Annotated in this window: 49 protein-coding genes, 2 tRNA genes and 1 riboswitch (1 of these 52 running past the window's edge); of the genes, 23 read left to right on the top strand and 28 right to left on the bottom strand. The window is 70.7% G+C overall.

Annotation, left to right across the window (positions count from 1 at the left end):
* Positions 1–1,048 carry the 5' portion of an aminotransferase class V-fold PLP-dependent enzyme gene (locus ACTWPP_RS40855; protein ID WP_443109850.1) on the bottom strand. The gene continues 236 nt to the left of window position 1, outside the view, so the window shows 1,048 of its 1,284 coding nt (coding positions 1–1,048); the start codon lies at positions 1,046–1,048; the stop codon falls past the left edge of the window.
* 42 nt (positions 1,049–1,090) lie between these two features.
* Positions 1,091–1,205: riboswitch (SAM riboswitch) on the bottom strand.
* Between the two features lie 72 nt (positions 1,206–1,277).
* On the opposite strand from ACTWPP_RS40855, the gene ACTWPP_RS40850 reads away from it, so the two are divergent.
* Complete coding sequence (locus tag ACTWPP_RS40850; RefSeq protein ID WP_443109849.1) at positions 1,278–1,658, top strand: hypothetical protein; 381 nt, start codon at positions 1,278–1,280, stop codon at positions 1,656–1,658.
* Positions 1,659–1,731: 73 nt separating this feature from the next.
* Here the strand turns inward: ACTWPP_RS40850 and ACTWPP_RS40845 are convergent, their stop codons facing one another.
* Together ACTWPP_RS40845 and ACTWPP_RS40840 are read right to left on the bottom strand one after the other, a co-directional pair.
* Positions 1,732–4,530: a transglycosylase domain-containing protein gene (locus ACTWPP_RS40845; protein ID WP_443109848.1), complete on the bottom strand. Its 2,799-nt coding sequence runs from the start codon at positions 4,528–4,530 to the stop codon at positions 1,732–1,734.
* Between the two features lie 220 nt (positions 4,531–4,750).
* Positions 4,751–5,896 carry an FKBP-type peptidyl-prolyl cis-trans isomerase gene (locus ACTWPP_RS40840; protein ID WP_443109847.1) on the bottom strand — a complete coding sequence of 382 codons (1,146 nt, stop codon included), beginning with the start codon at positions 5,894–5,896 and terminating at the stop codon, positions 4,751–4,753.
* Between the two features lie 363 nt (positions 5,897–6,259).
* On the opposite strand from ACTWPP_RS40840, the gene ACTWPP_RS40835 reads away from it, so the two are divergent.
* A complete protein-coding gene (locus ACTWPP_RS40835) occupies positions 6,260–7,078 on the top strand; it encodes an exodeoxyribonuclease III (protein ID WP_443109846.1) in 819 nt (272 codons plus the stop codon).
* A 13-nt stretch (positions 7,079–7,091) separates the two neighbouring features.
* Here the strand turns inward: ACTWPP_RS40835 and ACTWPP_RS40830 are convergent, their stop codons facing one another.
* The 12 genes from ACTWPP_RS40830 to ACTWPP_RS40775 all read right to left on the bottom strand — a co-directional run bounded on the left by ACTWPP_RS40830 (position 7,092) and on the right by ACTWPP_RS40775 (position 22,504).
* Positions 7,092–7,802 carry a hypothetical protein gene (locus tag ACTWPP_RS40830; RefSeq protein WP_443109845.1) on the bottom strand — a complete coding sequence of 237 codons (711 nt, stop codon included), beginning with the start codon at positions 7,800–7,802 and terminating at the stop codon, positions 7,092–7,094.
* A gap of 80 nt (positions 7,803–7,882) precedes the next feature.
* Positions 7,883–8,644: a class I SAM-dependent methyltransferase gene (locus ACTWPP_RS40825; RefSeq protein WP_443109844.1), complete on the bottom strand. Its 762-nt coding sequence runs from the start codon at positions 8,642–8,644 to the stop codon at positions 7,883–7,885.
* A gap of 26 nt (positions 8,645–8,670) precedes the next feature.
* Complete coding sequence (locus ACTWPP_RS40820) at positions 8,671–9,717, bottom strand: hypothetical protein (protein ID WP_443109843.1); 1,047 nt, start codon at positions 9,715–9,717, stop codon at positions 8,671–8,673.
* Between the two features lie 141 nt (positions 9,718–9,858).
* Positions 9,859–10,710: an SAM-dependent methyltransferase gene (locus ACTWPP_RS40815; RefSeq protein ID WP_443109842.1), complete on the bottom strand. Its 852-nt coding sequence runs from the start codon at positions 10,708–10,710 to the stop codon at positions 9,859–9,861.
* Positions 10,707–11,228, bottom strand: coding sequence for an ATP-binding protein (locus tag ACTWPP_RS40810; RefSeq protein WP_443109841.1), 522 nt, complete (start codon positions 11,226–11,228; stop codon positions 10,707–10,709). Before ACTWPP_RS40810 ends, ACTWPP_RS40815 begins: the two co-directional genes overlap by 4 nt.
* Before the next feature lie 628 nt (positions 11,229–11,856).
* The gene (locus ACTWPP_RS40805; protein ID WP_443109840.1) at positions 11,857–14,499 is read right to left on the bottom strand and encodes an outer membrane protein assembly factor BamB family protein; all 2,643 of its coding nucleotides are present in this window, start codon (positions 14,497–14,499) and stop codon (positions 11,857–11,859) included.
* Between the two features lie 229 nt (positions 14,500–14,728).
* The gene (locus tag ACTWPP_RS40800; RefSeq protein ID WP_443109839.1) at positions 14,729–17,563 is read right to left on the bottom strand and encodes a hypothetical protein; all 2,835 of its coding nucleotides are present in this window, start codon (positions 17,561–17,563) and stop codon (positions 14,729–14,731) included.
* On the bottom strand, positions 17,560–18,681 hold the full coding sequence (locus ACTWPP_RS40795; RefSeq protein ID WP_443109838.1) for an ATP-binding protein: 1,122 nt from the start codon (positions 18,679–18,681) through the stop codon (positions 17,560–17,562). The genes ACTWPP_RS40800 and ACTWPP_RS40795 overlap by 4 nt, the downstream gene beginning before the upstream one ends.
* Before the next feature lie 137 nt (positions 18,682–18,818).
* Positions 18,819–20,354, bottom strand: coding sequence for a VWA domain-containing protein (locus tag ACTWPP_RS40790; RefSeq protein WP_443109837.1), 1,536 nt, complete (start codon positions 20,352–20,354; stop codon positions 18,819–18,821).
* A complete protein-coding gene (locus ACTWPP_RS40785; RefSeq protein ID WP_443109836.1) occupies positions 20,351–21,727 on the bottom strand; it encodes a hypothetical protein in 1,377 nt (458 codons plus the stop codon). Before ACTWPP_RS40785 ends, ACTWPP_RS40790 begins: the two co-directional genes overlap by 4 nt.
* A complete protein-coding gene (locus tag ACTWPP_RS40780; protein ID WP_443109835.1) occupies positions 21,727–22,221 on the bottom strand; it encodes a hypothetical protein in 495 nt (164 codons plus the stop codon). Before ACTWPP_RS40780 ends, ACTWPP_RS40785 begins: the two co-directional genes overlap by 1 nt.
* A gap of 112 nt (positions 22,222–22,333) precedes the next feature.
* Positions 22,334–22,504, bottom strand: a complete 171-nt coding sequence (locus ACTWPP_RS40775) for a hypothetical protein (protein ID WP_443109834.1) — start codon at positions 22,502–22,504, stop codon at positions 22,334–22,336.
* Between the two features lie 339 nt (positions 22,505–22,843).
* Here ACTWPP_RS40775 and ACTWPP_RS40770 point away from each other — a divergent pair, with 339 nt between their 5' ends.
* Positions 22,844–23,473: a maleylpyruvate isomerase N-terminal domain-containing protein gene (locus tag ACTWPP_RS40770; protein ID WP_443109833.1), complete on the top strand. Its 630-nt coding sequence runs from the start codon at positions 22,844–22,846 to the stop codon at positions 23,471–23,473.
* Positions 23,474–23,755: 282 nt separating this feature from the next.
* On the opposite strand, the gene ACTWPP_RS40765 is transcribed toward ACTWPP_RS40770, so the two are convergent.
* Genes ACTWPP_RS40765 through ACTWPP_RS40750 form a run of 4 tightly spaced genes read right to left on the bottom strand, consistent with a single transcriptional unit; the run spans position 23,756 to position 29,257 of the window.
* Complete coding sequence (locus ACTWPP_RS40765; protein ID WP_443109832.1) at positions 23,756–24,829, bottom strand: type III PLP-dependent enzyme; 1,074 nt, start codon at positions 24,827–24,829, stop codon at positions 23,756–23,758.
* Positions 24,826–26,529 (bottom strand): IucA/IucC family protein, encoded by a 1,704-nt coding sequence (locus ACTWPP_RS40760; protein ID WP_443109831.1) that lies wholly within the window; start codon positions 26,527–26,529, stop codon positions 24,826–24,828. Before ACTWPP_RS40760 ends, ACTWPP_RS40765 begins: the two co-directional genes overlap by 4 nt.
* Entirely contained in the window at positions 26,526–28,115 is a 1,590-nt protein-coding gene (locus ACTWPP_RS40755) for an IucA/IucC family protein (protein ID WP_443109830.1), read from the bottom strand. Before ACTWPP_RS40755 ends, ACTWPP_RS40760 begins: the two co-directional genes overlap by 4 nt.
* On the bottom strand, positions 28,112–29,257 hold the full coding sequence (locus ACTWPP_RS40750; protein WP_443109829.1) for a siderophore biosynthesis protein: 1,146 nt from the start codon (positions 29,255–29,257) through the stop codon (positions 28,112–28,114). The genes ACTWPP_RS40755 and ACTWPP_RS40750 overlap by 4 nt, the downstream gene beginning before the upstream one ends.
* Positions 29,258–29,474: 217 nt before the next feature.
* Here ACTWPP_RS40750 and ACTWPP_RS40745 point away from each other — a divergent pair, with 217 nt between their 5' ends.
* Positions 29,475–30,083, top strand: a complete 609-nt coding sequence (locus ACTWPP_RS40745) for an HD domain-containing protein (RefSeq protein ID WP_443109828.1) — start codon at positions 29,475–29,477, stop codon at positions 30,081–30,083.
* Here ACTWPP_RS40745 and ACTWPP_RS40740 read toward each other — a convergent pair.
* Positions 30,073–30,357: a DUF4031 domain-containing protein gene (locus ACTWPP_RS40740; RefSeq protein WP_443109827.1), complete on the bottom strand. Its 285-nt coding sequence runs from the start codon at positions 30,355–30,357 to the stop codon at positions 30,073–30,075. The genes ACTWPP_RS40745 and ACTWPP_RS40740 overlap by 11 nt on opposite strands.
* 150 nt (positions 30,358–30,507) lie before the next feature.
* On the opposite strand from ACTWPP_RS40740, the gene ACTWPP_RS40735 reads away from it, so the two are divergent.
* Together ACTWPP_RS40735 and nudC are read left to right on the top strand one after the other, a co-directional pair.
* Complete coding sequence (locus tag ACTWPP_RS40735) at positions 30,508–31,890, top strand: dipeptidase (RefSeq protein WP_443109826.1); 1,383 nt, start codon at positions 30,508–30,510, stop codon at positions 31,888–31,890.
* A 22-nt stretch (positions 31,891–31,912) separates the two neighbouring features.
* The gene (gene nudC / locus ACTWPP_RS40730) at positions 31,913–32,824 is read left to right on the top strand and encodes an NAD(+) diphosphatase (RefSeq protein ID WP_443109825.1); all 912 of its coding nucleotides are present in this window, start codon (positions 31,913–31,915) and stop codon (positions 32,822–32,824) included.
* Positions 32,825–32,988: 164 nt separating this feature from the next.
* Here the strand turns inward: nudC and ACTWPP_RS40725 are convergent, their stop codons facing one another.
* Entirely contained in the window at positions 32,989–33,267 is a 279-nt protein-coding gene (locus ACTWPP_RS40725; protein WP_443109824.1) for a mycoredoxin, read from the bottom strand.
* 131 nt (positions 33,268–33,398) lie between these two features.
* Between ACTWPP_RS40725 and ACTWPP_RS40720 the strand changes: the two genes are divergently transcribed.
* The 5 genes from ACTWPP_RS40720 (at position 33,399) to ACTWPP_RS40700 (ending at position 37,734) form a co-directional block, all read left to right on the top strand.
* On the top strand, positions 33,399–35,474 hold the full coding sequence (locus ACTWPP_RS40720) for an ATP-dependent DNA helicase UvrD2 (protein ID WP_443109823.1): 2,076 nt from the start codon (positions 33,399–33,401) through the stop codon (positions 35,472–35,474).
* A 161-nt stretch (positions 35,475–35,635) separates the two neighbouring features.
* Positions 35,636–36,508: an acyl-CoA thioesterase II gene (gene tesB, locus ACTWPP_RS40715; RefSeq protein ID WP_443109822.1), complete on the top strand. Its 873-nt coding sequence runs from the start codon at positions 35,636–35,638 to the stop codon at positions 36,506–36,508.
* Between the two features lie 213 nt (positions 36,509–36,721).
* Positions 36,722–37,033 carry a hypothetical protein gene (locus tag ACTWPP_RS40710; protein ID WP_443109821.1) on the top strand — a complete coding sequence of 104 codons (312 nt, stop codon included), beginning with the start codon at positions 36,722–36,724 and terminating at the stop codon, positions 37,031–37,033.
* Positions 37,034–37,153: 120 nt separating this feature from the next.
* A complete protein-coding gene (locus tag ACTWPP_RS40705; RefSeq protein WP_443109820.1) occupies positions 37,154–37,432 on the top strand; it encodes a WhiB family transcriptional regulator in 279 nt (92 codons plus the stop codon).
* Complete coding sequence (locus tag ACTWPP_RS40700; protein ID WP_443109819.1) at positions 37,429–37,734, top strand: hypothetical protein; 306 nt, start codon at positions 37,429–37,431, stop codon at positions 37,732–37,734. The genes ACTWPP_RS40705 and ACTWPP_RS40700 overlap by 4 nt, the downstream gene beginning before the upstream one ends.
* A 230-nt stretch (positions 37,735–37,964) precedes the next feature.
* Here ACTWPP_RS40700 and ACTWPP_RS40695 read toward each other — a convergent pair whose 3' ends face one another.
* Positions 37,965–39,296: an ABC1 kinase family protein gene (locus ACTWPP_RS40695; protein WP_443109818.1), complete on the bottom strand. Its 1,332-nt coding sequence runs from the start codon at positions 39,294–39,296 to the stop codon at positions 37,965–37,967.
* 253 nt (positions 39,297–39,549) lie between these two features.
* Between ACTWPP_RS40695 and ACTWPP_RS40690 the strand changes: the two genes are divergently transcribed.
* The 3 genes from ACTWPP_RS40690 (at position 39,550) to ACTWPP_RS40680 (ending at position 41,743) form a co-directional block, all read left to right on the top strand.
* A complete protein-coding gene (locus ACTWPP_RS40690; protein ID WP_443109817.1) occupies positions 39,550–40,350 on the top strand; it encodes an enoyl-CoA hydratase/isomerase family protein in 801 nt (266 codons plus the stop codon).
* 173 nt (positions 40,351–40,523) lie between these two features.
* On the top strand, positions 40,524–41,087 hold the full coding sequence (locus tag ACTWPP_RS40685) for a M48 metallopeptidase family protein (RefSeq protein ID WP_443109816.1): 564 nt from the start codon (positions 40,524–40,526) through the stop codon (positions 41,085–41,087).
* Positions 41,084–41,743: a DUF2064 domain-containing protein gene (locus ACTWPP_RS40680; protein ID WP_443109815.1), complete on the top strand. Its 660-nt coding sequence runs from the start codon at positions 41,084–41,086 to the stop codon at positions 41,741–41,743. The genes ACTWPP_RS40685 and ACTWPP_RS40680 overlap by 4 nt, the downstream gene beginning before the upstream one ends.
* Here ACTWPP_RS40680 and ACTWPP_RS40675 read toward each other — a convergent pair.
* The 3 genes from ACTWPP_RS40675 to ACTWPP_RS40665 form a co-directional block, all read right to left on the bottom strand.
* Positions 41,733–42,314, bottom strand: a complete 582-nt coding sequence (locus ACTWPP_RS40675) for an NUDIX hydrolase (RefSeq protein WP_443109814.1) — start codon at positions 42,312–42,314, stop codon at positions 41,733–41,735. The two genes, ACTWPP_RS40680 and ACTWPP_RS40675, sit on opposite strands and share 11 nt — an antisense overlap.
* A gap of 170 nt (positions 42,315–42,484) precedes the next feature.
* Positions 42,485–42,703, bottom strand: a complete 219-nt coding sequence (locus tag ACTWPP_RS40670) for a hypothetical protein (protein WP_443109813.1) — start codon at positions 42,701–42,703, stop codon at positions 42,485–42,487.
* Positions 42,700–44,130, bottom strand: a complete 1,431-nt coding sequence (locus ACTWPP_RS40665) for a zinc-dependent metalloprotease (protein WP_443109812.1) — start codon at positions 44,128–44,130, stop codon at positions 42,700–42,702. Before ACTWPP_RS40665 ends, ACTWPP_RS40670 begins: the two co-directional genes overlap by 4 nt.
* Positions 44,131–44,219: 89 nt before the next feature.
* On the opposite strand from ACTWPP_RS40665, the gene ACTWPP_RS40660 reads away from it, so the two are divergent.
* Complete coding sequence (locus tag ACTWPP_RS40660; protein WP_443109811.1) at positions 44,220–45,302, top strand: NAD-dependent epimerase/dehydratase family protein; 1,083 nt, start codon at positions 44,220–44,222, stop codon at positions 45,300–45,302.
* Positions 45,303–45,453: 151 nt separating this feature from the next.
* Here the strand turns inward: ACTWPP_RS40660 and ACTWPP_RS40655 are convergent, their stop codons facing one another.
* Entirely contained in the window at positions 45,454–48,327 is a 2,874-nt protein-coding gene (locus ACTWPP_RS40655) for a UPF0182 family membrane protein (RefSeq protein WP_443109810.1), read from the bottom strand.
* Between the two features lie 175 nt (positions 48,328–48,502).
* On the opposite strand from ACTWPP_RS40655, the gene ACTWPP_RS40650 reads away from it, so the two are divergent.
* The 4 genes from ACTWPP_RS40650 to ACTWPP_RS40635 all read left to right on the top strand — a co-directional run bounded on the left by ACTWPP_RS40650 (position 48,503) and on the right by ACTWPP_RS40635 (position 50,798).
* Positions 48,503–49,039 (top strand): PPA1309 family protein, encoded by a 537-nt coding sequence (locus tag ACTWPP_RS40650; RefSeq protein WP_443109809.1) that lies wholly within the window; start codon positions 48,503–48,505, stop codon positions 49,037–49,039.
* 127 nt (positions 49,040–49,166) lie between these two features.
* Positions 49,167–49,583 (top strand): molybdenum cofactor biosynthesis protein MoaE, encoded by a 417-nt coding sequence (locus tag ACTWPP_RS40645; protein WP_443109868.1) that lies wholly within the window; start codon positions 49,167–49,169, stop codon positions 49,581–49,583.
* Between the two features lie 27 nt (positions 49,584–49,610).
* The gene (locus ACTWPP_RS40640) at positions 49,611–50,660 is read left to right on the top strand and encodes a YlbL family protein (protein ID WP_443109808.1); all 1,050 of its coding nucleotides are present in this window, start codon (positions 49,611–49,613) and stop codon (positions 50,658–50,660) included.
* A gap of 64 nt (positions 50,661–50,724) precedes the next feature.
* Positions 50,725–50,798: transfer RNA gene (locus tag ACTWPP_RS40635), tRNA-Met, on the top strand.
* Between the two features lie 356 nt (positions 50,799–51,154).
* On the opposite strand, the gene ACTWPP_RS40630 is transcribed toward ACTWPP_RS40635, so the two are convergent.
* On the bottom strand, positions 51,155–52,252 hold the full coding sequence (locus tag ACTWPP_RS40630; RefSeq protein WP_443109807.1) for a PucR family transcriptional regulator: 1,098 nt from the start codon (positions 52,250–52,252) through the stop codon (positions 51,155–51,157).
* 119 nt (positions 52,253–52,371) lie between these two features.
* Here ACTWPP_RS40630 and ACTWPP_RS40625 point away from each other — a divergent pair, with 119 nt between their 5' ends.
* Together ACTWPP_RS40625 and pruA are read left to right on the top strand one after the other, a co-directional pair.
* Positions 52,372–53,274 (top strand): proline dehydrogenase family protein, encoded by a 903-nt coding sequence (locus ACTWPP_RS40625; protein WP_443109806.1) that lies wholly within the window; start codon positions 52,372–52,374, stop codon positions 53,272–53,274.
* Between the two features lie 17 nt (positions 53,275–53,291).
* Positions 53,292–54,923, top strand: coding sequence for an L-glutamate gamma-semialdehyde dehydrogenase (pruA, locus tag ACTWPP_RS40620; RefSeq protein ID WP_443109805.1), 1,632 nt, complete (start codon positions 53,292–53,294; stop codon positions 54,921–54,923).
* Here the strand turns inward: pruA and ACTWPP_RS40615 are convergent.
* Positions 54,920–56,128 carry a cytochrome P450 gene (locus ACTWPP_RS40615; protein WP_443109804.1) on the bottom strand — a complete coding sequence of 403 codons (1,209 nt, stop codon included), beginning with the start codon at positions 56,126–56,128 and terminating at the stop codon, positions 54,920–54,922. The two genes, pruA and ACTWPP_RS40615, sit on opposite strands and share 4 nt — an antisense overlap.
* A 59-nt stretch (positions 56,129–56,187) precedes the next feature.
* Between ACTWPP_RS40615 and ACTWPP_RS40610 the strand changes: the two genes are divergently transcribed.
* Together ACTWPP_RS40610 and ACTWPP_RS40605 are read left to right on the top strand one after the other, a co-directional pair.
* The gene (locus ACTWPP_RS40610; protein ID WP_443109803.1) at positions 56,188–56,874 is read left to right on the top strand and encodes a TetR/AcrR family transcriptional regulator; all 687 of its coding nucleotides are present in this window, start codon (positions 56,188–56,190) and stop codon (positions 56,872–56,874) included.
* A tRNA-Met gene (locus ACTWPP_RS40605) sits at positions 56,852–56,925 on the top strand. The genes ACTWPP_RS40610 and ACTWPP_RS40605 overlap by 23 nt, the downstream gene beginning before the upstream one ends.
* Positions 56,926–56,972 lie beyond the last annotated feature (47 nt).

Here is a 56,972-nt window from a genome sequence, read left to right as displayed (position 1 = left end):
CGAACGACACGATCCCGACGCGCGGCGCCCGGTCGCCCCACAGCGTCAGTTCGCGGACGGACGGGAGCGCCGCGAGCCCCGACCGCAGCCGCCTCACCAGGCTCTCCTCGCGCGCGGCGAGTGCCTCCCAGGCGCCGGAGAGGGCGTCGCACGCGGCGGCCAGCGCGATGACGCCGAGGACGTTGGGGGAGCCGGCCTCGTGCCGCTGTTCGGCGGAGGCCGCCCACCGGGTCGTCCGGCCGACGGACGCGCTGGCGCCGCCGCCCTTCAGGTAGGGGCCGGCGGCGCGGAGCCAGTCGGCGCGGCCTGCGAGGACGCCCGCGCCGAACGGCGCGTACAGCTTGTGCCCGGAGAACGCGGCGTAGTCGAGGCCGAGCGCCGTCATGTCGAGCGGGCGGTGCGGGACGAGCTGCGCAGCGTCCACGGCGATGCGGGCGCCGTGCCGGTGGGCGACCCGCGCGAGTTCCCCGATCGGCCACAACTCGCCCGTGACGTTGGACGCGGCGGTGACGACGAGCAGCCGCGGCCCGATCGGGCATTCGCGCAGGGCGCGGTCGGCGGCGCAGATCGCGTCGGCGGGGGTGGCGGGCGCGGGCAGCCGCACCGCGCGCTTCCACGGCAGCAGCGCCGCGTGGTGTTCGGTTTCGAAGACGACGACGCTCGTCCCGGCCGGCACGGCGTGCGCGAGCAGGTTCATCGCGTCGGTGGTGTTGCGCGTGAACACGACGGCGGACCGCCGCCACGCGCCGAGGAACGAGCGGACCGTCTCCCGCGCCTCCTCGTACGCCCCGGTCGTGACCCGGGACGCGTAGCCCGCCCCGCGGTGCACGCTGCTGTAGTACGGCAGCGCACGGGTGACGGCCTCGTGCACCGCCTCCAGGCAGGGTGCGCTGGCCGCGTAGTCGAGGTTGGCGTAGGGGACGTGGCCGCCGTCCCGCACGGGCACCGGGACGTCCACGCCGATGACGCGGGGAACCGGGCGAACCCGGACCCCCTCGGCGCGCGTCACAGCAGGCGTGATGGGGGAACGGGCGAGCAGCGTGGGCATGCCGGAACCTTCCGGGTCAGGGACCCCGGGCAAGGCCGTCGGGATCCGCGCTTGCCGGGACGCGTCCGCGTCCGGCCAGGTCCTCACCCGGGGCACCCCATCGCGGACGAAGGGTTGCCGGCCAGCAAGCCGGGGCTTGACGCTGGCGCTCATGACCTAGTGCGGAAGTATATGCGGAGCCCGTCCGGGATCACGAGACCCGGGCCGGGGGAACGAGTGGGAGGGTGCGATGCGGTACGGGGTGGTTCGGGCGCTGGCCGGGGGCGTGGTGGCGCTCGGCGCGTCCGGCCTGCTGGGCGGGTGCGGGGCGCTGGGCGGCGGCCCCGGCGAGGTGTGCATCGACACGAAGAAGGCGTTCCAGCAGTACATCACCCAGGTCAGGAGCGTGCCGGCGTCGGATCCCGCGCAGTGGCGGCAGGCGACCGACAAGCTCGCCGGACGCCTCGACGACCTGGCGGCGAAGGCCGATGACGACGACCTGGAGAAGGCCCTGAAGTCGGAGGCGGACCGGCTCCGCGCCGCCGCCCCGGCCGTCGGCACCGGCGACGTGGCCCAGCTCAACACCGTGATGAAGGAGATACCGGCCCGGATCGGCAAAGCCTGCGAGTGACGGCCTCTCCGGGGTCGTCCGGGCTTTCCGGGCTGGGGCGCGCCACGTCCTGGCGGGTCTGGGGCGGTTTCGGTCAGCCGTCCCCGCCGGAACCGCCTCCACCGCCGCCGTCACCGCCTCCACCGCCGCCGTCGCCTCCGCCTCCGCCGTCACCGCCGCCGGGATCGCCGTCGTCACCGCCGCCTCCTCCGCCGGGATCGGTCGGGATGATCGTCGGCAGCCCGGTCGGCGGTGTCGGGCTCTCCGGTTCCTCGGGGCCTTCGGTCGACGGCGGCTCCTCCGGGCCGGTCGTGGGCGGCGGGCCCGTCTCGTCAGGCCCGTCACCGTCCGGAGACCCGTTCCAGCCGCCGCCCGGCCTGGTCGACGGAGACCCGAACGACTTCGGCTCGAGATCCTTGATGTTCACGGCGTCGCTCGTGTACGAGCGCCACACCTGCGCGGGCAGCGCCCCGCCGTACGCGCCGTAGCCGGGGATGTCCAGCGGCTTGCCGTCGCTGCGGAACATCGCGACCGACGTGGCCATCTGCGGGATGAAGCCGTTGAACCAGATCGCGCGGCCTTTGTCGGTGGTGCCGGTCTTGCCGGCGACGTCGCGGCCGTCGGGGAGCCGCGCCCCCGTCCCGGTGCCGCCCCGCACGACCTGCTCCATCGCGTACGTGGCGTCACGCGCGTTCTGCCGGCTGAACGCCCGCTCGCCCTTCTCGGTGAACGTGCGCTTGTGGTTCCCGTTGTCGGTGACGGACTTGACGACGAACGGCTCCCGGTACACGCCCTCGGACGCGAACGTCGCGAACACGCCGGCCTGCTGGACGGGATGCAGCGACACGATCCCGAGCGGGAACGTGGCGGCGGCCCGCTGCTCCGGCTTCATCTGCGACTTCGGGATGCCCATCTTCTCGGCCATCTCGACGATCTTCTCGTTGCCGATGTCCTGGCCGAGGTTCACATACGCGGTGTTGATCGAGTTCTGCGTGGCGGTGACGAGGTTCACCGTCCCGAAACTCCGGCCGCCGTCGTTCTTGACGGACGAGCCGTCGAAGTACTGCGGGGAACTGCCGTCATAGCTCGAATTGAGCGTCTCCCCGCTCTCCAGCGCGGCGGCCAGCGCGATCGGCTTGAAACCGGACCCGGCCTGCGCCCAGTCGCCGAAGGAGCTGCTCAGCGCCTCCTCCAAATAGCCGCGGCCGCCGTAGAACGCCAGGACCTGCCCGGTGGACGGGTCGACCGACACCGCCCCCGTGCGGATCTTCTTGCTCATTCCCTCCGGCGCGTTCTGCTCCACCGCCCGCTTCATCGCGTCCATCAGCCGCTTGTCGAACGTCGTGGTGATCTTCAGCCCGCTGCGGTTGATCTCGTCCTCGCTGTAGCCGTGGCGCTCGGTGAGCTCCTTCTTGGCCACGTTGACCATGTAGCCCTTCTGGCCCTTGAGGACGTCGGTGATCTTCTGCTTGACCGGGGTGGGGAACTCCATCGACGCCGCGTCCGCGGAGGTCAGGTAGCCGTCGCGCACCATGTTGCCGAGGACGGCGTTCCACCGCTGCTCGGCGATGGCGCGGTCGGGGCCGGTCGGGTCGGCGAAGTTGCTCGGCTGCTGGATCGCGGCGGCGAGGTAGGCGCCCTCCCCGGGCGTCAGCTCCGAGATGTCCTTGTCGTAGTAGGCCCGGGCGGCGGCCTGAACCCCGTAGGCGTTGCGTCCGAAGTAGATGGTGTTGAGGTACTGCTCGAGAATCCAGTCCTTGGGCTTCTCCTGGTCGACCTTCAAGGCGACCATGATCTCTTTGAGCTTGCGGGTGATCGAGCGTTCCTTGCCGATGCCGCCGTAGTAGTTGCGGACCATCTGCTGCGTGATCGTCGAGCCGCCCTGCAACTGCTGGCCGGTCACCGTGGACCAGAAGGCCCGCGTGGTGCCCTGCACGGACACGCCCGGATCGTCGTAGAAGCTGCCGTTCTCCGCCGCGATCACCGCGTTGCGGGTGCTCTCGGGGATGCGGTCGAGGTCGACGGCGTCCCGGTTGACGCCGGTCTTCGCGATCTGCGTCTCGCCGTCGGAGTAGTAGAACGTCGGCCCCTGCGCGACCGCCTTCTCCAGCGGCGACGGCACCGGCGTGAACAGGTAGGCCACGGCGAACGCGGCGACGCAGAACCCGATGAAGCCGAGCATCACGAACAGCGTCCGGCGCAGGAACCGCGACCGGCGGCTCCGGGGCTTGCCCGACCCCTTGCCGCCGCCCCCGTCACCGCCTCCGGACCCGCGCCCGGGCGGCCCTCCCTCCCCGGACGAGGAGGGCTTGGACGAGGCGGCCGACATGGTCTTGGTATCACCGCTCGCCGCCTCCCCGACACTTTCGGACGCCGCCCCGCCGGCGTCGTCCACGGGAGAGCCATCCGCAGAGGCATCCGCGGACTCGCCCGCGGAGGTACTCGCGGAGGCGTCCGAGGACTCGGCCTGGGAGGTACTCGCGGAGGCGTCCGGGGGCTCACCCGCCGAGGTGTCCGCGGAGGCGTCTGGGGATTCGGCCTGGGAAGCATCCGCCGACGCGTCCGGAGACTCGCTCGAAGATTCGCTCGGGGACTCGCGCGTCGTGTCGTTCACGGGCTCGCCCAACGTGTCGCTGGCGGGCTTATCGGTGGTGGGAGATTCGCTCTCGTCCCGGTCGGGGGCGGCGCCCGCAGGATCTTTTCCGCCGTTATCGGATATGTCGTCCTCGTGGCCGAATTCTGCGTCCTGAGCGGATTCTTCGGCGTCGACGGTCAGTGTGGCGGTCGTGGGACCGTCCCCGCCGGCCGGTGGCCCGGCCTCGGTGTCGTGCCGGTCCACCTCGCCCGGACCGGTGGGCTCCTCGCCCTCCGGACCCTTTCTGCCGTTGCTCACAAGCCCCCCGTGATTATTGCGTCACCGACGATACCTGAGGGGATCCGTACGGTGGGACGCCCAATGCGCTCTCCCATGGCTTCCCAATAAGAGGACGGGCAATGCTCCTGTCCGGTTGTCGTGACGGATGTCGCAGCCCGGACTTTCTGAAACGCCGAGCGGCGGGGTCCCGACCGGGTCCCCCGCCGCTCTGGCTCATGCGCCGCCGTGCCGCGCAGGCCTACTTCTGGACCTTGGCGAGGATGTCCACGACGAAGACGAGGGTGTCGTCGCCCTTGATGTCCGGCGGCATGCCGTCCTTGCCGTACCCCTCCTTCGGCGGCAGGACGAGCAGCACGCGGCTGCCGACCTTCGCGCCGGTGAGGCCCTTGTCGAAGCCGGGGACGGTCTTGCCGGTGCCGATCGGGAACTTGGCCGGCGAACCGGACTTCCAGCTGGAGTCGAACTCCTTGCCGCTGTCCCAGACCTTCCCCCGGTAGTTGACGACCGCCTCCTCGCCCTTGGCCAGCGCCGGGCCGTTACCCTCCACGAGGGTCTCGACCTGCAGCTTCTCCGGGGCGTCCGAGTCCGGGATCTTCACCTCGGGCGCCTTGCCGGCGCCCTTGTCCGTGACCTCGGGCAGCTTGTCGTCGTCGAGTTCCTTCTTGGTGCCCTGCGGTCCCTGGTTCTTGTGGACGACGGCCTGGACGTCCACGATGAACACCACCCAGTCGGACTTGGTGAGACCGAGCTGCGAGCCCTGGTCACCGAAGCCCTCGGACGGGGGGATCTGCAGCACGACCCGGCTGCCGGCCGTCTGGCCGATCATGCCCTCGTCGAAGCCCTTGATGCCGCTGTCGCCGATGGTGAGCGGCTGCGTCGGCCGTCCCTGCGACGCCTGCTCGTAGGAGGACGCGAGCTTCTTGTTCTTGCTCTTCTTGGAGCCGTCCTCTTCGTCGCTGTCCTTGGACCACTGGTAGAAGACGTACTGGGCGTACACGATGTCGCCCTTGGTGATCTTGGTTCCATCGCCCTTGATCGCGGTGGTCACCTTGCGCTTGCCCCCGGGCGCGAGGTCGGTGGGGATCTGCACCGTGGGCTCGGAGGCGAACTTGCCCGTCACCTCGATCTCGGGCGGGGGGCGGTTGATCCACCACCAGATGAAGCCCGCGAGCAGTGCCGCGACCACCACCAGCACGATGGTCACCAATATGCGCCGCTTGCGGGCCTGCTTGGCGGTCAGCCCCGACGGCCGGTTCAGCCCGCTGCCGCGCCCGGCGCTGATGCCGTGCGGCGTGAATTCGGGGCTGCGGATGTTCTTGGCGTTCGGGATCTTCGCCTTCGCCTTGATCGCCGGCTTGCCCCCGGGCTTGTCATCCTCGGACATGTTTCCTCACTTGCTCCGGGTTTGACGACATCACGAACGTGACCACCCTTCCAGGGCCGGGCTAAGCACAGCGTGAAAACCGCGCAAAGGAGGCCGACCCGCAATCTACCGGTCATCCGGGCCGGGTGTGGCGCCGTGCAGGACGCCGTTTGCAAGAGACAGGCCGACCGCAATCTACCGGTCACACGGGCCTGCGGGGCGCCGTCTGGCGGGGGACAGGTCGACCTGCAATCTACCGGTCGCGCGGCACTGCGCGACAATGCCCGGCGCGGGACCGGGTCCACCTGCAATGTACCGGCCGCCCCGTCCGCGCCGAGCCGCGCGACTCGCGCCGGTGCGCCCGCCGAATGGCAGGCTGGGAGGATGCGCCTCGCGACTTGGAACGTCAACTCGGTCAAGGCCCGGCTGCCGCGTCTCCTGTCTTGGCTGGACGAGGCAAAGCCGGACGTCGTGTGCCTCCAGGAGACCAAGTGCCGCGCCGACATGTTCCCGGCCGCCGAAGTGGAGGAACTCGGCTACGCCACCGCGGCGCACGGGGACGGCCGCTGGAACGGCGTGGCCGTCCTGTCGAGGGTCGGCATCAAGGACGTGTCCGACGGCTTTCCCGGGCAGCCCGTGTACGAGGGGGAGGCGGACGGCCAGACGAAGCTGACCGAGCCCGTCCTGCTGATGCCGGAGGCCCGCGCGATCGGTGCGACGTGCGGTGGCGTGCGGGTGTGGTCCCTGTACGCGCCGAACGGCCGCGCGCCCGACTCCGCCCACTACGTCTACAAGCTGGACTGGTTCGCGGCGCTCCGCGAGGCGCTGGCGGCCGAACTGGCCGGGGGCCTGCCGCTGGTGGCGTGCGGTGACTACAACGTGGCGCCCACGGACGAGGACGTCTGGGACCCGGCCGTGTTCGCCGGCTCCACCCACGTCACCCCGGCCGAACGCCGCGCACTCGCCGACCTCCGGGATCTGGGCCTCCACGACGTGGTGCCGTCCCCCATGAAAGGACCGCACCCGTACACGTACTGGGACTACCGGGCCGGAATGTTCCACAAGAACATGGGCATGCGCATCGACCTGTTCTACGCGAACGAGGCCGTCGCCGGGCGTGTCCGCTCCGCCTACGTCGACCGTGAGGCCCGCAAGGGCAAAGGCCCGTCCGACCACGCCCCCGTCGTCGTGGATCTCGACTAGGCCCCGATCCCGCTCAGGCGCCGAGGCGGGCGAGCAGGCCGCGTTTGCCGGTGACCTGGGCGCCGGCCTGCTCGGCGACGCTAAGCCGAGCGGAGCTCGTCTGTTGAGTGGTGGTGGGTGGGGGCTGGAGGACGGTGAGCCGAGCGGAGCTCGTCTGTTGAATGGTGGTGGGTGGGGGCTGGAGGACGGTGAAGCCGTCCGGCAGCAGCGAGGCGGGCTCTCCGGGGCCGAGGCACCATTCGGCGGGCAGGCCGGGCCGGTCGCGCCGGGCGTCCTCGGTGAACGCCTCCCAGGCCAGCAGACCGCCCGGCAGGACGGCCCCGGCCGCGCGCCCGAACACGTCCCGGTCCCAGAACCCGGTGCACAGCACGAGCGCGTACCCGGGCGGACGCGGCCGCCAGGCGCCCAGATCGGCGTGGACGAGCGTGATCAGCGACTCGAGGCCGCGGCGCCGCGCCTCCGCGCCGAGCCGTCCGAGCGCGACCTCGGAGACGTCCACGGCGGTGACGCCACGCCCGGCCCCGGCGGCGAGCAGGGCGCTGCCGGACGGCCCGGACGCGAGATCGAGGACCCCGCCGTCCGGCAGGCCGAGGGACAGTGCCCGCTCCGCCAGCGGATGGACGCGCGACAGCGCCGGCGCGTCCCCGTACTTGGCGTTCCACCGGAGCCTGTCCGGGTGCCCGATCAGGTCCGGCGGCACCGGCTCCGGCGGCATGTCGTCCATGCGGACGACGATAAGGCACGCTTTCCCCGGTTCAGAGCGTGGCGGTGCCGCTCAGCGTGTGCAGGGGCTGACGGTGCCGCTCAGCGGCGCTCCGCGATCACAAGCATGAACAGCGCCGTCGGGAAGCCCTTGCGCCACCAGGGGTCGTCCCGCATCTGCTGTTCCGTCGGGTGCGGCTCACGCAGGTCCGCGATGACGAAACCGGAGTCTCGGAGCGTTCCAGCGTAGAACTCCAGCGGCCGGAGCCATGATGTGATCATCGAAGGGGATTCCAGGCCGTCCACCAGGAACCTCTGGTCGATCCCGCGGGGGGCGAAGTACTGCGACGCCGGGACGCTGTTCATCGCGCCGTGCTCGGAGTTCTCCACGTAGAAGCACGGGTGCAGGGTCAGCAGGATCAGGCGCCCGCCGCTCCTCAGGACCCGGGAGAACTCGCCGAACGCGCTCGTCGGGTCCTGGAGGTGGCTGAACAGGTGGTTGCAGACGACCAGGTCGAACTCGGCGTCCTCGAACGGCAGGTCCTCGACGCTGGCGCACGTGAACGTGGCCGCGCCGTCCGGCGACGGATGCGTGGAGGCCGCGTCGATCAGTCCTTGGGAGACGTCGACGCCGGTGACGTCCGCCCCCTGGGAGGCCAGTGTGCGGGCCAGATATCCCTCGCCGCAGCCGGCGTCCAGGACGCGCCGCCCCTCGCAGGAACCGATGGCGTCGAGGACGGCTCCGTCGGTGAGGTCGGTCCGGTAGCGGTCGCGGCGCTCCCTGATGATCTTGACCCAGTACTGTGCGTTGGCCTCCCATCTCTCCCGCGTCAGATTCGCGATGGCTTGCGCCGTGTCCTCCACCGGCTCCCCATTCTCCAAAGCCTGGTTCAGGCGATGCCCTTGAGCCGCCGCACCAGCACGTTGCATGTCTGTCTGATCCTTCGGTCCCGGCAGTCCGCCCCGCGCAACTCGATCGCCTGGATCAGCTCGGTGATCTTCCCCCCGAACGCGGGATCGCGTTTCAGTGCCAGCGGGATGTACGTGGACACCAGGTAGTACAGGTAGGCGTCGTTGTACACGGCTATCTCGCGCAGTACCTCGGTGGCCGTATTGCGCAGCGACAGGGAGCTCGGCAAAGTGAAGTCGCTGCTGATGCGGCCGTCTCTGGTGTAGGTCGGGAACGCCCATTCCTCCAGCGCCGCGTACACGGGCGTGGCGTCGAGTTCCTTGCGGTACCTCTCCGCGAGTTCGATGTCGTTGGAACTGATGAGGGAGCCCATGACGACGCCGCGCATCATGAACGCGGTCTGCCGTCCCGGGACCTCGAAGCCGAGGTCGGCCTCCAGCGCCCCCGTCACCTTGCTGACCTGGTGCGTGAGGATGTTGAGCGCCAGGATCGAGTGGAACGAGTAGGTCTTGCGGTTCAGCCGGGGAGCCAGGTCGATCGAGGAGTCGAAGAGCACCTGCGGATCGTTCAGAAGGCCGCTGCCGGGCTGGGTGGAGTAGAGCGCCTCCAGCGCGCGGTCCTGCTCGCGTCCCCAGAACCGGGCGATGAAGGACGACGTCTTCTGCGTCGCCTCTCCGCGCACGATGTGCAGCGCCGCCTCAAGGGCGTTCAGCAGGTGCTGCTGCGTGACGTCCGAACCCTCCAGGGCGGCCAGGTCGACGGTGAGGCCCTCGCGGTGCAGGTCGCCGACGAGCACGTCGCGCCTTTTCCGGATGGCGTGCGCCATCGAGTACTCGGCGATTCCGGGGACGGACGACATGAGGCTCTGCAGGGACCGCCCGGTGACCCGGTCGAGCCATTCGGTGTTGTCCCACAGCCGGAAGATCGTGCTCTCGTCGAGCCCGGAGAAGGCCGCCACGTCGGACATGTTGAGTCCCAGGCCCTTGGTGATCTCGGAGAGGGACTTCGGCTCACCGTCCGCTGTCATCACTCGCCCTAGATGTGGCACTTGTTGACGTTTCGATCCTAGCGAAGGGCCGGGTACAGGGGGCGGACGATGCACGGATGTGTCCGTCCCGTCACCAACGGGGGCGAGCGTCGCGCACGGCGCGGATGGCATGGCGGGCCGTCACTCCGATTCGCGGCCCGGCGTGCGCCCGATGCAGCCGATCAACGGCACCGGGCCCGTGGTGTGAGCGGCGTGCGGAAGCGGCAGGGCGGCCGGGTAGGGCGCCGCCGTCTCCAGGCTTCCGCAGATCTCGATGATCGCGTCCCGGCTCCGCGGCCAGAACGGCATGGCGGGGTTCTGCGGCAGCCCGGCGACCGGTTCCAGATCCGGTGTCCGCACCGAGTGGGTGATCACCACATGGCTGCCGGGCGGCAGGGCGTGCACCAGCGTCTCCACGATGCCGCGCGGGTCGTCCTCGTCGGCGACGGCGTCGAGGACGCCGGCCAGCAGCACCCCGACGGGCTCGGTGAAGTCGATCAGCCGCCGCAGCCGCGGGTCGGCGAGCAGCCCGGCGGGGTCACGGGCGTCCGCCTCGAACGCGGCGGTGGCCGCGTCCACGGCGAGCAGCGCCCGCGCGTGCGTGAGCACCATCGGGTCGTTGTCGACGTAGGCGACGCGGCAGGACGGGTCGGTCCGCCGGACGATGTCGCCGACATTGCCGCCGGGCACGGGCAGTCCGCAGCCGATGTCCACGAACTGCCGCAGCCCGGCCTCCTCGGCGAGCACCGCGGCGGCGTAGTCCAGGAAGCCCCTGTTCGCCTGGACGAGCCGCCCCACGATGGGGCACTTGCGCAGTGCCCATTCGGCTAGCTCGCGGTCGGTGGAGTAGTTGTCCTTGCCGCCGAGGTAGTAGTCGTAGACGCGGGCGTTGCTGGGGGCCGGCCCGCTGAACCGCCCGGAGGTCTCCTCCTCGTCCTGCGGAGGAAGGAGTTCCGTCCACCGGGTCGGGTTCAGCGTCGGCCCCGGCGTCACGGCAGCCGCCATCCTTCCCTGACGCCCACCCCGAACCAGAAGGTGGCCGTCCCGTTCTTGCCCCGGCAGGTACCGAAGTCGGTGGCGAGAGACTTCATCAGGACGAGACCGCGCCCGTGCACGGGCAGCGGCTCCTCCGCTCCGCGCGGCTGACCCGGCGCGGCGCCTCCGTCGGTGACCTCGATTCGGACGTACCGGTCGATGTGCAGGACCGACAGCGTGACGGTCCCGTCCCGGCGCGGCCTGGCGTGCAGCACCGAGTTCGTCACGGCTTCGCTGGTCAGCAGTTCGAGGTCGCCGAGTTCGGACCGGTCGGCGCCGAAGTGCTGCCCGATGAGTTCCCTGACATAGGACCTGGCGAGCCGCACGGCGGCCGGCGTCGCGGCGAGGTCGATCTCGCCGATGAGACGCCCGGCCGACTTGCCGTTGTTCCAGGCGGACGGAATTCCGAGTTCCAGCGAGGGGGCGGGTGCCGGGACGAGCACAGGCGTTCCGGACCACGCGTCTGATGCATTCATGGCTGCGTTGGCTTCACGTCTCCGTGTCGGGCTGTAAGCGAACATGTGTTCTTCGGCCTGGTCGAATTCGGACGTGGAAGTGTGACAACACACACTCTTACGCAGTGCGCATGAACCAGTCACCGATGCTTGCGCGGATGCAAGGGCCTTGCTCCACGCTGGGAACCGTCACCGTCCGTCGGTGATCCACCACACGTTGCCGCGGTGCTCTCGGCGGAGAATGGGACGGCGGCCGGCGGTTTCGCACCTGACCAGGCCATCCGGGCCGGGTGTGCAGGCGCCGTGCCGGGGCGCGGAGCGCGGCGAAGTCGTCCGGCAGAGCGTCGGCCCGCCCGGGAACCACCGTCGGATCTTCTGCGCGAAACGGTCCAGGACAACGGACTCGGTACGGCGATTCGAAAGTTGACTGATAAACTAAAATGCGGATCTTTGTGGAGATTCGCCCTGACCTTACTCCCGGCCGAAGCCCCGCCACATCGCGGATTCGCCGGAAAGAATCATCGTGAATTCTCCCGCCCCCTCCCGCTCCGAGCCCGCGCCGCACTCGCACTGAGCCCGCACTGAGCCCGCGCCGTGCCCGCGACTGAGCCCGCGACTGAGCCCGCGCCGAGCCTCCGCGCCGTGCCCCTCAGCCGCGGACGCGGTGGACGCTGAAGCTCGCCACCCCGCCGCCGAACCTGTGAACGATCTTGGACGGGGTCAGCACGGCGAAACCGCCGCCGATCGCCCTGGGCCTGCCCGGCAGGTCGTCGGAGACCAGACGGCCCTCCCCGTCGAGCAGCAGGAACCGCTCGGGCTTCGCCCCGGCCCCGGTCGTGGCCGGCCGGAGGGCGACGAACAAGTCCCCGATCGCCCCGTAGCGGGTGAGGAATCCCGTCTCCAGCAGGTCGTTGATCTTCGTGGAGCCGTCGCGGGTCTGGATCGTCACCGCGCGCATACCGGGGTCGCCTCCCTGCGTGTCCGGCCCCCCTTGGCACACGATGAGCGCGTCGCCGTCCCCATCGCACCGGGCGAGAGGCGTGTAGGTCCTGGCCAGTTCACGGCCCGTCGCCCGGTCGAGGACCGCCCCGCCGTCCGCGGCGCCGACGACGATCGTCCTGCCGCCCTCGTCGTGCAGCAGCTCCGGTTCCCGGTACCGGTCGCCGAGCCGCCAGCGCCGCTCACCGTCCGACGCCCCGTACGCGATGAGGTCGCGTCGCTCCCGCCTCCCGTCCTCGACGGGGCCGCGCTCGGCGGCGAGGACGAGACCGGCGCCGACGCTCTCCGGCTCCACTCCCCGCTTGCGCCACAGTTCCTTCCGGGTCCCGGTCGCGTAGACGACCATCTCGTCCCCGCCCTCGGAAGCGTCGGGCTTCGACACACGGACCGCGAACGTCTTGTCATCGGCCGCTTTCAGGATCGCGTAGCCGTTCCCGCCGTTCGTCCGCTTCTTCCACCGGACGCTTCCGTCCTTGAGGGAGAGCGCCGCGACGCCCTCCTGGTCGCCGGGCCCCGAGTACTCGACGAACGACAGCCATTCCCCACCCACGTCCACGATGTGGGGCATGTCGAGGAAGTTCACCTCGGCGCCGCCGCTGAGGGACGCGCCTTCGCGGATCGACCACCGCACCTTCCCGGTCGCGGCGTCCGCGACGACCTGCTTGTCGAGGTCGTCGTCCTCGGCGTCCCGGCCGCCGTAGACGATGGCGTCGCCGGCGAGGCTGATGCCCTGCACCGATACCAGACCGGTGTCCTTGGCCGGCTTCGACTCCGGCGCCGGGACGGACGCGAGGGTCCCGGCGCTGTGCCCCGTCCACAGCGGCGCCGCGTCGATCCGGGGCGGCTTCAGCGTCGGCTTTCCGGGCCCGCTGGGCTCGGACGGCTCCGCGCCGACGGCCGCGGCATGAACGACGAGGCCGGTCGGCGTGGACGAGGTCGCCCCCTCCCGGGGTACGCGGAACGCGGCGGCCTGCTCCGACAGCGCGGCGACCTCGCCGGGCGGCGCCGCCCCGATCCGGTTCGCCGCCCGGTCGACCACGGCGCGCCGCGCGGGACGGCCCCCGCCGGCCGACGCGTAAACGAAGATCCGGTCCTGCCAGACCATGCGGACGTGGGGCAGCGTCTCCTCGTCGAACGGCGGTTTCTCCGTGGCGAACGGTTCCGCGCCCGCACCGGAACGGAACGTCACCAGCCGCCCGTCGGAACCCCCGCACGCGATCAGCGCACGGCCGTCATCGGCACAGTCGTAGAGGCGGTCGGTCTTCACCGCCTCACCGCCCTTGGCGGGTTTCCCCGCGGCGGTGTCGCGGCCGGTGGCGGTGTCGAGCAGTACCGTCCGTCGGTCCACGTACGTCCGGCCCGGCTTCCACTCCCTCACCCTGACGGCGGCCGTCCCGCCGGCCACCGCCTCCAGATGGGAACTCTCGAACGCCTCGCTCAGGTCCCACCGCTTCTCGCCGGTCCGCACGTCCAGCGCGAAGACGTCGGTGCCCTTCCGCTCCTGCCCCCACCTCGCCGGCTGGGGCCGCTCGCCGCGCGTCTCCCCGAGCACCAGGTCGCCGGCGAACCGGTACGCCCAGCCGCCCTCGTGCTCCCACAGCTTCCGGCCGGTCGCCGCGTCCAGCGCGACGGTCTTCGGGTCGATGCTCTCCTTCGCCTCCACGCTCGCGAGGACGACCCGCGCATCCGCGGCGAGCAGCCGCATCTTCTTCTCGCGCTCGTCGTCGCCCCTGTCTCCGGCACGCGGCCGGACGAGGGCGTGCTTCCAGCGGACGGTGCCGTCCTTGCCGGACAGCGCCGCCACGCCCATCTCCGTCTCACGCCCCCGGGCGCCCACCGTGTACTGGACGAGGACCGACCAGTCGTCCCCCTCGCCGTACACGGCCGGGTTGCCCGTGACACTCCGCAGGTGCTCCGCCCGGTGGCCGTGGCCGTGATGGGCGACGGCACCGCCCCCGCCCCTCAACGATGCACCGGCGCCCAGGGTCCAACGCGGCGCCCCGGTCCGGACATCGACCACGGCCAGCCGCCCCTCACCGAGATCGACGTCCCCGGCGACGATCGCGACATCACCGCGCAGCTCGACACCGGCGACTCCGGACATGCCGAGCTTGCGCTCGTCCCACATCGCCTTGTCGCTGAACGAGACCGCCTTCGGCTGCTTCTCCCCGTCCGGCAGCGGAGCGATGCCCGTGCCGCCGCCGCGCGCCTGGACCACCCCGAAGACCAGCACAAGAGCCGCGAGGAATCCCCCCGCCGCCAGCGCGCGTGACCTGTTCGACTTCGGCAGCAAAGCGGCACCTTTCCCCTGGGGAGCATGGTGAAGCGGCGGTGGCCGCCGCTTCGCCGCGAACGCAGGCGCACAGAAACAATCGACCAGCCGTACCGAAATCGGATGCTCGAACCAAGCCCTTGGTTCCCACCGGCACCGGCCCATCTCGCCTGGTCTTCTCCCGGTTCCGGCCGGTCTCGCCCGGTCCAGGCGGTTCAAACGGTTCAGATGGTTCAGGGGGGTGAGCGGTTCAGGCGGTGAGCAGTGCCGCAACCGCGTCCGCGGTCGCGGGATGGTGTCCGACCAGTGCCTTCACCTCCCCGTTGCTCGGCCCGGTGGACACGGTCCACTCCGCGGGATGACCCAGGAGTGCCGCCACCGCGTCGCAGGCGGCGGGGTTTGCGGCCAGCAGCGCCGAAACGGGGCCGGACGCGGTCGGCGCCGCCACCGGTGCGGCGGCGGGCCGCTCCCACGGCGGCACCCACGAGTCCACGCCGTCCAGCGTCGCCGGGAACGTGCGGGCCGCCTCCCGGACGAGCACCGGCACCAGCTCCCGCGCATGCTTGCGCAGCGTCGTGATCAGCTGCGGCAGCCACGGCAGCAGGACGGAGTCGGGCAGCCGCGCGAACGCCTTCGACATCACCTCCACCACCAGCGGCGCCAGCGTCGGCGCCGGCTCCAGCGCCTGGACGAACCCGCTCATGTAGTGCGGGAACGCCGGGATGACGAGCGGGTTGGCGAGCAGCTCGTCACACCGTTCCCGCAGCTCCGCGAGCGGCATCAGGCCGAGCTGCGACTTCGCCGCCCACAGCAGCGCCACCTTCGCGGGCGCCTCCGGATGCGACTGCCGCACCGCCAGCTCGAGCTGCGCGTGATCGCAGCCCAGCGACAGGGCCAGGCTCTCCATCCCGAACAGGAACCCCAGCATCGCCGCGACCTGCCGGACACCGGTGTCCTCGTCCAGGAACGCGGTCGGCAGCAGCGTGCAGTAATGCGCGTACCCGGCCGTGACGAACGACTGGCACCATTCCGGCAGTTCCGGCTCCGTCGCCCGGTAGTGCGCCAGGAGCCGCCGTACCCGCCGCAGCACCTCCGGCGCGTCGTCCACGGTCCGTTCGGCGGCCAGCAGCTCCACCGCCCGCGCGCCCAGCTCGTCGACGAACCGGCGTCCGCCCAGATACAGGATGGCGTCCTCGACCGCCTGCAAAGCGACGGCGGCGGTGGCCCTCGGATCCCACACCGACCGGCGGAGCCGCTGCTCCAGGACCTGCTCGACGGTGACGCCCTCGTACCCCAGCTCGACGAGCGCCCGCTGGTTACGGCCGATCGCCAGGTCCCAGCTCTCCTGGATCGACCGCTCGCCCAGCTTCCGCGAACCCATGATCGGCCTGACCGCGTCGTCCGGCAGCAGCCGCCGCAGCACCCACAGCAGCTCCGAGCACGGCACCAGACGCGGGTCGGCGTTCAGATCCAGCAGCGCCCGCTGGATCGTGCGTTTCTCCAGGTCGAGGCCCAGCGGCTCAAGCCTGTCGAGCACGTCGCGGGCCAGCGGCGGCAGCGACTCGTAGCCGACCTGGCCGATCCGGTCGCCGCCGAGGAGGATCTCGCACAGCCGCCGCACGTCCCGGCGCCCCGGCACCGCGTCCTTCTCGATGCAGGTGATCGCCGCGTCCTGGAAGTCGTACGGCGTCGGACGCGCCCGCCCCCGCATCCCCGCGAGGAGGACGGACGTCTCGAACACGGCGATGGCGTCGGCGGTGCTCGCCAGGTACCCGTTGCGCCGCGCCAGCCGGACGATGTCGACGCACCAGCCGAGCAGCTCCGCCTCGTCGAGATCGTCCAGCGCGGGCGGGCTCGCCAGGAACCCCGACAGCCGATCCGCGACCGGCGGGTCCTCCTCGCGGTCGACCGGCTTTCCGCCCTTGGTCGGCCGCCTGCCCTTGGACGGCTTCGCGGCGCCTTTCTGCCCTTCGAGACGGAACGGCTTCACACCGCTCCGCTTCAGGGCCTTCGCCCACGTCGCCGCCGCGATCGACACCGCACCCGACGCCAGCCCGAACTGCGCCTCGATCGCCGAATGACTCGACGGGATCAGCCCGTACTGCCAGCGCGTGGACGTCGGGGGCGTGATGTCGAACGGTTCCGCGTCCGACGCCAGCCCGAACTGCTCGACACGGCTGGCCGCATGGAACGCCCCGCACACGTACAGGCAGTCGGACGGGTCGGCTCCGGTCGCCGCCAGATGCTCGCGCATCCGCGTCCACATGTGCCGTTCACGGTTCTCGTCCAGCTCCTGCCGCTCGTCGCCCTCGGGCCGCAGCCGCCGGAACAAGCTGCCGACCAGCACCATGACCTGCCGGTACGTGTCGTAGTCGGCACCGGTGAGGGGCTGCTCGACGTACTGGTCCCACCATTCCGACCAGTGCCGCACCTTCCCGTGGTGCAGCAGATGCGCCTCCAGCTCGGCGAACCGGGGACGCAGGTCACCGATCTCGACCCCCACGGAATCCCCGTGCAGCGCCCCGTCGCCGTCCGCCTCGCTCTCGGAGCTCTCGGCCTCGCCGGCTTCGTCCGCGGTGTCCGCGTCGCCCGCGGCGTCCTTCCGCGGGTCCCACTGGAAGACGTGGTCGGTGGAACGGTCGACGAGAACCAGCTCGACCCCCGGAGTGTCGAGGGCGTAGGAGATGGCCTGATACTCCGCCGAAGCCTCCGTGATCGGCGCGACGACGCTCAACGGCGACCACGCGGCCGGAAATCCGTCCAGCTCGGTGGCGAACGCCTGCAACGCCACCGGCAGCCGGCAGTTCCGCAGCTCCGTGAGAAGCGGCGCGAGATCCTCGCACAACTCCAGGTAGATGACCGACGGCCGCTTGTCGTGCAGCCGCCGCGCCATCGCCACCGCCGACGCCGGCGAATGATGGCACACGGGGAAGATCTCCAGCTTCTCCCGCAACGCCCGGTCGACGTCGTCCACCAGCCCCGAAAGGATCCCCGACACCGAGTCGCCGCCGAACGCGTGCGCCGCGCCCGTCAGTTGCTCCCGCAGCGCCCCGAAGACACCGGCGGGTGCGGTCCGCTCGCTCATGACAGCGTCGAGATCGCGTCGCGGCCACCCTCAAGGAAACCCCGCCATGGCCCGCCCTCCCCGTCGTGCTTGCTGCGCGGCTCGATGACGCCGTGCCAGAACTTGTTCAGGATGGCGAGATCCTCGGGGGTGCGGCGCGCCAGCGACCCGACGAGCGAACCGCCGAGCGTCTCCGGCCGCAGCGTCCGGTCACCGAAGAACTGGCTGTGCAGGATGGCGTCCTCCAGAACACCGATCTGCTCGGCCGTCGACAACGCCGACTCGAGCTTCTCGTCGTCGCTCGTGGCGGACGCGGCGGCGGCGCGCAGGTCGGCGAAGCTCTGCAGCAGGACGTCCAGCAGCGTCGGCGGCAGCTCCAGCTCGATCTGATGCCGGCGCAGCAGCTCCGACGTGCGGAACCGGACGATCTCCGCCTCGCTGCGCTTGTTCGTCACCACCGGGATGCGGACGAAGTTGAACCGCCGCTTCAGCGCCGACGACAGGTCGTTGACGCCCCGGTCCCGGCTGTTGGCCGTCGCGATGATCGAGAAGCCGGGCTGGGCGAACACGATGTTGTCGTCGTCCAGCTCCGGGATCGACACGTACTTCTCCGACAGGATCGAGATCAGCGCGTCCTGCACGTCACTGGTCGAGCGGGTCAGCTCCTCGAACCGGCCGATCACCCCCGACTCCATCGCCGTCATGATCGGTGAGGGGATCATCGACGCCCTGGACTGCCCCTTGGCGATCACCATGGAGACGTTCCACGAGTACTTGATGTGGTCCTCGGTGGTGCCCGCCGTGCCCTGCACGACCAGCGTCGAGTTCCGGCAGATCGCGGCGGACAGCAGCTCGGCGAGCCAGCTCTTCCCGGTGCCCGGATCGCCGATCAGCAGCAGCCCCCGGTCGGACGCCAGCGTCACGATGCTGCGCTCGACGAAGCTGCGGTCACCGAACCACTTCTGCGGCACCTCCCGCTCCAGGCCGTCCGACCGCTCCGACCCGAGCACGAACAGCCGCACCATCTTCGGGCTGAGCCGCCACGCGAACGGCTTGGGCCCGTCATCGATCGACTCCAGCCAGTCCAGCTCCTCGGCGTACTTCACCTCGGCCGGGGCGCGGAGCATCTCGTCGGACATCGTCGCCTACCTTTCAGCGTGACTGCAGCGTTGCTTGCGTGAAGCGCAGGATGGTTCGGGTGGGTGGGGTTACGGGGGTGGGGAGCGTGAGCCTGCGGGGAGTGCGGGGGAGTTCAGGGGAGTTCAGGGGAGTGCGGTTATGCGAGGAAGTTCTTCAGCTCGAACACGAGCTTCTGGATCTTTCCGGAGATCACGGGTGTGCCGAGGTTCTTGAAGCGCTGCCGGAACCACGGGTTGACGATCTGCGTCCCGGAACTGTTCACCGACCCGACCGGGATGAACTTCACCCCCGACCGGTGCACCGCCTCGATCCCGTTGAACAGCGGCTGCGACCGGTCGAACTCGTAGAAGTCGGAGATCCACACCATCACGGTGTTGCGCGGATCGGTGATCTTCGGCCGTGCCATCTGCATCGCGACCGGGCCGTCGTTGCCGCCGCCGAGATTCGTCCGCAGCAGCACCTCGAACGGGTCGTTCACCCACGGCGTCAGGTCGATCGCCCGCGTGTCGTAGGCGATCAGATGGACGTCCACCTTCGGCAGCCCCGCGAAGATGGACGCGAGGATCGTGCAGTTCACCATCGAGTCGACCATCGACCCGGACTGGTCCACCACCACGATCAGCTTCGCGGGCGTGGTGCGCTTGGCGGTGTGCCGGTAGAACAGCTTGTCCACGTAGAGCCGCTCGTCCTCGGGGCTCCAGTTCGTGAGGTTCTTCCAGATCGTCCGATCCAGGTCGAGGTTGCGGAACACCCGCTTCGGCGGCACCGACCGGTCGACGGTGCCCGCGCTCGTCTGCTGCACCTGCGTCCGCAGCACCTGCGCGACCTCTTCGACATACCTGCGGATCAGCGACTTGGCGTTGGCGAGCGCGACCCCCGACAGGTTCGCCTTGTCCCGCAGCAGCTGCTCGATCAGCGATATGCTCGGGGTCAGCCGGCTCGCCAGCTTCGGATCCGCCAGCACCTCCCTGAGCCGCATCCGGCTGACGAGCTCACCCTCCAGCTCCGCCAGGACGCCCGACACCTCGCCCGCACCCTCTTCACCGAGCGCCTGCCTCAACCATCCGGCGTCCTTCTGCCACGTCCCGAGCTGGTTCGCCGTCACGCCGCCACTGCCGGTCTGGAACGTGTTGAGCAGCAGCTTCGAAATCAACGCCGCCCGCCGCACCTCACCTCCGCCGCCGGCCGTACCACCGCTCTCCGCGCCGCTGCTCGCTGTGTCGGCGTCCGCTCCGCCGGCGTTCGCCGCGGAACCGCCCTTCGCGTCGCTGTCCGCGGCGTCGCTGCCCGCCGTCTCGCTGCCCGACTTGCCATCGTTCGTGGTGTCGTCGTTGGTGGTGTCGGCGTTCGGCGGGTCGGTGTTCGTGGCGGTGTCGGCGGTGGGGGTGCTGCCGGTGGTGGCTGTGGAGTTCGCCAAGTCCTCGAACTCGGCGGCCAGGGCGGGGAAGCGTTGGACGAGGTTGTCGACCGACACGCTTGGGTCGAGCAGCGCGGGTGGGAGGTCGAGGTCGTCCACGATCGCGACGCTCGCCGACTCCAGAGACGGGTGCTCCTCCGGATCGAACACGCGCGCCAGCAGACGCCAGTAAAGGACCTGCCGCCTGTTCGCCTCGGAGCCCTGGGCACCCGGTTCCCGGATGTCCTGTGTGTCCTGTGCGTTCTGGGTGGTCATTTCCGCAGCAACCGTCCCGCCCGCTCACGCAGCACGGCCACGGCGTCGCCCGAGCGTGCCTCCGCCTTCACGACCTTGGGATCGGTGGGGCCGAGCGCCCAGTCACCGTTGTGCGCCTCGACCGGTTTCTTCTTGACCGTCGCCTGGACGGCGAGGGGCTGCACCGTCCACCGGCCGTCCCACCGGACAAGCCCGATGCACGCCGACGACGCGGCCACGAGTTCGGGAGTCAGGGGACCGCTCGCCGGGAGCCGGTCCAGATCGATGCCGAGGGTCCGGCCGTCCAGCTCCAGTGCCGTTCCGTTGACCGTGTAGCCCTCCAGCAGGACGGGCTCGGCGATCCGCACGGGATGACGGTCGAGCGGCTGGACGGCAGGGGCGAGCGCCTCACCGAGTTGGACACGGGCCGTGGCGAATGGATCGGCGACGTCGCCGGCCTTCGCACGGCCGTCGTCCCACACCAGGTCCCCGCCGATGAGGGGCAGGCCCTCGACGTCCAGGGTCCGCTGCTCGGCCAGTGCGCCGAGCAGGACGGGATGGTCGCCGAGCAGCCGCCACACGGCCGACCCGACGATCGTGTCGACCTTGGCCGCACCCACACTGACCCGCACCATCCGGGGCCGCTCTCCCGCGGACTCCAGTAGCGCGTGGGCCTGTACCTGGACGGCCGTCGCGTGCTCATGGACGTCCACACCCAGAAGGAGCAGCCGCCCCGACACGGTCTCGGCCGCCCCGCCAGGCGTGCCTGGATGAGACAGCAGCATTCCGCGAGCCCACAGGTCGCTCCAGCGCCGCGCCGGAAGCCGCTCCATCGTCGCGACCGGACAGGAGGCCCGTAGTTCGGCCGCCAGACCGTCCAGCAGGACGCCCAGCCCCCGTAGCCGCGGCTCGGCCAGCGCCGCCTCGATCGTCTGGTCGGACGCCGACACCAGATCGTGGTCGACGCCGCGCCAGCCCGCGATGGCCAGCTCGCTGAGCCACGACCGGCACCCGCTGAGCAGGTTCTCGGCCTCCGCCGCGCCTGGGCCCGCGTCCTCCCACTCGCTCCGGGACCGACCGAGCGCCGCGTCGAGACGTCCGGCCAGCGCATCATGGACGGCACCGAACAGGGCGGTGCGCGCCCCAGCCAGCGTCACCAGATGCGTGTCCGCGACGGACCCGGCGGCGACCTTCTCGACCGCCTCCGCCACCGGGCCGCCCAGGGGAGACCCGGCCAGCGCCCCGGCGACCGCGGCCAGCGCCGCGCCCTGCTCCTCGCCGAGCCGCCCGAACCCGTGCGCGAGCGCCTCATCGAACCCGGCGACGACGTCGAGTGCCTCATCGACGCCCGGCGGTGTTCCGCCGACCAGCTCCCCGAGCTGTACCCCGAGCATCAGCGCACCGCCCCCGTGGCCGGGAACCACTGCATCTCGACCAGCGGTGCCGTCGTCGACGGCAGTTCCAGGTAGGCCAGATGCCGGAGGAACCTGCTGAACACCACGGCCGCCGGCGCCTGCTCCTTCTGCCCGTCCAGGGAGCCCAGCAGATCACCGCCCTCGTCCACCTCGGCCTTCAGGTACCGGGCGACCCGCTCCACCCCGTACTGCAGGACGGCCTCCGTGACGAGCGCGTGCAAGTGCTTACACGGATACGACCCCGACAACCCGCCGCACGGCCGGTTGTTGTTGGTACTGCAGCTGAGCCCGTGGGTACCGGACGCGATCGACGACACGTACACCCGCGCGATGTCCGAACCGCTCGACACGACTCCCTGCAATCGCCCGTCCGCCATCTCGACGAACGGCACTTTCGCCAGCTTGCGCGGCTGGACGGGCGGCACCACGCGCACCCCGCTCCGCCGTTCCCACACGGCATTGCCCGCGTCCAATTGACCTCCAGGCACCTCGGCACGGCCGATCATGAACCCGACCGGACCGGTCAGGTGCGGCACAGCCTTGCAGCGCCCACCGACATTCCGCCGCCGTTCGTGAAAACCGCGGTCAGGACGTCATCCGGTGTTTCCGGTGGTCCATCCGAGGAGGCGGCGGCCGGCCGCAGTCGAGCACATGCCGGAGCCCGGCGAGGACCGGATCGAGCCGCCGGACGGCATGCGCGGGGTGCCGGTCTAGCTCGTCGTCCTGCATCCACGCGACGACGGCGAAGTGGTCCATGGGCCTGCACAGCGACAGGAAGAACCCGGTCTGCCGCCACGCGTAGGCGGCTGATCTGGATCACGCCGTCCGGAGCCTGGTACATCGTCCGGCCCGACCGGCGGTCGGAACCATGGCGCCATCGCCATCCGGCGAGCGGACCTGTCGACGCTGACGGCCGGGACGACACGACCGTCGGAGATCGTTAGGGAGCGAGGCCGACGTTGCTGGATGAGGCGAGAGGCCGGGAGGTCGGATAGGCGGCCAGGCCGGCCTGGGCGACAGTTGCACGAGGTGGGGAGGACGGGCGTCCGGTCGGGGTTCGTTCTCGATGGATCAAGGGGCGGGTAACGTCGGCTCATGCCTGATGCCGTGACCGCTGACGATTTGGACCTGGCCGTTCAGCGTGCCGTCGCCGTGCTGCGGAAGGCGCCGTCGGGGGCCTGGGACGCCAAGGCGGGGACGCTCGAATGGGATTGCTGGGAGACCGTCGAGCATCTGAGTGACGACCTGTTCGCCTACGCCGCCCAGTTGGGGCCGAAGACGCCGCCGATGGACGGTGAGGTGCCGTTCGTGTGGGAGAGCCGGAGGGCCGGTGGTCCCGCGAACGCCGTCCACGCGAACCGTGGGGCGGGGCCCGCTGGGCTCCTGCAGGTGCTGGAGGCGTGCGGCGGGCTGCTCATCGCGATGGTGCGCAGTACGCCGCCGGACGTGCGGGCCCATCATGTATTCGGGGCGTCGGACCCCGAGGGTTTCGCCGCGATGGGCATCGTGGAAATCCTCGTCCACACGCATGACCTGGCGGATGGGCTCGGGCTGCCATGGGAGCCGCCCGCCGATCTGTGTTCGCGTGTGCTTGGACGGCTGTTCCCAGATGCACCGCGTGACACGGCCCCATGGGCGACGCTGCTCTGGGCGACGGGCCGTGCGGAGCTCCCAGGTCGTTCGCGCCTTACGTCGTGGCGCTGGGACGGGTTGGTTCGCACATGACCGCCTGGCTCGGTCCGCCCATTGACGTCCGTCCGTTGTTCGCGGAGCAGCAGGCCGCGTTCATGGGGCTCCTGCGTTCGCGGGCCCGATCGTTGGGTGCTGCGGCGGGAGACGCATGCCCGTCCCGCGGGGTTGCTCGAACTCGATGCTGATACCGCTTGGCGGCTGTGCACCCGTGGTATCACCCCGGGTCGTGCTGCTGAGCTTGTTCGAATTGAGGGCGACCGGGCGCTTGTGGAGGCGTCGTTGGGAATCGTGTCGATCATCCATTCTGGCGACGGCTCAGCGTAGGTAGTGGAACGTTGGTTTCGGGTGCATGAGGAAGTCGTGGTGGGAGATGTTCCAGGCATAGGCGCCGGCCATGGTGAAAGCGATCACGTCGCCGGGGGACAGGCGCGGGACGAGGACGTCGCGGGCGAAGACGTCCTTGGGTGTGCACAACTGGCCTACCAGGGTCGCTCTTTCCTCCGGGCCGCTTGCGGTGAGGGCCTTGAAGGGGTGGTCGTGGCCCTTCGTCACCGGGGTTCTCAGGTGGTGGGTGCCGCCTCGAAGGATCACGTAGGTGTCGCCATGGGTGGTTTTCACGTCCAGGACGTCGGTGACGTACCAGCCGTGGTAGGCCGTTAGGGCGCGCCCCGGTTCGATGCGGAGGGGCGGGGTTGCGGGGAGGCCCTGGCCGTAGGTCTGCCAGTCGAATCGGGTGTCGGGTTCGGCGTAGTCGACGGCCATGCCGCCGCCTATGTTGAGTTCCGGGTCGCTTACTCCGTGGGCCTCCAGCCAGGAAAGTGCCCAATCCCTTATCTGGGTGGCCAGGTCGAGCATTGCAGGGGCGTCCAGGCCGGAGGCCAGATGGACGTGGATGCCGCGGAGCTCGATGTGGGGTGCCTCGGCTATGTGGCGGGCGCAATCGTTGAGGGTGGGCTCGTCCATGCCGAAGGGGCCGCTCATGGTGAGGGCGGCGTTCGGGGTTCTGAGAGGCAGATTGGCCCGTAGAAGGACGCTGGTCGGGCCGGGGAGGCGCGACAGTTCTCGCGGGCTCTCCACGTGGATTCGGTCGACGTTGAGGTGATGGGCTAGGGCGAGTTCTTCGGTCGTCTTGCCTGGGCCGCCGAAGGCCATGCGGGTGTCGGGCAGGGTTGCTCGGACGTGGGAGAGTTCCCCGCCGGAAGAGACCTCTATGCCGTCCACGTGTGGGGCCAGAGTTCGGAGGATCTCGGCGTCCGGGTTGGCCTTGGCGGCGTAGAAGAGTTCTGTGTTGGGGAGGGCGGCGCGGATTTCTGCGGCGTGCGCGTCCAGGCCGGGCAGGTCGTAGATGTAGGCCGGGTAGCTGCCGAGGTTGACGGCGTACTCGTTCACAGCGGTCGGGGTGCGGCGAGCGGGTTGGGGACGGTGACGTAGGTCGCGCTGCGGTCGGCCGTACGTGACCAGCGGGTGCGGAGGTTCGCCTTGGCGGGCAGCGGCACTCCCGCCAGGAGAGCCTTTATCTGGGGGTGGTGGTCGTGGGCGGCGAAATGCTTTCTCGCTGTCTGCCAGAGCGTTTGCTCTAGCGGTGGGTGCAGGTCTGCTATCGCGGCCGCGATTTCGGTCAGGTGGTTGACGACCAGGCAGTAGACGACGCGGTTCCAGCCTCGGTCCGGGGCGTAGGTGAGGTTTTCGGCCACGCGGGATGGGAGATGAGCCAGATCCCAGTGGCCTGCGGTGAGTTTTGTGCCCTCCAGGTCGCGGAACGCCGTGTGAATGGGCATGCCGTCGGCGTCCACGCAGATGAGGACGTTCTGGAGGTGGGGTTCCAGGACGACGCCGTGATCCAGGTAGGCGCGCAGGACCGGGGGTGCCACCTGCGCCACGTAGACGTCCCACCAGGCTTGGGCGCTGTCGGGCGCCGACAGGGCCGGTAGGTCTGCAAGGAACGTGTTGTAGGGGTCGGCCAGTGCGCCGGCCAGGAGTGGTGTGCCCGGGAGGTTCTTGACGCCTTGGCGCAGGATCACGCCCAAGCCTTCGTACAGGCGGCGGTCGGCGAGGGTGGTGCTGCGGTAGGCGGGTTCGGCGAGGAGCGTGGAATTCAGCTCTTTGAAAATGGGCGGGAGCAGCTCATTGAGGGTTATCGCCCCGGTCAGTTCGTACCAGGCGTTCTTGCGGACGCAGTTGGTGATGCGCACGTCCAGGCTGAACTTGCAGAACATGTCGGCGTCCGGCAGATACGCCGTCCGGACGGACGATGTGGGTACCGCTTCGATGTCGGACGGGCCGAGGTTGAGCAGCAAGCCCCGCGCCAGGGCCTCCTGCAGGACGGGGTCGTCCGCCATCAGGGAGAACTGCCATGGGTGGACGGGGAGCAGTCTGCGGCCGGGCGGGGACGAGGGCCCGTATGGCTCCAGGGCTTTGAACGCGTCCGGGTCCCCTTCTTCGGCGATGAGGTCTTCCGGGATGGCCAGCCAGTAGGGACGGAACCGGGATCGCGTTTCCGGGGCGTACTGAAGCCAGTCTGTCGGCGAACCTTGGCGCGCCTTGGGGGACGGGTGGAAACGGTGCCCCGCCACCAGGGACTGTTCCGAGTCGATGTAGCGGCTGTCGGAAGGTTCGCTGCGTGCGGCGATGATCGAGGCCAAGGCGTTGTGGCTGTCGTCCACCTGGGTGAGGAATTCGGGGTTCGCGCGGCCGGTGGCCAGTTCCAGTTCGCCGGCCACCAGGTTCGCCAGCCTGTCCCAAGGGGCCGCGATCCATTCGTCCCCGCGCCGCTCCTCGTAGGGCGGCGCCAGGCGGTAGGTGGGTCCGACCGGGGGACGGGACAGGCCCGTGCGCAGCACGACGCCCGCGCGGGGTAGGCGGGCCACCAGGTGCGCGTCGTCGGGCCATACCTGCTGCTCGGGCGCGCAGACCTCCCGGATCAGGCAGTTCAGCAGCGCGGTCGAGGTGGCGTCGTCGGCGGAGATGCCGGGTTCTGTCAGCAGCACGTCGGGTCCCGTGGCGTGGTCGGTGAGTGTGGTGGTTCGAGCTACGGGCACGTCGCGTCCCGCAGGTTGCAGAGCGTGGTCGGTGAGTGTTGTTCGGGTCACGGGCACGTGGTGTCCCGTAGGTAGTTCGGCCCTGGCGGGCCGTAGTGCTTGTTGATGTCGGCCGCGCCGGTCCGCGCCTTGTCGACGAGGGTTCCGGCGGTGACCATGGCCTTGCCCGGCAGCGTGTCCGCGTCGAGCGTGCGGGAGCGCAGGAACGCCCCGTCCGGCCCGAGGGCCTCGTCGAGCCGCTCGCGGATCATCGTGCGGCCGGTGCGCCAGGGGAGGAGGCCGCGTTCGGCCAGTCCCAGGGCGGGGGCGGCGGCGCACAGGTGCAGCGTGATGGTGACGAAGACGCGGGCGAGGGCCTCGTCGTCATCGGTCGTCATCCTGCGGTCGATGAGGTCGCGCGGGTCCGTGCCGGGGGACGGGGGGAGGCGGTCGCGGAGCCGGGACGTGTTGATCAGCGCGCCGTCGTTGTCCTTGATCAGGAGGCGGGGCGGGGCGTCGTCCAGGACGAGGGCGACGTTCTGCTGGTGCGCCTCTAGCGCGATGCCGTAGCGGAACAGTGTGACGTTCCATGAGAACAGTGCCGATAGGTAGGTGTCGAAGAGGGGCGCGATATCCCAGCCCTCTACTACGTGACCGTTGTCGGGGGCCTCGGCGAGCAGCGCCGCTATGGGGACGATGTGCGCGTGTGCGGTTTCGGGCGGGAAGCGCCGCACAAGGTAGCCGAGGAGCGGGTCCTGGGCGTGGCCGTAGGTCTGCTCGTCGGCGAGAAGCACCGGAAGCGTGGGTTCCCGCTGGAGGACGCGGCGCAGGATGCGTTCGACGAGCGCGCCGTCCGGGAGGGTGCCGGGCATGATCGTGCGGCGGTTGCGGAGGCCGAGGGTGCTGGTCGGCAGCGGCATCTTCAGGTGCCCGAGCGGCGTGGCCGCCACGGTCCGCATCGACAGGGTGGGTGTGACCTGCAGGTACGGGTCGGGGGCGAGGGCCGCGCCGGGACGCCCGTTCACGTACCGCACCGCCAGCGGGTGGACGGGGAACAGGGCGTAGGCCCCAGGGGCGGCGGGCGCGGCCAGGCCGACGTCGGCGGGGGCCGGCCACCAGCCCGGGAGCGACCCCGCCAGCGCCGGGTTCCGCACCGCCGCCCAGCGCAACGGGAACGACGGCGCGAACTCGGGCGCGTAGCGGCTCAGATCGGCCATGGACAGGCCCGCGCGGCTGCGGCCCATTGGATGTACCGGATGGTCGTTGTAGGCGGCGAGCGTCTCGTAGAACGTCCCGGGGCCGGTCCGCAGTTCGTGCGGGATGCGGGCCAGCCGCCGGAACACCGCCGGGCGCGCGTCGTTGTGGAGCTTGATGGCCGCCAAGGCGTCCAGGCATTCCCGTTCGAAGGCGGATATGTCGTCGCGTGGGTCCGCCAGTGTGCGGACGGCGGTGAACACGTCGCTCAGTTTGAGGTTCTGCGCCGGGTCCACGACGAGTTCCGAGAGGAACGCCGGCCGCGCGTCCAGAAGGCGTACGGGGCGACCGGGCAGATCGAGCGTCCGGTGCCTGATGAAGCGGTGCAGCCCCGCGTAGTTTTCGCGTAGGAGCGCATCCAGGACCCGGGCCGCGAGTGGGCCCTCGATGTCGTCGTCGGTCACGCGATCGTCCAGTCGTGGGCGGCGCGGAAGCGCGCCAGTGCGGCGTTCACCTCGTCCGCCTCGGAACCGATGGCGCGGACCGTGCCCAGATAGTCGCGGTTGGTGCGGGTGACGGCGACGGTGTCTCCTATCGAGCGCTGAGGGCGGTAGGCCAGCCGCACTGGGCCGTCGTCCATCTGGAGGGGGCCGGGAGCCGCCGTGAGTTTGCCGGAGCGGTCGGCGATGACCGGTTCGGCGATGGCGTGCCTTCGGTGAGGGGTGTGCCAGGCCGGAAGGGGTTCGCCCAGGTGAACGTTCAGGATTTCCTCGAACAGGGGCACACCCAGCAGGTCGGCCAAGAGGAAGTCACAGTGGTCGCCGATCAGCCGGTAGTTGACCTCGATGATGCGGGCGCGGCCGTCGTGGACGACGAATTCCGTGTGGCAGGCCCCGAAACCGACGCCCAGCGCTTCGAGCTGCTTCAGGATCTGTGGTGTTTCCGGGGGCGGGGCCGTCCACTCCAGGCGTTCCTCCACGAAGAAGGGCGGCGGAGAGAGGGTCGTGCGGAACGAGCCGAGGACGCGCAGTTCCCGCCCGTCGCCCAGCGTTTCCAGTGTGTGAAGTCGCCCGGGAAGGTATTCCTCGGCCACCAGGGGATCGTCCCGGTGTGCGGCGATCTCGTCGCGTCGCGTGGCCAGCTCGGCGGCGTCCCGGACGAGGAACACGTCCTCGCTGGCCACGCCCTCGCGGGGCTTCAGGACGAGCGGATACGGCGCGTCCGCGGGGACCCGGCGGGCGTCGGCCGAGAAGACCGGGTCGAGGGACGCGAGGTGCCGCCGCATGAGCGCCTTGTTCTTCGCGCGGGCCGCCGCTCGCCAGTCCTTGGCCGGGAGCCCGAAATAGGCGGCGGCCAGCGCGGCGGGTGCCTGCAGGAAGTCACTGTTGGAGAAGATGGCCGCGGGCTCGCCGTCGACGGCGGCGATGATTTCGCGGAAGTCGGAGACGTCGCATTCGACGAGCGGTCCGTCGTGCGTTCCGGCGTGGGCTGCCGGACGGTCGGTCAGGAGCGTGGTGTCGAGGCCCAGGCGCGCGGCGGCGGGCAGGAACCCGTGCGTCACCGAGTCGGTCGTCTTCCCGGCGACCAGATAGAGCGAGGCGGCCACGATCGGCCTTTCCAGTGCGTGACATGAGCCGGTTGATGAGATGAGCCGGTGAGCGAGGCCAGGCGGTGAGTTGGGTGAGGCGGTGAGGTGGGTGCAGCGGTGAGTGAGGTAAGCCTTGCCTAACTCGCTGTCACCATAGTGGCGGTGCCGCACGCGGGAGGCAAGAACGATGACATCGCGTGTCCCGGCCCGTTCGGCGATCCGACAGGATGGGGCCATGGATCTCGTCGACCGGTGGGTCGCGCTCGCGGGGCCTCACACCAGACATATCGGAACGGAACTGGACAAGCGCTACGGCGAGCCGCATCGCCGCTACCACACGCGCCGCCACCTCACCGCCGTCCTCGACCTCGTGGACGAGCTGGCCGGGCACGCCGCCGCCCCCGACCTCGTCCGCCTCGCCGCCTGGTTCCACGACGCCGTCTACGACCCCGAGCGCGCCGACAACGAGGAGCGCAGCGCCCGCCTCGCCGCCCGAATGCTCACCGACACCGACCTCCGGGAACCGGACATCGAGGAGATCGTCCGCCTGATCGAGCTGACCACCACGCACGCGCCTGACCAGGACGACCGGAACGGCCAGGTGCTGTGCGACGCCGACCTCGCGATCCTCGGCGCGGACCCCGGCCAGTACGCGGTCTACGCCGCCGCCGTCCGCGAGGAGTACGCGTTCGTCCCGGACGAGTTCTTTCACGCGGGACGCGCCCAAGTGCTCAACGGCCTGCTCGCGCTGCCGAGACTCTTCCACACGGCCGAGGCCCGCGAACGCTTCGAAGAACGCGCACGGACCAACATCCAGACGGAACTGACGCTCCTCAACGCCTAGCGGCGGCGCCCCGCGGCCGGTACACCTTCCGCTGGCGCAGACCCGCAGCCGTCAGGCGCGACAGCAGTTCCCGGCAGCCGACCGCCTGCGCTCCCAGCGACACCGCCGCCTCGTAGAGTTCGGACGGGACGTCGTAGTGGTCACGCTCGAACGCCCGCGGCGGCATACCCAACTCCGCCGCGAAGGCGTGCAGTTCCTCGTACGAGACGTCGCTCACCATGTGCGACCAGACGCGGCCACGCGCCGGCCACAGCGGCGGATCGATGAGGATCAAGAGAGCTCCGGGGACGAGTGACCAGGATCCCTTACTCTGCCTGACAGAGCGGCAGAGAGAGAAGTAGAGACCCGGCTGCGCCGGGCCGCTCCTGACGGAGTCCGAATTCCTTCCCGGCCTGAACGCCGGAGCGTCCTTCGGAGGATCAAAGTGAACGACGTGGTCGCGCACATCCAGGCCGGCAGGGACCGGTTCATCGCCGACCTCAAGGAGTGGCTGACGATCCCGTCCGTCTCCGGGGATCCGGCGCACGCCGGGGACGTGCGGAAATCCGCGGAGTGGCTCGCCGAATACCTGCGCGGCCAGGGCTTCCCCACCGTCGAGATCTGGGAGACCCCCGGGCTCCCGGCCGTCTACGCCGAATGGCCCGCCGACGATCCTGACGCACCCGCCGTCGTCGTGTACGGCCACCATGACGTCCAGCCGGTCGAGCCGCTGGACGAGTGGGACACCGACCCGTTCCAGCCGGTCGAGACGGGCGACCGGCTCATCGGGCGCGGCGCGTCCGACGACAAGGGGCAGATCTTCTTCCACACGCTCGGGATCCGCGCGTCGCTCGCCGCGTCCGGGAGGCAGGGGCCGCCCGTCACGGTCAAGCTGCTGGTGGAGGGCGAGGAGGAGTCGGGGTCGGTGCACTTCGCCGCCCTGCTGCGCACCCACCGCGACCGGCTCGCCTGCGACGCCGTCGTCATCAGCGACACCACGATGTGGGCGGCGGACGTCCCGTCGATGTGCACCGGGATGCGCGGGCTGACCGAAGCGGCGGTCACGCTGCGCGGCCCGGCGTCCGACCTGCATTCGGGCTCGTTCGGCGGCGCCGTGCCGAACCCGCTGCAGGCGATGGCGACTCTGCTCGCCACCCTGCACGACGCCGACGGACGCGTCACCCTCCCTGGCTTCTACGACGACGTCGTCCCGCTGACGGACGAGGAGCGCGAACTGTTCGCGCGGCTCCCGTTCGACGAGGACGAGTGGCTGCGGAGCGCCGGTGAAAGCCGCGCCGCGCACGGCGAGAAGGGCTACACCACCCTCGAACGGATCTGGGCGCGCCCCACCGCCGAGATCAACGGCATGTGGGGCGGGCACACCGGCCCCGGCGGCAAGACCATCGTCCCCCGCGACGCGCACGCCAAGCTGTCGTTCCGGCTCGTCGCCGGCCAGGATCCCCGCAAGGTCCAGGAGGCGTTCAAGACGTGGGTCGCCGAGCACGCCCCGCCGGGCGTCGAGGCGGAGGTGCGCGTATCGGGCGGCGTCCGGCCGTGCTTCTCGCCGATCGACTCCGCCGGCGTCAAGGCCGCGCGCCGCGCGATGGAACGGGCGTTCGGCACCGAGGTGCTGTTCACCCGCGAAGGCGGCAGCGGCCCCGAAGCCGACCTCGCCGATATCCTGGACGCACCGCTGATCTTCGTAGCGGTCGGACTGAACGGCGACCGCATCCACGCCCCGAACGAGAAGGTCGAGATACCGCTGCTCCTCAAGGGCGCCGAGGCCGCCGCGTACCTGTGGGAAGAACTCGCCACAGCGCTGCGCTGAAACCCCTGGAGAGGAGCAGAACGTGACCGACGGCCCCTTGGAGTGGCTGGCGCTCGCGCGCGGAACCCTGGACAGGGTCGCGCTGCACCGCCGCGACGACGCCTGGCTGGACGCCGCCTGGACGGAACCGGAGACCCGCGTCCTCGTCGTCCAGGACGGCCGCGCGCTGGTGACCTACGAGCCCAGCCCCGCGCTCGTCTTCGTCCCGGCGGAACAGGCGCCGGACGGCGAGCGCTGGCTCCTCGGCGTGGACGACGACGGCACCGCCTACTTCGGGACGTCCGGGCCGCTGCCCGCCATCGAGGGGACGCGGCCGTCCGGCCTCCGCCGCGTCGGCGCCCTCCTGAACGACCGGGACTCCGGCCTGCTCACACACGTCGTGGCGCTGGAACACTGGCACAGGAACAACCGGTACTGCCCGCGCTGCGGCGCCGAGACGCGGACGGCGTCCGCCGGGCACGTGCGCGTGTGCCCCGAGGACGAGTCCCAGCACTTCCCGCGCGTCGACCCCGCAGTGATCATGCTGGTGACCGACGACGCCGACCGGATACTCCTGGCCCGCGGCCCGCAGTGGCCCGCCGACCGCCGCTCGATCCTCGCCGGGTTCGTCGAACCGGGCGAATCCCTCGAACAGGCCGTCGCGCGGGAGGTGAAGGAGGAGGTCGGGGTTCCGGTCCGGGACGTCCGCTACCTCGGCAGCCAGCCGTGGCCGCTGCCGCAGAGCCTCATGCTCGGCTTCACCGCCAGAGCCGACGGCGACGTCCCGCTGACCCCGGACCCGGAGGAGATCCTGGACGCCGCCTGGTACACCCGCGGCGAACTCCGCACCGCCATCGACGCCGGAGACATCGTCGCCCCCGGACCGCTGTCCATCGCCGCCCAGCTCATCATGCGCTGGTACGGCGGCGACCTCCCGAAGATGCCGGTGTTCTGACGGAGGGATCATCTATGGTGAGCGGTGCGTACATCCCCGCCACTGCGGGGATGGTCCCCAGACAGTGCCGACGGTGACCATCGGCGATGAGTGCTCCCCGCGCACGCGGGAATGGAAGGGCCCGTCGATCTCATGGTCGGCGGGCCTTCTTCTCAGCGCTCGTTCTAACATTCCGCGAGACGGCGCTTGACTTCCTTCGCGCTGGGGTTGGTGGCGGTGGAGCCGTCCGGGAAAATGATCGTCGGCACCGTCTGGTTGCCGCCGTTGACGCTCATGACGAAGTCGGCGGCCGCCGGGTCGCGCTCGATGTCGATCTCCGCCATCTCGATGCCGTCGCGGGCGAGCTGGCTCTTGAGCCGGCGGCAGAACCCGCACCAGGGCGTCGTGTACATGGTGAGCTGGCCGGTCGGGCCCTTGGCCCGGTCGGTCGTCGGCGTCGCCATCGCTCCGTCGTCTCCCTCGTTCGTTCGTACGATCTGCCTACCGGAGAACAGTAGACACCCGCTTCTCATTCCACTTGTCCACAGGTGGCGTGATGGCCGTGACGGGTGGTGCGGGCTGCGAGTATGGGGGGATGTTGGCTGAGTCGGTGCTGGAGGGACTCGACCCCGAACAGCGGGCGGTCGCCGAAGCGGTGAAGGGGCCGGTGTGCGTGCTGGCGGGCGCGGGGACGGGCAAGACCAGGGCCATCACGCACCGCATCGCCTACGCCACGCTGACCGGCGTGGTGACGCCGCAGCGGGTGCTGGCCGTGACGTTCACCACGCGGGCGGCGGGGGAGCTGCGCAGCCGGCTGCGGCAGCTCGGCGCGCCCGGCGTGCAGGCGCGGACGTTCCACGCGGCGGCGCTGCGCCAGCTCACCTACTTCTGGCCGCGCGTCGTCGGCGGCGAACCACCCAAGATCATCGACTCGAAGATCGGCCTGGTGGCGGACGCGGCGCGGGCGTGCCGGCTGTCGCTCGGGCGGACCGAACTGCGCGACGTCGCGAGCGAGATCGAGTGGGCGAAGGTCACCCAGCACCGGCCCGAGGACTACCCGGCCGCGGTCGTCCAGGCCGGCCGGAAACCGCCCGCCGAGATCGTGGACGTGGCGCGCGTCTACGCGATGTACGAACAGCTCAGGCGCGAACGCAACCTGCTCGACTTCGAGGGGATGCTGGAGCTGACCGCGGCCGTCCTCACCGAGCACCGCGAGGTGGCGAACCAGGTCCGCGAGCAGTACCGGTACTTCGTCGTGGACGAGTTCCAGGACGTCAACCCGCTGCAGAAGATGCTGCTCGACACCTGGCTCGGCGACCGCGACGACCTGTGCGTCGTCGGCGACCCCAACCAGACCATCTACTCGTTCACCGGCGCGTCCCCGTCCCACCTGCTCGGCTTCACCCGCGAGCACCCGGACGCGAAGGTCGTCAAGCTCGTCCGCGACTACCGGTCGACGCCGCAGGTGGTGCGGCTGGCCAACGGGGTGATCGGGCGGGCGAGGGGCGACGGGGCCGTCCGGCACGAACTGGAGCTGGTGGCCCAGCGCGAACAGGGCCCCGAGCCGGTGTTCAACGAGTACGACGACGAGGTCGCCGAGGCCGACGACGCGGCGCGGCGGGCGCGCAAGCTCGTCGACGAGGGCGTCCCCGCGCGGGAGATCGCGATCCTGTACCGGATCAACGCGCAGTCCGAGACGTACGAGGCGGCGCTGGCGGCGGCGGGCGTCCCCTACGTGCTGCGCGGTGCGGAACGGTTCTTCGAGCGGCCCGAGGTCCGCGAGGCGGTGGTCAGGCTGCGCGGCGCGGCGCGGGCCGGCGCCGACGCGGAGACCGACGGGACGGGGCTGATACTGACCGTCCGGCACGTGCTGTCCGGGGCCGGGTTCACCGACCGGCCGCCCGAAGGCGCGGGTGCGGCCCGCGCGCGCTGGGAGTCGCTCGCCGCGCTGGCCCAGCTAGCCGAGGACATGGCCGCCGACAACCCGAAGGCGGGCCTGCCCGATTTCGTCGCCGAACTGGAAGAACGCGCCGCGGCGCAGCACGCGCCGCCGCTGGAGGGCGTCACACTCGCGTCGCTGCACGCCGCCAAGGGCCTGGAGTGGGACGCGGTGTTCCTCGTCGGGCTCGCCGATGGAACCCTGCCGATCGTCTACGCGGAGACGCCCGCGCAGATCGAGGAGGAACGGCGGCTGCTGTACGTCGGCGTCACGCGGGCCCGCGTCCACCTGTCGCTGTCGTGGGCGTTGTCGCGCTCGCCCGGCGGGTCGCGCCACCGCCGCCCGTCCCGCTTCCTGGACGGACTGACCGGCAAGACCGCCACGCACACCCCCGCCCGCGCCGACCGGACGAAGCGGCGTACCGCCAAGGGCCCGCAGCCGTGCCGCGTGTGCGGGCGCCCGCTGACCGCCGCCGTCGAACGCAAGCTCGGCCGCTGCGAGGACTGCCCGTCCGAACTCAATGAGGAACTGCTCATCGCGCTCAAGGAATGGCGCGCCCAGGTGTCGGCCGAGCAGAAGGTCCCCGCCTACGTGGTGTTCACCGACGCGACGCTTCAGGCGATCGCCGAGCACGGCCCCGAGTCGATGGAGGAACTGGCCCGGATCCCCGGCGTCGGCAAGGTCAAACGCGACCGGTACGGCGACGCGGTCCTCGGCCTCTGCGGCGCGTGAGCAGCCGCAAGCGCGACAGGTGCGGTGATGTGGTTCTGGGCTGTGCGGTGTGTGAGGTTGGGTGAGATCCGCCTCTCGCGGAGGCGCGTGGCGGGTCATCGGCTGGGGGTCCGCGGGGATGAGATCCTGCTCACACCACCGGATACGGAAGACTGGCGGCCGTGAAGGAATCCTTGAAGGAACTGCTGGACCTGCTGGACCTCGAACAGATCGAGAACGACATCTTCCGCGGCCGCAGCCCTGAGGAGCGGCGGCAGCGCGTCTTCGGGGGGCAGGTGGCCGGGCAGGCGCTCGTCGCCGCCGGGCGCACCGTGCCCGCGAACCGGCCCGTGCACTCCCTGCACGCCTATTTCATCCGCCCGGGTGACCCGCTCGTCCCGATCGTCTACACCGTCGACCGGGTCCGGGACGGCCGGTCCTTCACCACGCGGCGCGTCACCGCCGTCCAGCACGGTAAGGCGATCTTCACGCTGTCGGCGTCGTTCCAGATCGCCGAGGAGGGGCCGACCCACCAGGCGGCGATGCCGGACGCCCCCGCGCCCGAGACGCTGCCGGACGGCCTGGAACGCCTCACGCCGCTGTTCGGGGAGGCCGGCGCGCGGGAGTTCGTGACGCGGCGCCCGTTCGACATCCGGCACGTGACGCCGCTGAGCTGGGAGGCGGCCAAGGACCCGTCGCTGGCGACCCCCGAGTCGAAGGTGTGGCTGAAGGTCGACGGTGAGCTGCCGGACGACCCGCTCCTGCACGTGTGCCTGATGACCTACGCCTCGGACATGACGCTGCTCGACACCGTCCTGCTCAACCATGGCCTGGCCTGGGGGGACAAGCGGACGATGGGCGCCAGCCTCGACCACGCGATGTGGTTCCACCGGCCGTTCCGCGCCGACGACTGGCTGCTGTACTACCAGGACACCCCGTTCGCCGGCGGTGCGCGGGGGCTCGCCCGCGGCCAGGTCTTCACCGGGTCGGGGCAGCTGGTCGTGTCCGTGATGCAGGAGGGGCTCGTCCGGGTCGCGGACGCGCCGCGGCAGTGATCTGTGGGCCTCCCGGGAGTGTTCGACGCTCCCCGGACGGCGCGGGTTCCGCGGGAAACAGGTGAAGTGACCCACAAAACCGCAGGTCAAAAATATCTTGTTGATTCTGCGGAGTCCCCGTACGCTCGAACGCGAGCAATCAACCGGCCCTCCGGTGTGGATCTTGGATCCGCCGGTGCGGCCCGAGTAGCCAGAGAGGTGGTGTGCAGTCCGGTGATCAGCACGTTGATCAAATCCGCGTCGTCCTGGACCGCCGCATGCCCTGGCGTCTCGATCCCCGATGGCCCCGCCGCGTATTCAGCGGTGTCCGGCGTGCGACAGCGCGATTCCCGTGTCATGCGTGACATGCGCGGTCTGAATCTGCGTGATCTGCAATTTGCGGAGAGCATCCAGGACGACCAGGGGCGAAGTGTCCTCGAACACATTCTTGAGGCCATGAACGTCCCGGCTCCGGCCACGGCCCACGTGGGCGTCACCGTCAAGGGTGGCGTGTCGGGTCCGTATCCCTGGAGGCGACCGGTCTAGCGAATAGACCGGCAAGCCCCCAGGCCGCGGATCCAGACCGGATCCGCGGCCTTCTTCTTTGCCCAGACAACCCACCGACACGCCCGTTGAGATCCAACGAGAGGAACAAGGGTGACTGTGATGCAGGGGGCACTCGCAGTAAGCGAGGAGGACCTCACTCTTCCGTGCCGGACCGATCCGGAGCTGTTCTTCGCCGAAGCTCCCGCCGACGTCGAGCTCGCCAAGGCCCTGTGCCTGGAGTGCCCGCTCCTCAGGGAGTGCCTCGCGGGCGCGCTCGAGCGCAAGGAGCCCTGGGGCGTCTGGGGCGGCGAGCTGTTCGTCCGCGGTGTGATCGTCCCGCGCAAGCGGCCGCGTGGCCGTCCGCGCAAGCACCCGCGCCCGGACGAAGTGACCGTGTGAGCACGCCGGCGCTCGACCGCACCAACCCCGGAGGTACCACGATGATGACCGTTCAGCCGCGGGAGATCTGCACAGGGCAGGTCCCCGGAGAAGACGAGAAGCACTTGCCCGGCCAGGGCCCGTCCCGGGAACGAATACCCGGGGCCGTGCCCGATGAGCTGGCGGCCCGTGTCCGTGTGCTGCGGCGTGCGCGCCGCGACGCCCGGACGAGGGCGTCGCGGGTGCGGCGCGTCCTGCTCGCGCCGACGGCGTCGGCGGCGGGTGAGACGTACGTGCGGGCGCCGAGCCCGCGCAGGCATTGAGCCCACAGGCATCGAGCCCGTGTCGGTCGCAGGCCGCCGTCCGTCCTTCTTGGATGGTTTGGCGGACGGCGTGCCTCCCGGCGGGCGGCTGGAGCGCGTCCGGTGGCCCACCTCACCGGACGCGCGAAGAGCGGGGCCCCGCGCACCACATCAGTGCGCGGGGCCCCGCTGAGTCGTGTTCCGGGGTGGAACCCTTCTAGGGCTGGACCTCCCGGGCTCTACTTACGGGCTCAGCCCGAGACGAGCTCGCCGTCCTCGTCGTCGGCGAAGCCCGGTATCCACTTCAGCGACTCGGCTCGGGCCGGGATCTCGCAGTCCAGCTGGCACAGCACGCCGGTGCCCGCCGACAGCACCCGGTGGATGATCACGTACTGGGGCGGCAGGTTCATCTGCCGGACGACGTTGGACGGCCGCAGGTCGGTGACCTGGGCGGCCATGTCGCGCAGCCACTCGCGGTTGAACTTGAACGTCTCGTTGATGAACGGCTCGGTGATCGGGGCCATGAACGCCTGCAGCGACTCCGTGTCGATCTCCACGCCCTCGCGGATGAAGTCCTCGCGGCGCAGCGCGTCCTCGACCTCGTCGATGTCGGCCATCGTGCCGATCCGCAGCAGCAGGCCGAGGCGCTCCTGGAAGCCGCCGGGGATGCGGTCGACGGCGCCGAAGTCCATGACGCCGAGGCGGCCGTCGTCCAGCAGCCGGAAGTTGCCCGGGTGCGGGTCGCCGTGCAGCATCCCGGAGCGCTTCGGCCCGGAGAGCAGGAAACGGCAGTACAGCAGGGCCGCGTGGTTCCGGGTCTCCGGATCGCCATCGCTGATGATCTTCGAGAGGAGGGTGCCGTCCATCCACTCGGTGATCAGGATGTTGCCGTCCTGCGCGATGACCTCGGGGATGTGGAAGTCGGGGTCGTCCGCGTAGGCCTCCCGGAAGATCATCTGGGATTCGGCCTCGATCGTGTAGTCGAGTTCCTCGACCACCCGCTCCTTGAGTTCGGCGAGCATCGACTTGACGTCCAGGCCGGGCATCAGCACGCCGAACATCCGGCCGAGCCGGGCGAGCTGGTTGAAGTCGCTGATCAGCGCCTTGCCGGCGCCCGGGTACTGCACCTTCACGGCGACGGTGCGGCCGTCGTGCCAGACGGCGCGGTGCACCTGGCCGATGGACGCGGCGGCGGCCGGTTCGTCGTCGAACGACGCGAAGTAGTCCCGCCAGTCCTCCCCGAGGAACTCGGCCAGGACCTTGTGGACGGTGGCGGCGGGCAGCGGGGGAGCGGCCTCCTGCAGCCTGGTCAGCGTGGCGCGGTACGGGCCGGCGATCTCAGGCGGCAGCGCCGCCTCGAAGATCGACAGCATCTGGCCGAGCTTCATCGCCCCGCCCTTGAGCTCGCCGAGCACCTTGAACAGCTGCTCGGCGGTGCGCTGCTGGATCTCCGCCGCGACGGCCTCGGCGGGCCGGCCGAAGGTCCGCTTCCCCATGCCGAGTGCGGTGCGACCCGCGAAGCCGATGGGGAGGGACGCCAGCTTTGCTGACCGCGTCACCGCGCGGCGGGGAAGATCGCTCACGGGGACCATTGTCGGTGATCGAATGTCGTTCCCGCCACAATCACCAGCAACTATCGTCGGCGCCGGTGTCGGGCACATCGCTTTGACCTGCACCGATGTGGTAAGTGTGCGCTTTCTCACGCGGGGTGAGGGGCACGTTGCGGGAATCGGGAGGGCCGCCGGGAGCGCTGGCGGGGGCACCCGGCGCGCGACGGCCCCGTTTCCGGGCCCCCAGGGGAAAGGCGGCCGGGGCGCGCGCGGTACGGTGCGGGCCATGTCCGAAGAGTTCGCCGATGCGCTGCTGGTCGAACGACGCCCCGACGGAATCGCCGTCCTGACGCTGAACGACCCCGGCCGCCGCAACGCGATGTCGGACGAGATGACCGCCGCCTGGAAGACGGCTATCGAGGAACTGCGCGCCGACACGCGAGTCCGCTGCGTCGTGCTGACCGGGGCGGGCAACGCCTTCAGTTCCGGTGGCGACCTTTCCTGGCTCGCCGACACCAACGCCGTCGCCGTCCCCGCGCTGCGCGACCGGATGCTGGCCTTCTACCGGACGTGGCTGACGATCCGCGGCCTGGAGGTGCCGACGATCGCCGCCGTCAACGGCCACGCCGTCGGCGCCGGGCTGTGCCTCGCGCTGGCCTGCGACCTGCGGTACGCGGCGTCCGACGCCAAGCTCCTCGCCCCGTTCACCGCCCTCGGACTGCACCCCGGAATGGCCGCGACCTGGCTGTTCCCCGAGGTGGCGGGGCTGCCGCTGGCCCGCGAGATGCTGCTGGCCGGACGGGTCCTCACCGGGGACGAGGCCGCGGCGCACGGGCTGGTCAACCGCGCCGTCCCACGCGAAGACGTCCTGGCCGAGGCGCTCACCGTCGCCGAACGGGTCGCCGCGCAGGCGCCCGTCGCGACCCGGCTCACCAAGGTCGCCCTGTCGAACGGAGGCCACCCCGACATGGAGTCGGCGCTGCGCTGGGAATCGCTGGCGCAGCCGGTCACGATGTCGTCCGCCGACATGCTGGAGGGACTCACGGCACAGCGCGAGAAGCGCAGCCCGCGATTCACCGGTGAATGACACCCGGGCACACCACCGCCCGCGGTTGGCGTAACCCTGAACAGGTCCTTAAAACATAGGGTCTGACCTGCGGTAACGTCAAACACCCCCTATGGGGGGCGCAAAATTTCGAGTACGGTTCAGGCGTGCCCCCTAACGTTGAGGTCCGCCGAAGCGCCAGACGCCGGCGAACCGTGTCCGCCTACCGCGATGGCGACAAGGTGGTGGTGATGGTTCCGTCCAGGCTGAGCAAGGCCGAAGAGGAACAGTGGATCGCGACCATCCTTGAGCGGCTCGAGGAGCGCGAACGCCGCCGGCGGCCCACCGACGCCGACCTGCAGGCGCGGGCCCGGGAGCTGTCCCGCCGCTACCTCGACGGCCGCGCCGACCCGGTCAGCGTCCGTTGGGTCGCCAACCAGCGCACCCGCTGGGGATCGTGCACCCCCGACGACGGCACCATCCGCCTGTCCACCCGCCTGCGCGGCATGCCCGCCTGGGTCGTCGACTACGTCCTCGTCCACGAACTGGCGCACCTGCTCATCCCGGGGCACGGCGCCGACTTCTGGGACCTGGTCGGCAACTACCCGAAGGCGGACCGCGCCCGCGGCTACCTGGAGGGCGTCGCCGCCGCCGCGCACCTGCCCCTTGAGGCGGACGCGCCCGACGGCGACGTCGTCGGCGGATCCGATTCGGGGGACATCCACCACGGGGACGGGCTGCACACCGGCGACGAGTTCCCGCACGAGGTCGCCGGGTGACCGACGCCCCGGTGCCCCGGGCTTCGTCCCGATTCGCCGCGGTGCTGTCGTTGCCTGCCCGGCAGGCGGACGCCCCGCCCGGCATCGACCCGGACGACCTCCGGCTCGCCATGCTGGAAGACACCTACGAGGTCGTCGCCGGGCTCGAACTGGTGACGCCCGCCCTCGTCCTCGACCCGCCGGACCAGCCGGACGCCGAGGCCGTGACCTGGCCCGGCACGCCGATCGTCCGGGAACCGACCCTCGCGGGCGCGTTCGCGGCCCTGCACGCCCTCGGCGCCGACGCCGCCGCGCTGATCGCGCCGGACGCCCCCGACCTGCCGCCGCTGCTGATCGGCAAACTGTTCCGCGCCGTCGGCGGCGCCCCCTCCGCCGCCTGCCGGGCCGGCGGCGGCACCGGACCGGACGGGCTCGTCGCCCTCGCCGCGCGGCTGCCCCTCCCGGAATGGCTGGCCGGCGCCCTGCAGGACGTCGACCTCGACACCCCGGACGCGCTGGCCCGTCTGCGCGCCGCCGCCCCGCGCCCCGGACTGGTCCCGCAGGGGCCCGGCTGGCACCGCCTGCGCACCGCCGGTGACCTGCGGCTCCTCGACCCGGGGCTGGAAGGCTGGGAGAACACCCGGGCGCTGCTCGAAGGTCACCCGCTCAGCTCGTGACGGCGCGGGCGACGAGTGCCCGGACGGCGTCGTCCGTGGGCTCCGGAAGATCGTCCACCGGGAACCAGCCGAGATCGTCGGACTCGTCGCTCACCCTGGGACGGGCGCGCTCCGGGGCGATCGCGACGTACTGGACGTCCAGATGCCAGGTGCCCTGCGGATGGCAGCGGACCGGGTGCCGGTCCAGCTGGACCGGCTCGGGCAGCAGCCGCAGGCCCCGGACGCCGGACTCCTCCGTCGCCTCCCGCAGCGCCGCGCCCGCGAGCGTGACATCGCCGGGCTCGCAGTGCCCGCCTAGCTGCAGCCACGCCTTGACCTTCGAATGCAGGGTCAGCAGCACACGGGTCCGGGACGCGTCGAGCACCGCCGTGCTCGCGGTGATGTGCCCGGCCGCGCACTCCCGCCACATCCCGTCCGCCGGATGCTCCTCCAGATGCCGCAGGAACTCCAGGCGGGCCTTCTCCTGCCCGGGGTCGGGCGCCCGCCAGGACGACAGGACCCGCACCGCGTCCGCGTACAGGAACCCCGGGGTCAGCGACCGCGCGGCCACGGGCCGGGCACCGAGAGACATCGTGTCCGGAGATTCTCCGTGAGACTCCGCGACAGCCGGATCGGCGGCCGGATCGGCGGTCGTGTCCGCGGCCGGATCGGCGGGCGGCGTCGAGGCCGCCGTCTCCGCGGCCGGCCGCGCGCGGCCCGGCTCGGCGTCCGGCCGCCCGCGTCCCCTGCCCGGGGTCCGCCTCACGTGCGGCCCATGCGGGGGTAGCGGGAGCCGGCGGGGCGCCGACGCCGGCGCTCCTGGTCGACCGGCCGGTGCCAGCACAGGCCCGCCCGCGCGATCCGCCACCGTCCTCCGGCCCCGGCCCACCACCAGTCAATCGACGAGCACTTGGTCGCGTTCGTGGACGACCCCGGCGCGTACAGGCAGCCGTGCACGCGCGACTCGCGCGACCGGCTCATGCGCGGGACCCGCCGACGTCGGGGCCCTCGTCCCCGCCAGGATCATCGCCCCTGGCGGAGTCGCCGGGCGTGTCGCCGGGCTTGCCGGGATCATCGCTCTTGTCGTCCGGCTTGTCGGCTCCGCCTTCTTCCGGGGACTTGGTGAGCTTCGACAGGTCCAGGTCGGACAGGCCCTCGATCTCGTCGCGGCCGTGCACGAACCCGTCCGGGTCGTCGAGATCGTCCGATGTCGGGAGCAGGTCGGGATGGTCCCACACCGCGTCACGGCCCTGCGTGCCGCGCACGTCGGTGAGGGTCCGCCACAGCGTCGCCGCCTCGCGCAGCCGGCGCGGCCGCAGCTCGAGGCCGACGAGCGTCGCGAACGTCCGCTCCGCCGGGCCGCCGGTCGCGCGGCGCCGCCGCACCGCCTCGGCCAGCTTCACCGAACCGGGCAGCCGCCCCTTCGCGGCCTCGTTGACCACGGTGTCGACCCACCCCTCGACCAGCGCGAGGGCGGTCTCCAGGCGGGCCAGCGCCGCCTTCTGCCGCGGCGACTCCTCCGGCTGAAGCTGGATCTCGCCGCCGAGCGCCTCCTGGAGCGCCTCCGGGTTGCTCAGATCGAGGCCCTGGACGGCCTGCTCGATGCCCGACAGGTCGACGGTGATGCCGCGCGCGTACTCCTCGACCGTGCCCAGCAGATGCGAACGCAGCCACGGGACGTGCGCGAACAGCCGCTGGTGGGCGGCCTCGCGCAGCGCCAGGTACAGCCGGACCTCCTCGCCGGAGACCTCCAGCCCCGAGCCGAACGCCTCGACGCCCGCGGGCAGCAGCGCGCCGACGCCGTCCGGCGCCAGCGGCAGGCCCACGTCGGCCGAACCGGTCACCTCGCGGGCCAGCGCCCCGAGCGCCTGCCCGGCCTGGCCGCCGACCATCGCCCCCGCCATCTGCTTGACCATCCCGATCAGCGGGCCGGCCATCGCCTGCATGTCGGCGGGGATCTCGCCGCCGCCGAGCGCGCCGCCCATGGACTCGACCATGCGGGTCGCGATCGGGTCGCACACCTTCGCCCACACGGGAAGCGTCTGCTCGATCCATTCGGACCGGCTCCACGCCTGCGGCGTCCGGATGCCGGCGGGCAGCGTCGTCTTCTCGTCCAGCCACAGGTCGGCCAGGCGCAGCGCCTCCTCGACCTGGCGCCGCTCGGCGTCGACGACCGACGGGTCGCCCTGCTCGACCACCTGGTGCCGCGCGATGTTCTTGGCCAGATCCCAGTTCAGGGGGCCGCCGCCCTCGCCGCCCGCACCCTGGCCGCCGATCATGTCCGCGAACCGGTGCAGCATGTCGGCGAACTGCGCCATGTCGCCGCCCATGCCCTTGAATGGATCCTGGGGCCGGTCGTCGTCGTCACCGTCGCCGGGACGGTTGAAGCCGAAAGGAGTGTCACTCATCGGATCGCCCCTGGGATGCATGATGGGCTCATATCCGCAACGTTAGCCGGTTCCGGCAAGGTCGCGTACTCAAGGAAGGGGGCACCCCCGTGGCAACGGGCAAGGTTCGCCCTCGGCGTAGCAAGGGCCCGGTCGTCGCCGTCACCGGCGCCGCCACCGGCGCGGGGCGGCTGCTGGCCGCCCGGCTCGCCGAACGCAAAGAGATCCGCAAGGTCGTCGCCATCGACGCGCACCGCGGAGACGTGCCCGGAGTCACATGGCGGGTCGTGGACATCCGGGACCCGCTGCTGTCCGGCCGGCTCTCCGACGTGGACGTGATCGTCAACCTGGACGTCGAGTACTCCCCGGACGTGGACCCCCGCGACCGCCGCACCCACAACGTCCGCGGCGCCCAGACCGTGGTGACCGCCGCCGCGGCCGCCCGCGTCCGCCGCGTGGTCCTCGTCACGTCCGCGATGGTGTACGGGGCCGGGCCCGGCAACGAGGTGCCGCTCGCCGAGGACGCGCCGCTGCTCGCCGAGGCCGACGCCAGCATCGCCGGCGACCACCTGGAGATGGAGGAACTGGCCGCGACCGCGCCGGTCACCCACCCCGGCCTGGACGTCACCGTCGTCCGCCCCGCCGCGCTCGCCGGGCCCGGCGTGGACACCTTCGTCACCCGCCACTTCGAGGCGCCGCGGCTGCTGTCGGTCAAGGGCAGCACCCCCGGCTGGCAGTTCTGCCACATCGAGGACCTCGCGTCCGCCCTGGACGTCGTCGTCACCTGCGACGTCACCGGGCCCGTCGCGGTCGGCGGCGAAGGCTGGCTCGGCCCCGACGAGGTCACCGAGATCACCGGCAAGCGCACCCTCGAACTTCCCGCCGCCCTCACGTTCGGGACGGCGCAGCGGCTGCACCGGCTCGGCATGACCCCGGTACCCGCCACCGACCTGCACTACGTCGCCTACCCGTGGGCCGTGGACTGCGCTCGGCTGCGCGCCGCAGGCTGGAAACCGCTCCACGACAACGCGGCCGCGCTGCGCGCCGTGATGGACGAGACCGCGGGACGGCACGCCGTCGTCGGACGCCGCGTCGGCGGCAAGGAGGCCACCGTGGCGACCGCCGCGGGCGCCACCGTCGCCGCGATCGGCGCGGCCGCCGCAATCCGCCGCGCCCGCAAACGCCGACGCTGAGCCCGCCGATGCAGGAACGGCCGATGCAGGAACGGCCGACGCAGGGCCGGGCGATGCAGGAACGGCCGACACAAGGTCGGCCGCCGGGCCCGGCCCCATCGAGCCCGCTCCCGCCGCAGCACGGCGGGAGCGGGCTCCGGGCCGCTCCGTCTCAGCCTCCCGGCGGTGTCGCGGTCGGCGAACCGGACGGGCTGGGCGAACCCGTCGGGCTCGGCGAGGCCGCCGGGGCGGGCTGCCGCGCCGCCGCCAGCGCCGCCTGCGCGTCCTTGATCCGCTTCCAGGCGTCGCCCATAGCCGGATAGTCGCCGTTCTTCTGGGCGGTCTCGTAGTCCGTCACGGCCTTCTGCAGATCCGCGATCGCCTTCTGCGCCGCCTCGCTCAGCTGTGGCGGCTGCTCGCCGCCGCCCTCGTCCGGCGGCGTATCCGGCGGCGTATCCGGCGGCGGTGCCGTACTCGTGCCGCCGAGGATCTGCTCCAAAGCCTGGTCGAGGGTGTCGGCGGCGGCGATCTTGTCGCCGTACCGCACCAGGATCTTGCCGAGGATCGGATACGGCTGCTGCTCCGCGCCGCCCGCCGCCATCGTGTACATCGGCTCGACGTACAGCAGGCTCCCCCCGAACGGGATCGTCAGCAGGTTGCCGGGCACCGTCTTCGTCCCGCCCTGTCTCAACGCGAACAGGTCGGACTTCACCTTCGTATCCGTCTCGAACGAGTTCTGCACCTGACCGGGCCCCGCGGGTTGCGCGTTGCGCGGCATCTGCAGCACCTGGATCTGCCCGTAATCCTTGCCCGGCGTCGACCCGACCGCCATGAACGCGGCCAGCTGCGGGTTGTTGCGCGGGTTGAACACCGACGTCAGAGAGAACGACTCGGCGTCCTGGCCCGGCATCCGCAGGCTCTGGTAGTACGGCGGCTGCCGCTTACCCTGGTTGGCCGGATCCTGCGGCACCTCCCAGAAGCCCTCGCCGTTGTAGAACGCCGACGGGTCCGTCACGTGGTACTTCGCGAGGATCGTCCGCTGGGCCTTGAACAGGTCCAGCGGGTAGCGGAAGTGGGCCTCCAGCTCGGGCGGGATCGACGAACGCGGCTGGACGGTGTCGTCGAACACCTTCATCCACGTCTTGGTGATCGGGTCGTTCTCGTCCCACTGGTACAGGTGGACGGTGCCGTCGTAGGCGTCCACCGTCGCCTTGACCGAGTTCCGCATGTAGTTGATGTGGTCGTCGGCCTGCCGCGCCACCGCCGACCGCGTGTCGGTGATGGTGTCGCGGGTCGCGTCCGCGAGGCTCATCTCCGACGAGTACGGGTAGCTGTTGGACGTCGTGTAACCGTCCAGGATCCACAGGATGCGGCCGTTGACCACGGCCGGGTACGGGTCGCCGTCCAGCGTGAGCCACGGCGCCGCCTTCTGCACCATCTCCCGCGGCGAACGGTCGTACAGCAGCTTGGCGTCATCGTTGATCGCGCCGGAGAGCAGGAGGTTCTTGTCCTGGAACTTCGAGGCGTACAGCAGCTTGTTGAAGAACGAGTCGATCGGGACGCCGCCCCGCCCGTCATAGTTGCTGCTCTGCTGCCCCGACTCGCTGTTGTCCGGGTAGTTCAGCTCCTGCTGGCCGCTTCCGCCGACCACCGAGTACGCCGCCGAACGCTCCCCGAAGTAGATCTCCGGCCGCTCCAACTTGATCTTCTGCTCGGGGGACACCGGCATGTTCTTGGTGATGAAGTCGGGCACGCCGCCGTTGGCGAAACGGTCCCCATAGGCGGACACGAACCCGTAACCGTGCGTGTAGACCATGCGGTCCTTGACCCAGCTGCGCTGGCCCTCGGGCGCCCCGGACAGCTCGCGGAGCGCGACGATCGTGTCGACCAGCTTGCCGTCCACCCGGTAGCGGTCCACGTCCAGCGTGTCGGGGAACTGGTAGAACGGCCTGATCCGCTGAAGCTGCTGGTACGTCTCGCCCACCACGTTCGGGTCGAGGACGCGGACGCCGCCGAGCTTGTCGGCCTCCTCCTGCAGCTTCTTCTCGTCGGTCACCGGTTTCTGCCCGTACTGGACGACCTTCGCGCCGTCCACCCCGTAGGCCTTGCGGGTGGCCTCGATATTGCGGGAGATGAACTCGCGCTCCTTGGCCAGCTCGTCCGGCTTGACCTGGAACTGCTGGATCAGCAGCGGATACACCCCGCCCAGCAGGATCGCCGACAGCACCAGCAGCGTGAACCCGACGCCGGGCAGCATCATCCCGCGGCGCAGCAGATTGCCGAAGAACATCGCGGCGCACAGCAGCGCGATGACCGCGAGGATCGTCTTGGCCGGCAACAACGCGTTGATGTCGGTATAGGACGCGCCGTTCGTCACACCACGATCGGAATGCACCAGCCCGTACCGGTCGAACCAGTAAGCCACGGCCTTCAGCAGGATGAACACGCCGAACAGCACCGACAGATGGGCCCGCGCGGGTGGGCTGGCCTTGTCGCCCGGCCCCTGCAGCCGCAGCCCCCCGTACAGGTAGTGCACCATCACCGCGGCGACGATCGACAGGATCACCGTCGCGAAGACCACGCCGAGGATGAGCCGCAAGAACGGATACGTGAAGACGTAGAACGACACGTCCTTGTGGAACTGCGGATCCTCCACGTTGAACGGCGTCCGGTTCAGGAACGCCAGCCACACCGGCCACTGGCCCGCCACCGACGAGCCGGTCAGCAGCCCGAGCAGCCCCAGCAGCGACCAGGCGATCAGCCGCCGCCGCGGATCGATGACGGCCCGGTAGCGCTCCAGGCCCTGCTGCTCCACCGACAGCGGCCGGTACGCGGGCCGCAGCCGGTACGCGATCGCCACGTTCGCGCCGACGACCAGCGTCATCAGCAGCCCCGCTCCGAAGAACAGCACCACCTTCGCCTGAAGCTGGGTCGTGTAGACGTCGGAAAAACCGATGGAGCGGTACCAGAGAAGGTTCGTATACGTCGCCGTGAAGACCATGAACACGATCAGCAATACGGCGAACACCACCAGTATCGGCAGCATCAGCCGTGTCCGTCCGGTTCCGAGCCGGCGCCCGAAACCGGGAGTCCGGAAGGTCAAGAGGCCCCTCCGATCGAGATCTCGCCCACCGGCCGCCCGCCGGTGCTGTAGATGCAACTTACCGACTCGCGCGGGGGTTCCCGCACTTCCCCGTACCGAATGTGGGAAAGATGGCCCCGTGAGTCTTCTGGAAGAAGTCGTGCTGGACCTTGAACGTCATTCGGCGCAGGAGGGTTGGGACAGCGCCCCGCGCCTCTACGCCCTTGTCAGGAGCACCGAACTGCGCCGCGCCGAACCCGAGCTCGCCGACCAACTCGGCCTGCACCCCGACGCGGACACTCTAGCCGCACTCGAACAACCCGCCCTACCCGAGCGGGACGCCGTCGAGGAAGCCCTCGCCTCCATCGCCTGGCCCGAAGCCGTCGAAGGCTGCGCCCTCATCATGGAACGCGTCGTCCTGCCGCCCGAAGCCGAGGACGACATCCCCGAGGACGAGGCGGAGGCCGCCGCGTTCGCCGCCTCCCACCCCGGACGCGAGGACGTGCGCATGGTCGTCGGCGTCCTGCGCGACGGCAACCGGCACTCCGCCCTCCGGCTGCGCCGCCACGACACCGACGACGAGGTCCTCACCGGCCCCGACCTCGTCCCCGCCCTCGCCGAAGCCCTCGCCGCCACCTTCGAACCGGACGATCCCGCCGCCCACCCGGAGAGGTAGCCTGCGGAACGTGAGCCAAGACGGTGTCGACCAACACGGGGTTGTCCAAGACGGTGCCGACCGGGGCGGCGTCGTCCAGGACGCCGCCGGCCCCGGCGGCCCGGACGCGTCCGCCGGGGAAGAGGACGTGATCCGGCTGATCGGCGTGCGCGACACCCCCCTGTCGATCGACGAAGTGTTCGCCGCCGTCGGCGCACCCGGCGCCGGCGGCGTCGCCGTCTTCGCCGGCACCGTGCGCGACAACGACCACGCCCGCGCCGTCACCGGCCTGGCCTACAGCGCCCACCCCAGCGTCGAACAGGAACTCCGCGCCGTCGCGGAAAAAGTCGCCGCCGACCATCCCGTCCTCGCCCTCGCCGCCCTCCACCGCGTCGGCGACCTGCGGATCGGCGACACCGCCGTCATCGTCGCCGTCTCCTGCCCCCACCGCGCCGAAGCGTTCGCCGCCTGCCGGCGGCTCATCGACGACCTCAAGGCGCACGTCCCCATCTGGAAACACCAGACGTTCGCCGACGGCGGCGACGAATGGGTCGGGGCCTGTTGAGCGCCCCGACCGCATAGAGTTTCCGGCATGTCTCGTCGTGCCGCCACGCTCACCGTCGCGAGCGTGATCATCCTCGTGCTCGCCGTCGTCGGATCGGCCATGCCGGTGCCGTACGTCGCGCTGATGCCCGGGCCCACGCAGAACGCCCTCGGCACGAACGACAAAGGCCGGCCGCTGATCCGGATCGACGGCCGCAAGACCTACCCCGACCAGGGCCACCTCAACTTCACCACCGTCACCTACCGCGGCGGCCCCGGCGGACGCATCGACCTGTTCACCGCCCTGCGCGGCTGGCTCGCCGGCGACACCGCCATCGTCCCCGAAGAGACGATCTTCCCCGAGGACGAGTCGCAGAAGCAGATCGACGAAGAGAACACCCGCCAGATGCAGAACTCCCAGCAGAGCGCCGAAGCCGCCGCCCTGCGCCAGCTCGGCATCCCCATCACCACCCGCGTCGTCATCGAGAACGTCCAGAAAGGCCGCCCCGCCGACGGCGTCCTCAAACCCGGCGACGAGATCACCGCGCTCAACGGCACCAAGGTCACCGGCGTCTCCCAGGTCATCGACAGCATGTCCGGCCTCAAGATCGGCGAACCCGTCACCCTCACCTACCGGCGCTCCGGCGAAGAGCACAAGGCCACCATCAAGACCGTCGCCGACCCCTCCGGCGAACGCCCCGTCGTCGGCGTCGTCCTCTCCGACCAGTACAAATTCCCCTTCAAGATCGACATCAGCGTCGGTGACATCGGCGGCCCCTCCGCCGGCCTCATGTTCAGCCTCGCCATCATCGACAAACTCACCCCCGGCCCCCTCACCCAAGGCAAATTCATCGCCGGCACCGGAACGATCACCCCCGAGGGGAAAGTCGGCCCCATCGGCGGCATCCAGCAGAAAATGATCGCCGCCCGCGAAGCCGGCGCCACCATCTTCCTCACCCCCGCCGACAACTGCGCCGACGCCGGCACCGCCCGCCCCGACGGCCTCCGCCTCGTCCGCGCCGACACCCTCCAAGGCACCCTCAACGCCATCAACGCCATCAACACCGGCAAAGGCAACGTCCCCGCCTGCACCAAATAACCCGCACCAGCCGGCACAGCCCGTACAGACCACCCCCCGCCATGCCATACACTTGAACCATCACCGCGGGGTGGAGCAGTTCGGTAGCTCGCTGGGCTCATAACCCAGAGGTCGCAGGTTCAAATCCTGCCCCCGCTACGGGTCCTGGGGTCCGTGTGGTCAGTGCGTTCGCACTTTCCCGCGCGGGCTCCTTCGCCGTTTTCGGGGGGCGACCCCCCGGGCCCCCGGTTCCTCCGCTATCCCCCGCCCGCCCGACCCTGGGCTTCGCCCCTATCCCCCATCGGGGGCGGGGGCGGTGTGTCTTAGGTCGCTCGGCTCTCGTCGGCACTCTGTGGGGGGCTGCTGCGTCGGAGCGCTCGGCGGTGTCTGGGGCAAGGTCGCCGCGTCAGCGGGGGGGGCATCTACCTGGTTTTCGCTGATTCTCTGCCGAAGAATCCCAGCGGCAAGATCCTCAAGAGGGATCTTCTTGCTCGGCACGCCGGTCTCGTCCAGTCCTAGTCGTCTTCCTGCTTCAGGTGGGGGGCGAGGGTCAGGGCCAGGTGGAGGGTCAGGCGGTCCTGGCCGTTGATGAGGGTCAGGGACGTCAGGTCCTCTATGCGGCGCAGGCGGTGGTAGAGGGTCTGGCGGTGGATGTTCAGCGCCTGCGCCGTCTTCTGGACGTTGCCGGCCAGGTCCAGGTAGGTGCGGGCTGTTTCGGCCAGATCCGGGTTCTGTAGCAGGCGGTCGGTGCCCGGGGTCTGGGTCGACCGGGTCAGGGCCTCGGCGCCGGCGGTGCGGAGCAGGCGCAGGACGCCCAGGGACGTCCAGTGGCGGGTCTCGCCGGGGACGGCGGTGCGGGCGGCCACGCGGGCGCGGAGCCAGCCCTCGTGGACGTGGTCGAGCGTGGGGCACGGGGAGTGGACACCGGCCTGGACGGGGGCGTTGCGCTCTTCGAGGAGGCGGCGGGCGCGGTCGACCGTGGTGGAGGCCGATGCCGAGGCCGGGATCAGGAGGACGTGATCGCGTTGCCAGAGAGTGGTCAGGACCGAGTGGGGGAGCAGCCAGGGATTGAGGGGCTCCGGGGTCGGGGTTCGTAGGACCGCGACGGTGAAGGGCGGGTCCACGACTCCCGCGGCGGTCAGGTCGTCGGCTGCCTGGGTGCGGGCGTCGGGGTGGGTGGAGAGGAGGTCGGCGACCTTCCAGCCGAGGTCGTCGCGTTCCCTGGCCTGGCGGGCCATGAGCAGGCCGGCGCGGTCGCAGAGAGGCATCGCGCGGGCGGCCTGGGCGGGGGTTACGCGTTCCTGGTCGTCCAGGAGCCAGAGGTAGCCGTAGGTGACGTTGTTCCAGCGGACGGGCAGGCACAGGCGGCCGAGCTGGCCGAGCGAGACGTCGGCCGGGATGCGGACGGGGCCGGTGGCGCGGGCGATGCCGTGGCGTTCGAAGCGGGCGCGGACGGCGTCGGTCGCGCGGCGATGCAGGATCGAGTCCACCCGGACGGGGTCGATGGTGTCGCCGTGGGCGGCGTAGGCGACGAGGTGGAAGTCGCGGTCCTCCAAGGTGGCGGGGGCGCGGAGGAGGTCGGCCGCGTGATCCGCGATCTCTTGGAGGTCCATCGGAACGTCCTTCGTACGTTTGTATGAAGAAGTCGGTGCCTGAAAGTGGCATTTGACTATACGGCGTGGGGGCCGAGTCCTCCTAACGTGCGAGGTGTTCTTCGGCGTTGGAGGTTCCGGTGGTCAGTTCTGTTCTCCTGGCGGCCGCGCGCAGCCGGCGGATTCGTGATCTGGTGACTTCCGTGCCCCTGACCAGGGGTGTCGTCGACCGGTTCGTCGCCGGGGACGACCTGGACGCCGCGGTCGGCGTCGTCAGGGGGCTGCGGGCGGACGGGCTCGAGGTCACTCTTGATCATCTGGGGGAGGACACCAGGGACCGGGAGCGGGCGCGGGCGACCAGAAACGCGTACCTGGAGATGGTCTCCGCGCTGGGAGAGCAGGGGATCGCGGGCGGCGCCGACGCGTCGGTGAAGCTGTCGGCCCTCGGGCAAGCGCTGGGCGGAGATCTCGCGCTCGATCACGCTCGGGAGATCTGTGCCGCGGCCGGGCGGGCCGGGATGACGGTCACGCTCGACATGGAGGACCACACGACGGTCGACTCGACCTTGGAGATCCTCGGCAAGCTCCGCGTCGACTTCCCGTGGGCGGGGGTCGCGATCCAGGCGATGCTGCGGCGCAGTGAAGGCGATCTCCGGGATCTGGCGGGGGCGCGGGTGCGGCTCGTCAAGGGCGCCTACGCGGAGCGCGCGTCGGTGGCCTACCAGGGCAGGCGCGAAGTCGACCGCGCCTACGTGCGGGCGCTGCGCACGCTGATGCGGGGCGACGGGTACCCGATGATCGGAAGCCATGACCCGCGGATCATCGAGATCGCGCAGGCGCTGGCCGCCGGGAGACCGCCCGGGTCCTACGAGTTCCAGATGCTCTACGGGATCAGGACCGCCGAGCAGCGGCGGCTCGCGGAGGCCCGCCGGATGCGCGTCTACGTCCCGTACGGGGCCGACTGGTACGGCTACTTCATGCGGCGCCTGGCCGAGCGGCCCGCCAACCTCGCCTTCTTTCTCCGTTCGTTCGTTTCCCGCTGACCAGGAGGTTCCCTTTCATGGACGCCGTCACCAACGTTCCTACGCCGGTGAACGAGCCGGTGCGCGGGTACGCCCCGGGCAGCGCCGAACGGGCCCGGCTGGAGGCCGCGCTCGCCGGGCTGGCCGCGGAGGCGCCGATCGACCTCCCCATGACGATCGGGGGAGAGCGGCGGCTCGGCGGCGGGACGAAGGTCGCCGTCGTCCAGCCGCACCGGCACGCGTCCGTCCTCGGGACGTTCGGGACCGCGACCGAGGACGACGCGCGCGACGCCGCCGAGGCCGCACTGAACGCCGCCCCCGCGTGGCGGGCGCTGTCGTTCGACGACCGGGCCGCGATCTTCCTGCGGGCCGCCGACCTGCTGTCCGGGCCGTGGCGGGAGACGCTGCTGGCCGCGACGATGCTCGGGCAGTCCAAGACCGTCCAGCAGGCGGAGATCGACACCCCGTGCGAACTGGTCGACTTCTGGCGGTTCAACGTGCACTACGCGCGGCGGATCCTCGCCGAGCAGCCGATCAGCGGGCCCGGCGTGTGGAACCGGTCCGACCACCGGCCGCTGGAGGGGTTCGTCTACGCCGTCACCCCGTTCAACTTCACCGCGATCGCCGCGAACCTCCCGACCGCGCCCGCGCTGATGGGCAACGTGGTGGTGTGGAAGCCGTCCCCGACGCAGACGTACTCGGCCGTCCTGCTCATGCGCCTCCTGGAGGACGCCGGGCTGCCGCCCGGCGTCATCAACCTGGTGACCGGTGATGGGCTGGCCGTGTCCGAAGTGGCGCTCGCGCACCCTGAACTCGCCGGGATCCACTTCACCGGGTCCACGGCGACGTTCAAGCGCCTGTGGAAGACGGTCGGGAACAACATCGAGAAGTTCCGCGGGTACCCGCGGCTGGTGGGGGAGACGGGCGGGAAGGACTTCGTCGTCGCTCATCCCTCGGCCGATCGGGGAGTGCTGAAGACGGCTCTGGTGCGCGGGGCCTACGAGTACCAGGGGCAGAAGTGCTCCGCCGCGTCGCGGGCGTACATCCCGCGGTCGATCTGGGACGGCGGGTTCAAGGAGGAACTGGCCGCCGAGGTCGACGGGCTCACCATGGGCGACGTCGCCGACCTGTCCAACTTCATGGGCGCGGTGATCGACGAGCGGGCCTTCGCCAAGAACAAGGCGGCCGTCGACCGGGCCCACGCCGACCCGGACGTCGAGGTCCTGGCCGGCGGGACCTGCGACGACTCGGTCGGGTACTTCGTCCGGCCGACCGTCCTCGTGTCCGGCGACCCCGAGAACGAGATCTTCCGGGACGAGTACTTCGGGCCGATCCTCGGCGTCCACGTGTACGACGACGACCGGTACGAGGAGATGCTCGCCCAGATGGAGTCCGTGTCGGCGTACGCGCTGACCGGCGCCGTGATCGCCGGCGACCGGGCCGCGGCCGCCCACACCGCCGAAGTCCTCCGGTACGCGGCCGGCAACTTCTACATCAACGACAAGCCCACCGGCGCCGTCGTCGGGCAGCAGCCGTTCGGCGGCGCGCGGGCGTCCGGCACCAACGACAAGGCCGGGTCCGTGTTCAACCTGCTGCGCTGGACGTCGCCCCGCTCCCTCAAGGAGACCTTCGTCCCGCCGACCGACCACCGGTACCCGCATATGGGCTAGGCGGTCTCGATGCCCGTGGCCGGGAGGGTCACCCAGCCACGGGTGAACGGCGACGAGATCCGCTCGGCCCGTTCTAGGTCCACGCCGATGTTCGGGTGGGCGGCCAGAAGTTCTTCCAGCGCGACGCGGGCCTGGAGCTTGGCCAGGTGCGAGCCGATGCAGAAATGCACACCGCTGGAGAAACCCAGATGGCGAGCGATCTCACGGGTCACGTCCAGTTCGCTCGCGGACGGGCCGAACTCGCGCTCGTCCCGGTTCGCCGACCCGAACAGCATCATCACCTTCTCGCCCTCCGGAATCTCCGTCCCGTGCAGCGTCACCGGCCGCGTCGTCGTGCGGGCCAGCGCCTGCACCGAACCCTCCAGGCGCAGGAACTCCATCAGCGCGTTCGGGATCAGGGACGGGTCGGCCGCGAGACGTTCACGCTGGGCGTGGTCGCCGTCCAGCAGTGCTACGGCGTGCGAGACCAGATTGCCGGTCGTGTCGTTGCCGCCCGCGACCATGACGAAGCAGAAACCCAGGACGTCCCAGTCGGTGAGGCGCTCCCCGTCCACCTCCGCCGCCGTCAGCGCGCTCACCAGATCCCCGGACGGGTCGGCGCGGCGCTCCGCGATCACGTCGGTGAAGTAGGCGAACATCTCGGCCACCGCCTCGACCGCGCCGCCCTTCATCGCCTTCATGTCGAAGCCGTCGTCCTGCAAGGTCGTCAGCGCGGTCACCCACGGGTCGAACCGCGCCCGGTCGGCCTCCGGGACGCCCAGCAGATGCGCCAGCGCGAACGTCGGCAGCGGCGAGGAGAAGTCGCGGTGCAGGTCCGGCACCTCACCATCCGCCGCCTTGCCTTCCATGACCGCGATCCGGGAACGCGCGAACTCGCGGAGCATGTCTTCGAGCGCGGCCGTCCGGCGCGGGGTGAAGCCGTGGCTGACCAGGCGCCGCAGGACCGTGTGGCGCGGCGGGTCGAGCATCACGATCGTCGGAGCCAGGCCCAGCCTGCCGATCTCGTCCGGGTAGAACGTCAAACCCCGCGCGGACGAGAACGCCTCCGCGTCCCGCGTCGCCGCCCAGATGTCATCGAACCGGGACAGCGCCCAGAACGGCGGATCCTCGTGGTGATGGACGGGATCGTCGTCGCGGAGCCGCCGGTACGCGGGATAGGGATCGGCCTGGAATCCGGGATCGAACGGGTCGTACACGTCCGCCATGGCGCGGCCTCCGGTACTAACAGGCGTCGTTATTAACGCCCCCTGTTAGTATCATCGCCGTGCCCAAAGACGCAACGGCCACAAGAGAACGGCTACTACGCGCCGGCGCCCACCACTTCGCCGCCGACGGCATCGACGCCGCCCGCACCCGCGACATCATCGCCACCGCCGGACAACACAACGACTCCGCCATCACCTACCACTTCGGCTCCCGCACCGGACTCCTCGAAGCCATCCTCCGCGCCGGCGTCAACCGCATGGAACCCGCCCGCACCACCCCCAGCAACCCCACCGACCTGCACGCCATCGTCGCCGCCATCATCGAACCCACCGCCGCCGAACTCCGCACCCCGCACGGCCGCGACTTCCTCCGCATCACCGCCCAACTCGCCGGACGCGCCGGAATCCGCGACCACCGCCCCCCACCCCTCCTCCACGGCACACGGCTCAACCACCAACTCCAACTCCTCCAAACCGCCTGCCGCGCCACCCTCCCCGAACCCCTCGCCCTCGAACGCATCGCCACCTTCATCGCCTTCCTCACCGCCGCCCTCGCCGACCGCACCGGCCGAACCCACCACAACACCCCCCAAAAAACCCTCATCGACCACCACACCTTCGTCACCGACCTCACCGCCATGCTCACCGCCGCCCTCCAAGCCCCCACCCCCACCCCAACCGGTTTGCCTAACCACCCCCCGCCCCATACAGTTAAGACATCACCGCGGGGTGGAGCAGTTCGGTAGCTCGCTGGGCTCATAACCCAGAGGTCGCAGGTTCAAATCCTGCCCCCGCTACGGGTCCTGGGGTCCGTGTGGTCAGTGCGTTCGCACTTTCCCGCGCG

The sequence above is a fragment of the Actinomadura sp. 3N407 genome, assembly GCF_052245875.1.
GTDB lineage: Bacteria > Actinomycetota > Actinomycetes > Streptosporangiales > Streptosporangiaceae > Spirillospora.
Note: the sequence above shows the minus strand (reverse complement) of the source record. Positions and strands in the feature narration are given on the sequence as shown.

What these genes read in the sequence shown, in the direction of transcription:
- ACTWPP_RS40640 (WP_443109808.1), top strand. Translation starts at nt 49,611, where the DNA reads ATGTCTCGTCGTGCCGCCACGCTCACCGTCGCGAGCGTGATCATCCTC.
- ACTWPP_RS40800 (WP_443109839.1), bottom strand. Translation starts at nt 17,563, where the DNA reads ATGAGCGAGCGGACCGCACCCGCCGGTGTCTTCGGGGCGCTGCGGGAG.
- ACTWPP_RS40770 (WP_443109833.1), top strand. Translation starts at nt 22,844, where the DNA reads ATGCCTGATGCCGTGACCGCTGACGATTTGGACCTGGCCGTTCAGCGT.
- ACTWPP_RS40835 (WP_443109846.1), top strand. Translation starts at nt 6,260, where the DNA reads ATGCGCCTCGCGACTTGGAACGTCAACTCGGTCAAGGCCCGGCTGCCG.
- ACTWPP_RS40785 (WP_443109836.1), bottom strand. Translation starts at nt 21,727, where the DNA reads ATGCTCGGGGTACAGCTCGGGGAGCTGGTCGGCGGAACACCGCCGGGC.
- ACTWPP_RS40655 (WP_443109810.1), bottom strand. Translation starts at nt 48,327, where the DNA reads ATGCTGCCGATACTGGTGGTGTTCGCCGTATTGCTGATCGTGTTCATG.
- ACTWPP_RS40615 (WP_443109804.1), bottom strand. Translation starts at nt 56,128, where the DNA reads ATGGCGGACGTGTACGACCCGTTCGATCCCGGATTCCAGGCCGATCCC.
- ACTWPP_RS40790 (WP_443109837.1), bottom strand. Translation starts at nt 20,354, where the DNA reads ATGACCACCCAGAACGCACAGGACACACAGGACATCCGGGAACCGGGT.
- ACTWPP_RS40830 (WP_443109845.1), bottom strand. Translation starts at nt 7,802, where the DNA reads ATGGACGACATGCCGCCGGAGCCGGTGCCGCCGGACCTGATCGGGCAC.
- ACTWPP_RS40840 (WP_443109847.1), bottom strand. Translation starts at nt 5,896, where the DNA reads ATGTCCGAGGATGACAAGCCCGGGGGCAAGCCGGCGATCAAGGCGAAG.
- ACTWPP_RS40720 (WP_443109823.1), top strand. Translation starts at nt 33,399, where the DNA reads ATGTTGGCTGAGTCGGTGCTGGAGGGACTCGACCCCGAACAGCGGGCG.
- ACTWPP_RS40690 (WP_443109817.1), top strand. Translation starts at nt 39,550, where the DNA reads ATGTCCGAAGAGTTCGCCGATGCGCTGCTGGTCGAACGACGCCCCGAC.
- ACTWPP_RS40670 (WP_443109813.1), bottom strand. Translation starts at nt 42,703, where the DNA reads ATGAGCCGGTCGCGCGAGTCGCGCGTGCACGGCTGCCTGTACGCGCCG.
- ACTWPP_RS40850 (WP_443109849.1), top strand. Translation starts at nt 1,278, where the DNA reads ATGCGGTACGGGGTGGTTCGGGCGCTGGCCGGGGGCGTGGTGGCGCTC.
- pruA (WP_443109805.1), top strand. Translation starts at nt 53,292, where the DNA reads ATGGACGCCGTCACCAACGTTCCTACGCCGGTGAACGAGCCGGTGCGC.
- ACTWPP_RS40810 (WP_443109841.1), bottom strand. Translation starts at nt 11,228, where the DNA reads ATGAATGCATCAGACGCGTGGTCCGGAACGCCTGTGCTCGTCCCGGCA.
- ACTWPP_RS40705 (WP_443109820.1), top strand. Translation starts at nt 37,154, where the DNA reads ATGCAGGGGGCACTCGCAGTAAGCGAGGAGGACCTCACTCTTCCGTGC.
- ACTWPP_RS40630 (WP_443109807.1), bottom strand. Translation starts at nt 52,252, where the DNA reads ATGGACCTCCAAGAGATCGCGGATCACGCGGCCGACCTCCTCCGCGCC.
- ACTWPP_RS40725 (WP_443109824.1), bottom strand. Translation starts at nt 33,267, where the DNA reads ATGGCGACGCCGACGACCGACCGGGCCAAGGGCCCGACCGGCCAGCTC.
- ACTWPP_RS40775 (WP_443109834.1), bottom strand. Translation starts at nt 22,504, where the DNA reads ATGGACCACTTCGCCGTCGTCGCGTGGATGCAGGACGACGAGCTAGAC.
- ACTWPP_RS40745 (WP_443109828.1), top strand. Translation starts at nt 29,475, where the DNA reads ATGGATCTCGTCGACCGGTGGGTCGCGCTCGCGGGGCCTCACACCAGA.
- ACTWPP_RS40820 (WP_443109843.1), bottom strand. Translation starts at nt 9,717, where the DNA reads ATGACAGCGGACGGTGAGCCGAAGTCCCTCTCCGAGATCACCAAGGGC.
- ACTWPP_RS40675 (WP_443109814.1), bottom strand. Translation starts at nt 42,314, where the DNA reads ATGTCTCTCGGTGCCCGGCCCGTGGCCGCGCGGTCGCTGACCCCGGGG.
- ACTWPP_RS40665 (WP_443109812.1), bottom strand. Translation starts at nt 44,130, where the DNA reads ATGAGTGACACTCCTTTCGGCTTCAACCGTCCCGGCGACGGTGACGAC.
- ACTWPP_RS40795 (WP_443109838.1), bottom strand. Translation starts at nt 18,681, where the DNA reads ATGTCCGACGAGATGCTCCGCGCCCCGGCCGAGGTGAAGTACGCCGAG.